Raw genomic sequence first — 54,199 nt, 5'->3', positions numbered from 1 at the left:
ATGGTGCTGCTGGTCGCCCTCGCCGCGCGCCGGTCGGTACGACCGACGCGGGCGGCACTGCCGCTGATCGTCGCCTCCGGCGTCGGTGACATGGCCGCCAACGGGCTGTTCCTCCTCGCCACGCAGGCCGGCGACCCGCTCGCCATCACCGGCGTGCTGTCCTCGCTGTACCCGGTGAGCACCGTGGTCCTCGCGCAGCTCGTCCTCCGGGAGCGGCTGGTGCCCGCCCAGATCAGCGGTCTGGCGGCCGCTGCGGCCGCCGTCGTCCTGATCACGCTGCCCGGCTGATCTCCCCCTTCGGGGGGTGCCGTCCCGGTTCGGCTCCGGTTCGCCGACCCGGCGGTCGATGCCGGATCCGTGGACCACGTGCGCCCGGAACCCGACGCTTCCCTCACCGCTGCCCTCGACGAGGCGCTGCGCCCCGGTGGGGTGCGCAGCGTCTTCCAGCCGATCGTCGAGCTCGACACGGGCCGGGTGGTCGCGCACGAGGCGCTGGCCCGCGGGCCGGAGGGCCCGCTGCACCGCCCCGACCACCTCTTCGCCGCGGCCCGCGCCGCCGGCCGCCTGGCCGAGCTGGACGGCGCCTGCCGCGTCGCCGCCTTCGAGGGCGCGAGCCGGCACGGCATCGCGGCTCCGCTGGCGCTGTTCGTCAACGTGGAGCCCGAGGTCCTCGACACCGCGCCGCTGGACGAGCTGCTGGCCATCGCCGACGCCGCCCCGGGTCGGCTGCGCGTGGTCCTGGAGATCACCGAGCGCGCCATCGCCGCCCGCCCCGCCGAGCTGCTGCGCACCGTGGCCCGGGTGCGGGAGCTGGGCTGGGGCATCGCGCTGGACGACGTCGGCGCCGACCCCATGTCGCTGGCGTTCATGCCGCTGCTGCGCCCCGACGTCGTGAAGCTGGACCTGCGGCTGGTGCAGGAGCGCCCCGGCCCGGCCATCGCGCAGATCATGAACGCGGTGAACGCCTACGCCCAGACGACCGGCGCCGCCGTGCTCGCCGAGGGCATCGAGGACGACCGGCACCTGGCGATGGCCCACGCGCTCGGCGCCACCCTCGGCCAGGGCTGGCTGTTCGGCCGGCCGTCGGACGCGCCGGCCACCGACCGTCCGGCCGGCGCGCTGCCCGCACCCACCGACGACGACACGACCGGCCCGGCCGACTCGCCGTTCTCCTGCCTCCCCGAGGGGACGGTGCTGCGCCGCGCGCCCAAGAGCCTGCTGATCGAGCTGAGCAAGCAGCTCGAGCGCGAGGCCATGCGGCTGGGGAAGACCTGCGTCGTCGCGGCCACGTTCCAGGAGGCCCGTCACTTCACGCCGTCGACCACCCAGCGGTACCGCGACCTGGTCGAGCGCACCGGCTTCGTCTGCGCGCTGGGCGAGGGGCTGCCCGTCGAGCCCCTCCCCGGCCTGCGCGGCACCGACCTGTCCCCGAGCGACCCCGTCCGCGGCGAGTGGGACGTCGTCGTGCTCGCCCCGCACTTCAGCGTCGCCCTGCTGGCCCGTGACCTCGGCACCACAGGCCCCGACCTGGAGCGCCAGTTCGAGTACGCGCTGACCTACGACCGCGACGTCGCCGTCCGGGCCGCGCGCAGCCTGCTCGACCGGGTCGCTCCCGGGGCGACCCGCGCGCCGTCGGCTCCGGTCGTCCGACCGGCGACCTCCGCCGCCACCACCGTGGACCCCTACGTCGCGCAGCTGCTCGGCGACAACGCGATCGTCCGCCGGGCGCTGGACGCCACGCCCAGCGGTGTCTGCCTGGTCGACGTGCGGCTGCCCGACCAGCCGATGGTCTACGTCAACGCCGCCTTCGAGCGGCTCGCGGGCCTGCCTCGCGAGGAGCTGATCGGCCGCAACTGCCGCTTCCTGCAGGGGCCGGACACCGACCCCGCCGCCGTCGCCCGCATCCGCGACGCGATCGCCGCCGGCGAGGAGTCCCGCGAGGTGCTGCTCAACGTGCGCGGCCCCGGGCGGACCCCCTGGTTCAACGAGCTGCACCTGGCGCCGGTGTTCGACGACTCCGGCGCGCTCGTGCAGTACATCGGCGTCCAGGTCGACGTCACCGAGCGCATCGAGGCCGAGCGGGCGCTGCAGCGGGAGCGGGACCGGGGCCTGAGCTACCTGGCCCAGATCCAGGAGCTGGCGGTCACCGACCCGCTGACCGGGCTGCCCACCCGCGAGCACGTGCAGCGCCAGGTGGAGACCGCGCTGTGGAACGCCCGGGCGACCGGTGACGCCGTCGGGCTGCTCGTCCTGGCCGTGCAGGGGCACGGTGAGATCGAGAGCCAGCACGGGCCGGCCGCGGCGGAGGCGCTCATGCGCACCACCACCGAGCGGCTGCGGAGCCGGCTGCGGCGCGGCGACCTGGTGGCGCGCTGGACCCGCGACTCGTTCGCCGTCGTGCTGCCCGACCTGGCCGCGGAATCGGCGCGCGTGGAGGTCGACCGGGTCCTCGAGGACCTCGGCACCGCGGTGCGCGGACCCGTGGTGGTGGAAGGCACCCCGACCGTGCTCTCCGTCAGCGTGGGTGCTGCCCGCTTCCCCGCCGACGCCGACGACGTGGCCGGGCTGCTCGCCGTCGCCGACCGTGCGGCCGGACGCGCACCGGCGCGCTGACCCTCAGCGCCCGGCGCCGTCGAGCAGCTCGACCGGGAACGGCGGGCGCCCGACCCCGGTGACCCGGGTGTTGCCCCAGGGGTCGGTCTCGGTGGCTTCGGCGACCGAGCTGCCGTGCGGCGTGGTGATCTCCAGCCGGGTCCGGGGCGAGGCCTGCACGGCCACCCGCCCGGACCAGACGACCGAACCGGCGAGCGGGTCGAAACGCGCGCCGAGGGCGGCGCGCGCGGTGCTGGTCACGCCGTCGACCACGACGGTGACCTCGCCCTCGTAGCCCTCGGGCTCCTCGTGCTCGCTCATGGCGCTCCCCTCGGTCAGCTCTCTCCCCGATCAGCCACGGGGCGGGAGCAGCGTGCCCAGACCGCCGTCGGCCAGGGCCGTCAGCTGCTCGATCAGGTCGGCGGCCGGGACGGTGCGCGCCACCGACCACCAGTGCGACGCCAGCTGCACCATCCCGACGACGCCGTAGGCCCACGTCATGGCCCCCTCGGGGGGCCGGCCGGCCTCGATCAGCCGGGCGCGGATGAGCCCACCCAGTGCGGTGGCGACGGCGTGCTCCGTGGCGGCGACGAGATCGGCGCGGCCGGCGCGGCCGGTCTGCGCGTAGGCGAACCGGTAGAGCGCGGGCTCGTCCTCGATGAGGGAGACGAAGGCGGCGATGACCGCCCGCAGCTGCTCCCGGTCGTCGGCCCGGTCGACCGCCAGCTCACCCATGAGCCGCGGCAGCAGGATCGCCTGCGAGATGCGCTCGAGGACGGCGTCGATCAGCTCGTCCTTGTCGCTGAAGTACCGGTAGATGACGGTCTTCGAGACACCGGCGCTGCGCGCGACGTCGTCGACGGAGAAGTCCGGGCCGACCAGCCGCACCGCGGCCACCGCGGCGCCGACCAGCTCCTCGCGGCGTGCGCGGCGGTGCTCGGTCCAGCGCGAGCGTCGCCCGTCGGGCGACGGCGGTGGCGCCGACACGCCCGGGGACTCGACCACCCGTTGCATGTGATCCAAGGTAACAGCTACCTTTCGTTGCGGTACTCGTTCGACGTCCTGGGGAGCCCGCCGATGACCACCATCCTTCCGTCCCGCCCGAGTCGCTCGACGACCAAGGCTCCCGTCGACCGCCAGGCGCTGTCCTCGAGGCTGCTGGGATCGGCTGCCAAGAAGTCCTACGACCCGGTGGTCGAGATCGACTGGACGGCGCCGATCCCCGACGACCTCTACGGTCTGTCACCCGAGTGGTCCACGCTGTACGGCACGCCGTTGTGGGACTCGCTCGACCACTCCCAGCGGGTCACGCTGACCATCCACGAGTACTGCTCGATCTCCGGGATCGGCATCTGGTTCGAGCACCTGCTCATGCAGCTCGTGCTGCGCGACATCTACGGCGACGACCCGGCCCAGCCGCACGTGCAGTGGGCGCTCACCGAGATCGCCGACGAGTGCCGGCACTCGGTCATGTTCGCGCGGACGGCGCAGACCTTCGGGGCGCCGTCCTACGGGCCGCCGTCGTCGCTGCTGAAGCTGGGCAAGGGGTACGCCAAGCGGGCCGACGGCCCGGCCGCGTACGCCGCGATCCTGGTGGCCGAGGAGATCCTCGACATCTTCCAGCGCGACCTCATGAAGGACGAGCGGGTGCAGCCGCTGACCCGCGCCACGAGCCAGATCCACGTGGTGGAGGAGGCGCGGCACATGCGCTTCGCCCGCGAGGAGGTCGCCCGTCGCACCCCGGAGCTCTCGTTCCTGCAGCTGCGCCGGCACCGGACGATGGTGGCGGCGTGCGCGGCCATCGTCGCGGAGAACCTCGTGCAGCCGCAGGTCTACGCGGCGGTGGGGCTGGACCCGAGGACCGCTCGCGCCGCGGCGCGCGGCAACCAGCACTACCGCGCGAAGCTCAAGGACTCCTCCGCCGGGCTGGTGGCCTTCCTGCGCGAGGTGGGCCTCATCGGCGGGCCCTCGGAGCGGCTCTGGAAGCGCGCCGGACTCGTCTGAGCGCATCCGTCAGGCATCCTCACCGGCATGCCCCGACCACCTCGCCGCGTCGTGCTGCCGCACGAGGAGTGGCGGCAGCTCGGCGCATCGACCCGGCGCCGGGTCCGGGCGGCCGCCCGCCGAGGTCGCAGCCACCCCGACCCCTACGTCGCTGCGGTGGCCCACGCCTGGGCGCAGGAAGTGGTCCGGTTGTCCGGGCGCTCGGCCCCCACACCGACCGGCATCGCGGGAACCGTGCTCGGCGTCGCCGTCATCCTCGCGATCGCCGCGTTCCTGGACGTCTCGCCCGGCGGATCCAGCGGGTACTCGTGGCGGGAGCGCCGGCTGGCGCGACGCATCCTGGCGCTGCCCCCGGTCTGAGCGCCGGGGCGCCGCTCAGCCCTGGGCGAGCTGGGTGGTGTAGAGGCAGATCGCCGCGGCGGCGGCCAGGTTGAGGCTCTCGGCCCGGCCCCGCATCGGGATCCGCACCCGCGCGTCGGCGAGGGCCGCCAGCTCCGCCGGCACACCGCGGGCCTCGTTGCCGAAGAGCCACAGGACGGGCCCGGACAGCTGCGGACCCAGCTCGTCGAGGGATGCCTCTCCCCCGCCGTCGGCAGCCAGCACGGTCACCCCGGCGGTCCGCAGCGCGGGCAGCAGCGTCTCCAGCGGCGCTCCGCGGACGACGTCGACGTGGAAGACGCTGCCGGCGCTGGAGCGGACGGCCTTGCCGCCGTACGGGTCGGCCGATCCGGCACCGAACACGACCGCGCCGGCGCCGCACGCGTCGGCGGTGCGCAGCACGGTGCCGGCGTTGCCCGGGTCGGCGAGCTCCGCGAGGGCCACCGACAGCCGGGGCGGCGCGGGGACCAGGGTCTCGGCCGGGACGTCGCGCAGCTCGCAGACGGCGACCAGCCCCTGCGGCGTCACGGTCTCCGACAGCCCGGCGGCGGCCCTCTCGGTGACCAGCCGGACGGGGACCGACGTCGCGGCCAGCAGGTCGTGGTGGGCGGTGGCAGCCGCCTCGGTGGCGAGGACCTCGCGCACACCGTCGGGGTCGGCGAGCGCCTCGACGACGGCCTGACGCCCCTCGGCGAGGAAGAGCCCGGCGGCGTCCCGTCCGGCCCGACGGGTGAGCTTGCGCGCGGCGACGATCCGGCCGGAGCGCTCGGTCAGCAGCTCGGTCACGGCTCTCCCTTCCTCGGCCCGGACAGACGGGGACGCCGCCGGCGCCGGCCACGCGGGACCGGTCGCCGACGGCGTCTCGTGGTTCAGGCTCAGACGGCCTGGGCGCCGGTCGCCTGCGGGTTCGCGGCGAGCGCGGCCCGGGCGGACTCGACGAGCGTGGCGAAGGCCGCCGGCTCGTTGACGGCCAGCTCGGCCAGGACACGACGGTCCAGCTCGATGCCGGCCAGCTTGAGGCCCTGCATGAACCGGTTGTAGGTCATGTCGTTCAGCCGCGCGGCGGCGTTGATGCGGGTGATCCACAGCTTGCGGAAGTCACCCTTGCGCACCTTGCGGTCGCGGTAGTTGTAGGTCGCGGAGTGGAGGATCTGCTCCTTGGCCTTGCGGTAGAGCCGCGAGCGCTGGCCGCGGTAACCGCTGGCCTGCTCGAGAACGCTACGACGCTTCTTCTGGGCGTTGACCGCCCGCTTCACGCGTGCCACGTGAGAGCTCCTGTCTTCTCGTCAGTAAAGGGCGGTCAGAGACCGAGCAGCTTCTTCATCCGCGGCGCGTCGGCCTTGGACAGAACGCCGATCCCGCTCACGCGGCGCTTGCGGCCCGAGGACTTCACCTCGAACTTGTGCTGGTTGTTGGTGTGCTCGCGGACGAGCTTCCCGGAGCCCGTCACGCGCACGCGCTTGGCCGTGCCCTTGTGGGTCTTCTGCTTCGGCATGTCCCTCGTCCTGTTCGTCTGTCGTACGTCGTGGGCCCTGCGGGAGGGGTGGTTCTCAGGCGCTGGGCGCCTGCTCCTCGGGCTGCTCGTTCTTCTCCGCACGGGCCTTGGCGGACTGCGCGGCGGCCTGCGCCTGCTGCTGCAGCGCCTGCGCGTTCTTGTGCGGAGCGATCACCATGACCATGTTCCGGCCGTCCTGCTTCGGGTTGGACTCGACGACGCCCAGCTCGGACACGTCGCCGGCCAGCCGCTGCAGCAGGCGGTAGCCCATCTCCGGGCGCGACTGCTCGCGGCCGCGGAACATCACGGTGATCTTGACCTTGTCGCCGCCCTTGAGGAAGCGCTCGACGTGGCCCTTCTTGGTCTCGTAGTCGTGCGGGTCGATCTTCAGACGCAGCCGCATCTCTTTGATGACGGTGAGCGCCTGGTTGCGCCGGGACTCACGCGCCTTCTGGGCGGCCTCGTACTTGAACTTCCCGTAGTCCATGAGCTTGGCGACGGGCGGCCGGGCCATGGGAGCGACCTCGACGAGGTCGAGCTCGGAGTCCTGGGCCAGGCGCAGCGCTTCGCCGATCGACACGATGCCGACCTGCTCGCCCTCGGGTCCGACGAGGCGGACCTCGGGGACACGGATGCGGTCGTTGATGCGGGGCTCGGTGATGGCCTCTCCTCTGCTGCTGCATGGGAGGAGTCGCTGGCCCACCCGGGCGCCGACAGACGTGAGGCCCCGTGAGCGTCTGCTCACGGGGCCCACTCGCCGGTGGCGCACGACCCGTCAGGGTGCGTGCGCACGCGAGCACCGACCTGGGTCGGTTCTCGCGATCCGGGACCTGGGCGCCCAGGGGGCGTCAGGTGGGAGCGGGCTCCTCTTGGTTTCGGCGGCCCGGGGCGGGGCCGCCAAGTGGTTCGCGCGCCTCGATGTAGCGGGGAGGCACGCCCACTCTACAGCCTGTTCACCGCGCGCGGCATTCCCACCCCTGGTGACGGACTGGAACGGCCCCGCTGCAGGGACCCGCCGTGAGCCTGCGAACGGTGGGGGGCAGCGGGGTCCTTCTTCAGTCGTCGTAGAGCAGCGGCGGGCGCACCGGGTCCTTCGCCCGCGCCGCGGCGTGCAGGGCGCGCAGCCCCTCGACCCCGGTCACGGCGCTCTCGCCGTCGAAGGACTGCAGGCCCAGCAACGAGACCTCGTCCCCGTTCTCCAGCCGCAGCGCGCCCCAGTACGACGACCGGTCGAAGCGCACCGCGCGCACCGCGGTCCAGGGCAGCGCGTGGTGCACGAGGACGTTGCGGATCCGGACGCCGTCGGCGTCGGCGTCCACGCGGGACCGGCCGAGGAACAGCACCCCGGCGGCGAGCACCAGTCCGAGACCGGCGATGGCGACCTGGTCGACGACGCCGTAGTCGACCACCGTGTTCGTCGTCGAGGGCAGCGAGAGCGCCACCAGCCCCATCACCACCGCGACGACCACGGCCAGGACGGCGAGCACCAGCCGCAGGCGACGCGGGACGATCGACACCGACGCGGGGACCTGGGGACCGGGCACGCGGCCATCCTCCCAGCCGGACCGACGACGGCGACGGCGACTGGCAGAGTGCCGGGACGTGGAGATCACCGGCACCGTCCAGCACGAGGCGTGGCAGAGCCGCACCCTCCCCCCGGTCGAGCAGCTGCGTCCCGACCTCTGGTCGATCCCGGTCCCGATCCCGCACAACCCGCTGCGCTACGTCAGCACGTACGCCTTCGCCCTCGACGGCGGCGGTCTCGGGCTGATCGACACCGGCTGGGAGAGCGAGGAGGGCTGGCAGGCGCTGACCGAGGGGCTCGCCTCGATCGGCGGTGGGATCGACGACCTGAGGGGTGTGCTGGTCACCCACCTGCACTTCGACCACCTGGGCCTGGCCGCCCGTGTCCGCGAGGCCAGCGGCGCGTGGATCGCGATGCACCCGGCCGACGTCGACGTCGTCCGACGGCTGACCACGACCGAGGCCCAGGCGTCCGTCGACGCGGAGGTGGCGTTCCTCGTCAGCCTGGGTGCCCCGCGCGAGGAGGCGCTCAGCGACGTCGGCGGCGCGGAGAACCTGTCCGGCTTCCACCGCATGGCCGTGGCCGACCGGCTGCTCGAGGACGGCGAGCACGCCGACTTCCCCGGCTGGCACCTGCGGGCCGTGCACACCCCCGGCCACACCCCGGGCCACCTGTGCTTCGCCGAGGAGCGCACCGGGCTTTTCTTCTCCGGCGACCACGTGCTGCCGCGGATCAGCCCCAACATCTCCAGCGGGCCGAACTCCGGGCCTGACGGGAACCCGCTGGGCGACTTCATGACCTCGCTGCAGGCGGTGCGCGACCTCGAGGCCACCGAGGTGCTCCCGGCGCACGAGTGGCGCTTCCGGGGCCTGGCCGACCGCGTCGACTCGCTGACCGAGCACCACGAGCGCCGGCTCACCGAGCTGCTCGACGCCATCCGCGCGCACCCGCACGCCACCCCGTGGGACCTGGCCTCGCACCTCACCTGGTCGCGGCCGTGGGAGCAGTACGCGCGCCGGATGCGGATCTTCGCGGTGACCGAGACCAACGCGCACGTGCGGCTGCTGGCCCGGCGCGGCCTCGTGGTGAGCAGCGGCGGACCCGTGCCGACGTGGACGGCGGCGGTCCGCTGAGCACGGCCGCCCTCGCAGGCCGGGTGCGCACCGTTCCCCCGCGCCTGGGCGGCACCCGGCTGGTGTGCGTCGACGGCCCGGCCGGCTCGGGGAAGACGACGCTTGCCGGCCGGCTCGCCGACGTGCTGGGGCCGGACGCCGTCGTCGTCCACATGGACGACCTCTACGCCGGCTGGACGCTCACCGGGGCGGTCGCGCGGCTCTCCGCCGGCGTGCTCGGCCCCCTGGCAGCGGGACGGGCGGGGGCCTACCACCGCTACGACTGGGCGGCGGGGCGGTTCTCCCCCGAGCCGACGCCGGTGCCCGTGCCCGGCGTGCTGGTCGTGGAGGGGTGCGGCAGCGCCTCGCGTCCGGCCGACCCGTGGGCGAGCCTGCGCGTGTGGGTGGAGGCCGACGCCGGGCTGCGGCTGGCCCGCGGGCTCGCGCGGGACGGCGAGCACCTCGCGACCGAGTGGCACCGGTGGCAGCGCACCGAGGCGGCGCACTTCGCGGCGGACGGCACCCGGGACCGGGCCGACGTCGTCGTCGACGGCGGGGCGTGACTCCGCTCACCCGCACGCGGGCGGCAGGCCCGGGGACACACGCCGGTAACCCGGATCGCCCACCATGGGGGACGACCGCTGGCGAGGGGGACACGTGACCGACACCGTCCAGGAACCGACGACCGGGGTGCTGCCGCTCGCCGGGTACACCGTCGCGGTGACCGCGGCCCGGCGTGCCGAGGAGCTGGGCGCACTGCTGGACCGCCGCGGGGCGCGCGTCGTCCACGCACCCGCCATCCGGATCGTCCCGCTCTCCGACGACACCGAGCTCGTGGCGGCGACCCGGCGGGTGCTCGAGGCGCCGGTCGACCTGGTGGTCGCGACCACCGGCGTCGGGTTCCGCGGCTGGCTGGAGGCCTGCGACGCCTGGGACCTGCCGCTGGTGCAGCACCTGACCGGCGCCCGGGTGCTCGCTCGCGGCCCCAAGGCGCGCGGCGCCATCCGCGGAGGTGGGCTGGTCGACGCCTGGTCCCCCGAGTCGGAGTCCTCCGCCGAGGTGCTCGACCACCTGCTGTCGGGCGCCGAGGGACCGCTGGAGGGCCGGCGGATCGCCGTCCAGCTGCACGGCGACCCGCTGCCGGAGCTGGTCTCGGGGCTGCGGGAGGCCGGCGCCGACGTGCTGACCGTCCCGGTCTACCGCTGGGTGCTCCCCGAGGACGTCGGCCCGGTGCGCCGGCTGGTCGCCACCGTGGTGGCCGGCGGGGTCGACGCGGTCACGTTCACCAGCGCACCGGCCGCGGCGAGCCTGCTGCAGGTCGCCGAGGAGCTGGGCCGGCGCGAGGCGCTGGTCGCGGCCCTGCAGGAGCGGGTGCTCGCCGTCGCCGTCGGCCAGGTGACCGCCGGGCCGCTGGACGCCGCGGGCATCCCGAGCGTCCGGCCCGAGCGGTCCCGGCTCGGCGCGCTGGCCCGCGAGGTCGTGGCCCGCCTGCCGGAGCGCGACCCGGTGCTGACCATCGGACCGCACACGCTCCAGGTGCGGGGGCACGCCGCCGTCGTCGACGACCGCCTGGTGGAGCTCCCCCCGGGATCGGTCGCGGTGCTGCGGGAACTCGTCCGCCGGCCCGGGCACGTCGTCGGCCGCCCGGAGCTGGTCGCCGCGCTCCCGGGCGGCGGTGACGGGCACGCGGTGGAGATGGCGGTGACCCGGCTGCGCGCGGCACTCGCGGTACCGCTGGTCGAGACGGTGGTGAAGCGGGGCTACCGGCTCAAGGTCTGAGGTCCCGCCGCATCAGGATGCGCGGGAACCCGTTGATCACCGAGCCGGTGTCGGCGACCTTGACGAAGCCGGCCCGCTCGAACAGCGCCCGGGTGCCCACGTAGGCCATCGTGAGGTCGACCCTCGCGCCGTCGTTGTCGACCGGGTACGCCTCCACCGCCGGGGCGCCGTGGGTCCGGGCGAACTCCACGGCGCCGGCCACGAGCGGGTGCGAGATGCCCCGCTTGCGGTGCCCGGGGCGCACGCGGACGCACCAGAGCGACCAGACGTCGAGGTCGTCGACGTGCGGGATCCTCCGGTTGGTCGCGAAGGTCGTGCCGGCGCGCGGGTGCACGGCGGCCCAGCCGACCGGCTCGCCGTCGTCGTAGGCGAGCACTCCCAACGGCAGGTCCTCCCGGACGAGCTGCCGCACCCGCTCCCCCCGTGCGGCACCGGTCAGCGCGCGGTTGTCCTTCGAGCCGATCCGGTAGCTCAGGCACCAGCAGACGTTGGCGTCGGGCCGCTTCGGGCCTACCAGCGCGGCGACGTCGTGGAAGTTCCTCGCAGGCCACACCTCGATCGCCATGGCCGCATCGTGGCAGGTGGAGCGGGCGTGAGGACGATCAGGAGACCTGATCGTCCCGGGTCCTCCCTCGTGGTCGACGGTGAGGGAGGACCCCGAACGGTGAGGGACGTCGGCCTCAGACGCGGCCCAGCGCGCGACCGGGGCGCAGGTAGACCGCCCAGGTGATCGCCACGCAGACGACGTAGAAGGCGATGAACACCAGGTAGGCCGAGTCGCCGGTACCCGTGGTCATGAACGACTGCCGGAACGCCAGGTTCACCAGCACTCCCCCGAAGGCGCCGACCGCCCCCGCGATGCCGATCAGCGCACCGGACATCCGCAGCGCACGCCGGTCCGCGGCCTCGGCGTCGCCGCCCTGGGCCACCGACTGCAGCGCCTGCGACCGGAAGATCGCCGGGATCATCTTGTAGGTCGAGCCGTTGCCGACCCCGCTGAGCACGAAGAGCGCAACGAAGCCGACGACGAACAGCGGCAGGGACCCCAGCTGGCTCGCCGTCCACACCACCAGCGCGCCGAGCGCCATCGCGACGAAGGTCCAGCAGGTGATGAGCGCACCGCCGAACCGGTCGGCCAGCGAGCCACCGAGCGGTCGGATGAGCGAGCCGAGCAGCGGGCCGAGCCAGGTGAGCGAGGCGGCGGCCAGCGGCGTCGCGAAGGACTCGGTGAACTGGTTCTGCAGCACCTGCCCGAAGGCGAACCCGAAGCCGATGAACGAGCCGAAGGTGCCGATGTACAGGAACGACATGATCCAGGTGTGCGGCTCGTGGGTGGCCTCGCGCATGGCCCGCGGCTGGTTGCGCGCCATCGTCAGGTTGTCCATGAGCAGGGCCGCGCCGACGGCCGCCGCCACGATCAGCGGGATGTAGATCCAGAGGATCAGCCGCGGGTGCGCCGCCCCGGCGGTGGCCAGCACGAGCAGCCCGACGAGCTGGACGACGGGGACGCCCAGGTTGCCGCCACCGGCGTTCAGTCCGAGCGCCCAGCCCTTGAGCCGGTCGGGGTAGAACGCGTTGATGTTGGCCATCGAGCTGGCGAAGTTGCCGCCACCGACGCCGGCCAGGCAGGCGACGAGCAGCAGGGTGCCGAAGTCGACGCCGGGTTCCAGCACGATCGCCGTCGCGACGGTGGGCACCAGCAGCAGCGCGGCGCTGACGATGGTCCAGTTCCGGCCGCCGAAGCGGGCGACGGCGAAGGTGTAGGGCAGCCGCACGAAGGCACCCAGCGCGGTCGGCAGCGCGGTGAGCAGGAACTTGCCGGCCGGGTCGATCCCGAAGACCGGCTCGGGCAGGAAGAGCACGAGCACCGGCCACAGGCTCCAGATGGAGAAGCCGACGTGCTCGGAGAACACCGAGAAGAACAGGTTGCGCCGGGCGACCGTCCTCCCCGTCGACTCCCAGAACTCCGGCTCCTCGGGGCGCCAGTCGTCGATCCAGCGGCCTGACCGCACCGGGGGTGCGGCCGGGATCGTCGTGGTCGTGGACGGCGGACGGGTGGGGGCGGCCATGGCGACGACGGTGACGGGCGGGCGTTTCCCCGGTGTCGCCGTCGGGGTGAACTCCTGTTCCGTTCCGCTCACCGCGCGTGCCCCGCTGTGGTGAGGCCTCCGGTCACCGGCGTGCACGAGCGCACCAGGACCGGCGAAGATCAGCGGGTGACAGCCGCCGAGGAGTCAGCCGTCGAGGAGCGCCCCGCCGAGACGCCGACGGGCGGCCGCGCCCTCATCGAGTCCGGCACCCCGGTGGCCGGCTCGATGAGCCAGGCGGCCGCGACCGTCGTCTTCGAGCCGGCGGCCGCGCGGGTGCAGGTGAACCCGCGCTTCGCCGGGGCGCTGCGCACCGTGGCCGACGACGTCGCGGAGCTGACCGGCCGGGAGCGGGTGCGGGCCGGCGCCGCGCTGGCCTTCGCCGTCGAGTACGCGGCGACGGTGCACCGGAACGGCCGCGCGGTCCGCACCGACCGGTTCTTCACACCCCGCCCCGGCAGCCGGCCGCTGGTCGAGGAGCTGGCCGAGTCCGTCGTCGCCGCGGCTCGGCGGTCGACCGACGAGCGGCGGGTGCGCCACCTCGGCTACCTGCTGGCCGAGGTCGCCGTGTCCCCGGACATCGACGCCGAGCTGGTCGGCCGCGGGCTCCGGCTGGCCGAGGAGCTCAGCTGGCGGCAGCTCGCGCTGCTGGCCGCGGTCGGACGGCGCGAGCGCGTGCCGCTGCCCATGAGCCCGCTCGAGGACGACCCCCGCGGCTGGACCGCGTGGGGCGCCTCCGAGGACGTCGCCGACCTGCAGCGCAGCGGCCTGCTCGACCCGCCGCCCGCCCAGCCCCGCCCGGGCGGCGCCGCGCTCCCGCGCCTGCGCCCGGCCGACCTGCGGCTGACCCGCCGGGGCGTGCTCGTGCACCGGCTGCTGGTCCTCGAGGTGCTGCGCGACGAGGCGGTCGCCGCCGCCCTGGCCGACCTGGGTCTGCCCCGCTCCTAGCGGCGGCGCGCCACCAGCACCGTGTCGGGCACCGTGTTGCCGGTGCGCTCGGCGGCCCCGGGGTCGCGTTCCCGGATCTCGGTGACGACGTCCCAATCCCCGGGCGCGAGCTCCGCCGCGACCTCCTCGGCCGTGTAGAGCGCTCCCGGCTCGTGCGCGTGGTGCTGCCCGTGCCCCCAGTGGTCGCCGATCAGGTGGCCGACCACCAGCAGCGTGCCGCCCGGCGCCACGGCGGCCGCGAGCCCCCGGAGCATCCGCGAGCGGTCGGACCAGGTGGCGTGCAGGTAGTGCGCCGTGACCAGGTCGTACGCGCCCGCCGGCGGGGTCCAGGCGTCCAGGTCCTCGTGCAGCCACTCGATCCGGTCGGCCAGCTCCAGCTCGGCCGCCTTGGCCGCACCCCGCTCCAGCGCCACCGGCGAGAAGTCGACGGCGGTGACCCGCCACCCCCGCGACGCCAGCCAGAGCGCGTCGCCGCCCTCGCCGGCGCCGGCGTCCAGCGCGGAACCGGGTGCCAGGTCGGTGGCCTCGACGACGAGCTGCCGGTTAGGCCGCCCGGTCCAGATGGCCGGCGCCGAGCGGTAGAGCTCGTCGTAGGACTCCCGGGTGACCACGGGCTGCCGGGCCGCGCCGTGCTCGTGCTGGTGCTCGCTCATGCCGCCACGCTCCGCTTCCCGGCCACCGCGCGCGCGGTGTCCTCCTCGATCAGGTCGGCGTTGATCATCGCTCCGGCCTTCAGCCCCTGTGCCGCCGCGGCGATCACCTGCGCGCTCATGTCGGCGACGTTCCCGGCCACCCAGAGGCCGGGGACCTCGGTGCGCCCGGTCGGGTCGGCCTGCAGGTTGCTGCCCACGACCGCGCCGTTGATCTCCATCGGCACCGGGACCGCGCCCAGCCCCGCGACCAGGTCGGCGTTGGCCGTGAACCGGGGGGTGACGACGACGGCGTCGCGCGCCACCAGCTCACCGGAGGTCAGGCGCACGTCGGCTCCGCCCTCGAGCCCGGCCACCTCGTCCCGCACGACGCGGACCCCGCGGGCCGCCAGCTGCTCGAGCTCCTCGTCGGTCGGCTCGGCACCGGTGTGCACGAAGAGGACGACGTCGTCGGTCCACTGGCGCCACATCTTCGCCGCGTGCACGCCCATCACGCCGGTGCTCACGATGCCGACGGCGCTGTCGCGCGCCTCCCAGCCGTGGCAGTACGGGCAGTGCAGCACCGTGTTCCCCCACCGCTCCGCCACTCCGGGGAGGTCGGGCAGTTCGTCGGTCAGCCCGGTGGCCAGCAGCACCCGGCGGGCGCGCACCTGCTCGTCGTCGACGTCGAGGACGAAGCCGTCGTCCTCGCGACGCACGGCGGTGACCCGTCCTCCGCGCACGGTGGCGCCGTAGCCCTCCGCCTCACCCCGTGCGATGTCGTACAGCTCGGCGGGCGGGGTGCCCTCCCGCCCGAGGTAGTTGTGCACGTGCCCGGCCGGTGCGTTGCGGGGAACGCCTGCGTCCACCACCAGCACGCTGCGCCGGGCGCGGGCCAGGGTGAGCGCTCCGCTCAGCCCCGCCGCGCCGCCTCCGATGACCACCACGTCGTACCGCTCGTCCATGGCGCCCACTGTGGTCCCGGACGGCCAGCTCTAGCAACTGTCATTGCCGAAGTGGCAAACTGGTCCCGTGACCGACGACGACGTCCTGCAGAACGTGGGCCCGCGCCTGCGCGCCCTCCGCCAGGAGAACGGCGCCACCCTCACCGACCTCTCCGCGACGACCGGCATCTCGGTGAGCACGCTGTCGCGGCTGGAGTCGGGGCAGCGGCGGCCCACGCTGGAGCTGCTGCTCCCGCTGGCCCGCGCGCACGGCGTGGCCCTGGACGACCTGGTCGACGTCCCGGCCCCGGCGGACCCGCGGGTGCACGGGCGGCCGATCGAGCGCGACGGCGCCACGATGGTGCCCCTGACCAAGCAGTCCGGCGGTCTCCAGGCCTACAAGTACGTGTGGCCGCCGCGGTGGCGGGCGGGCAACACCGAGCAGCAGGTGCACGACGGCTACGAGTGGCTGTACGTGCTCTCCGGGCGCGTGCGGCTCCTGCTGGGCCCGCGCGACTTCGTGCTGGGCAGCGGCGAGGTGGTGGAGTTCGACACCCGTGTGCCGCACGCCTTCTCCAACCCGTTCCCCGAGCCCGCGGAGGCGCTGGTGCTGTTCGGTCCGCAGGGCGAGCGCATGCACGTGCGCGCCCGCCCGCGGGACCGCTGAGCCACCGGCACCCGTCGTTACCGTTTCGTTGCCTCGAGCTGTCATCCTTCGCTCCCTCGGCCGTCGCACCGGCCGGGGCGGCCGAAGGAGCGCGCATGCCGAAGAGCCAGGCCCGTCCGTCGGAGAGCGCGTCGGTCGTCGCCGCCCGCCAGCTGGCCGAGGAGGCCCAGCGACGCCGGAAGCTGCTGGCCGACCTGCGTCGTCGGCACCGGCCCAAGGACCTCCCGGCCGTTCCGCCGCCGCCAAGCGCGTGACCGTCGCCTGCATCGCGTCGGTGCTCGCGGGGCTGGTCCTGGTCTCGGGCTGCGCCGGCGGGACCGTCTGCTCCGCGGTCGGCTGGTCCAACGAGCTGGTCGTCGAGTTCGCCGACGGATGGCCGGCCGTCGAGGGCGGCGTGACGATCGAGTGCGAGCCCGCCTGCTACACCGACCCACTCGTGGATGCCGAGACGGCGACGGTCGACCCGGCCGACGGCGGAGCGGCCGGCGCGCTGCTCGACATGTCCACCCCGGACTCCGTCGTCGTCCGCGTGCTCGGGCCCGACGGCACACGGCTGACCGAGCTCGAGGCCGAGCTGGAGTGGCGCCGCGTCGGCGGGACCGAGGAGTGCGGCGGGCCGCACGAGGCGACCGTCGTCGTCCCGGCGCCCTGAGGGATCAGGCCGAGCGCGCGTAGGCCGCCGGCGTGGTCGCCAGCATCCGGCGGAAGTGCCGGGTCAGGTGTGCCTGGTCGTGGAAGCCGGACGCCGTCGCCACCTCGGCGGCCGGGAGGCCGTCGAGCAGCAGCCGCCGGGCCAGGTCGATCCGCCGGCCGGTGAGGTAGCGGTGCGGCGGCAGCCCGTGCCGGGAGGTGAACGCCCGCACCAGGTGCGTCGAGGAGACGCCCAGGTGCGCGGCCGCGACGGAGAGGTCGAGGCCCTCGACGAGGCGGGTGTCCAGCAGCTCGCGCAGGGCGTCGGCGACCCGGGCGTTCCGTGCCGGAGGAGCGGGGCGGACGGCGGAGTCCAGGTGCTGCGCCAGCCGCTCGACCACGAAGGCCAGCCGGCTCTGCGCCTCGAGCTCCTCCGCTCGCGGTGCCAGCGCGCCGTGCAGCCGGGAGACCCGGTCGCGCAGCTCCCGGTCGGCGAACTCGGGCCGGTCCACCGCCCGCCCGACCCGGTCGGCCCCCAGGACCGCCGGCTCCAGGTAGAGCACCCGCTTGCGGAAGCCGCCGGGGAACTGGGACCGCCCGTCGTGCGGCACCCCGGGCGGGAGCAGGGTCACCACGTCCCGGGAGGCGCCGTGCGCGTGCCGGTCGAGGTCGTAGCGGACCGCGCCGGCGTCGACCAGGAGCAGCGTCCATCCGTCGTGGGTGTGCGCCGGGTAGGCGTGGTCGGTGAACCGGGCGTGCAGCACCTCGGTGAGCCCCGGCACCGGTGGGCGCCAGGCCACCACCTCGGCCGGGCCGGTCACGTCAGGAACGTACAAGACCAGCGGGGCGCGCGGCGGCCACCCTGACCACCGTGACGACCGCGGAGAGCCCCCAGCAGGAGACCCCCGTCCCCGGCGAGTCCGGACCGCCCTGGCCGACGAAGGTCGTCGTCCTGCTCCGCGAGGGGCTGCTCCCGTGGCAGGAGCTCAACGTCACCGCCTTCCTGGCGAGCGCCGTGGCCGCCGCCGTGCCGGAGCTGATCGGCAGGCCCTACGAGGACGCCGACGGCACCCGCTACCTGGCGATGATCCGCCAGCCGGTGCTGGTGATGAGCGGCCCGGCCGACGTGCTGGCGGCGGCCCGCGAGCGGGCGCTCCAGCGTGGTCTGCCGACGTCGCTGTTCACCGCGGACCTGTTCGCCACCGGCGGCGACGCCGAGAACCGCGCGGCTGTGCGGGCGGTGCGCGGCGCGGACCTCGACCTGGTCGGGATCGCCGTGCACGGGCCGAAGAACGGCGTCGACAAGGTGGTGAAGGGCGCCCGCATGCACCTGTAAATCCAAACACCGGCTGCACTGCATGACTGTGCCATTGCGCCGGTGGTCAGCCTACTTGCTTTATCCAATCCTGAAGGTACAAACGTATGCGTATCATTTCCCGCTCGTCAAGAGTGTTGCTGTGGGCGATGACGTTGCGAGAAAGCTCGAGCTCGCCAATACGGCTCAGCACCCAGTTCTGATCCGGGAAGAGATCCTCGAAGTCGGGCCAGTTGTTCTGAAGAAGAGATCTCAAGTCGCCGAAATCCGTATAGTAGATCGCATGAGCACCTCGCGCGACATGCCAACGATTAGCCCCTTCTTTATCTCGCCGATCTTCCACTTTCTTTCGAAGAGCACTACTCGCCTTGACATCCCACCACTCCGCGCCATGGAGTTCGCTGAGACGGTCATTGATCAACTCGCGCACTGCGTTCTCGAGGCAGAAGAAGGCAAGATAAGCCGGCAGGCTTGCCATTGCTGACGAGCGAATACTCGACGAGAAGTCCTCGATGGGCAACACGCGCTGGGTCGCCCTCTCGTCGGTAGAGGAGCGTAAGGCGAAACCCTCCGACTCGAAGCGATCAACCAACTCCTCTGCCGAGAGAGCCCGGAACAACCACTCTCGAACCTTCCCGTTAATCAATCAGTTCCGCCTTGAGGGCACGAAAGATCGCGGTGTATACGGACACATCGGACGTCGACGGCAGATGGATATGCACGTCATGGTGCAGACTCAGCCCTGCGGCTGCCACCACGCGATCGACGGCATCCTCACTCGGCGTCACCGGGGGGACGCTTTGCTCCTTCGGCTCTTGAGTAGCCGCATCAGACGGAACACCGGCTGCCGTCGTCCAATCGGCCATGTCTGCCAGAACCTTGAAAGTGGTGGCCATTTTCTTGGCCGCAGCTTCCCCCTTCCCGGAAGCGCTCTTGAACAGCTCCGTAAGTTGCGAATGCGACCTTTCGTTGGCGGCTTGGTCTACCAGGAACAAATCCGCCCAGCCGTCCCTAAGTCCCATAGCGACCGCACGACCACTTCGACTGCCGTTTCGGAAATCGTTGTATCGATCTGTCGGGACGCCATCCGGCGTAAGAAATCCAAGCCCCTTCAGGACGCCGATGACGGGCCGATCGGTCGAGCTGCTGAAGCCGAGACTCTTCAAGAAGTCGAGTGTGAATTTGGGTGGGGTGCCAGCGCCGCCCACCCGCTCCAGGATCGACTTCAGATTCTTCGACGAGGTCATGTAGGCGAAATCGCCTGGCATCCGTCCTCCACTAGTCCGGCGCACACTAGACCAAGGAGCGTCCCAGACCGCAAGCGGTTGGGTGATGCGTGACTTCAGGCGATCGAGTCGCTCAGGAGCCCGGTCGAGGGCACCTCAGAGGGTGACCACGAGGTCGCCGTCCACCTCCCGCACCGGGAACACCCGGACCGGTGCCGCACCGCTGGTCGAGGCCCCGTCGGACCACCGGTAGGCGTACTGGTGCAGCGGGCAGACCAGCACGTCCACGTCGGACTGCCCGTCGGCCAGCGGTCCCCCGGCGTGCGGGCAGGCCGCCTGCGTGGCGTGCAGCGAGCCGTCGCGCAGCCGGAAGACCGCGACCTGCTCCCCGCCGGCGACAAAGGCCCGCCCCTCCCCCGGCGGCACGTCCTCCACCCGTCCCACGACCACACCGGTCGCGGTCGCGACGTCGGTGACGCTCATCGGACCGGCACCGCCGGCAGCTCGACGAGCGGCAGGGAGGTGCGGAACTGTCCGGGCGTGGCCGGCTCCTCCGCGTCCTGGCCCCACGGGTCGCGGTAGGCGTCGATCGAGCGCTGCATGCCGGCGTCGAGGTCGGCGCAGATGCCCTCGCTGTCCTCCAGCAGCAGCTGCTTGATCTTCTCCAGCCCGATGCGGGGCACGAAGTCGTAGGTGCGCTCCAGCCAGTTGGCGTTCTCCCGGTAGTACTGCATGAACCGCCCGGCCAGCGTCATGACCGCGTCCCGGCCCTCGACGGTGGCCAGCAGGTCGCCCTTGCGCACCGAGGCGCCGGCCGCGCCCCCCACGTAGACCTCCCACTTGCCGCCGCCGACGGCCACGACGCCGACGTCCTTCACGTAGGCCTCCGCGCAGTTGCGCGGGCACCCCACCACGGCGAGCTTCATCTTCGCCGGGCTCTCGATGCCCTGGAACCGGGTCTCGAGGTCGATGCCGAGCTGGGTGGAGTCGTCGAGGCCGAAGCGGCAGAAGTCCGAGCCGACGCAGGTCTTCACCGTGCGGAAGCTCTTGCCGTAGGCGTATCCCGACGGCATGCCGAGGTCGTTCCACATGGCCGGCAGGTCCTCCTTGCGCACGCCGAGCAGGTCGATCCGCTGGCCGCCGGTCACCTTCACCATCGGGACCTCGTACTTCTCGGCGACGTCGGCGATCCTCCGCAGCTGCGCGGGCGTCGTCACCCCGCCCTTCATCTGCGGGACGACGGAGAACGTGCCGTCGCGCTGGATGTTGCCGTGGACCCGGTCGTTGATGAACTCGGCGTCCTTCTCCGGGACGTGATCGGAGCCCCAGATCATCTTGAGCAGCGAGGTCAGGCCCATCTTCGACCTCGCGTCGTCCTTGCCGTCCGGTGCCAGCTTCGCGAAGACGGCGGAGACGCTGCGCAGGTCGTGCTCGCGGATGGCGCGGATCAGCTCGGGCTTGGGCATCGGGACGCCCGGCACGTACCAGGAGGCGGCGGGGTCCTCGGCGAGGTCGCCGTCGGCGGCCCACTCGACGATCTGCTTGACCAGCGACTTGCAGGAGCCGCAGCCCTTGCCGGCGCGGGTGCGGTCCATGACCTCCCCGACGCTGCCGCAGCCACTGGCCACCGCGCCGCAGATGTCGCCCTTCGACACCCCGTTGCAGTTGCAGACCTGCGAGTCGGCGGGCATCTCGGCCACCCCGACCTCCTCCGCCCCGTCGGAGAGGTCGACCAGCAGCCGGATCCGCTCCTCGGGCAGCGGGGCGCCGCGGTCGAAGGCCTGGGTGAGGAAGGCGACCTTGCGGGTGTCGCCGAGCAGCGTCGCGCCGACGAGCCGGTCGTCGCGGATGACCACCGAGAGGTGCACCCCGCGCTTCGGCTCGGAGATCACCAGGAACTCGTCGTCGTCCCGCTCGGGGGTGCTGGTGCCCATGGTGGCGACGTCGACCCCGGCGACCTTGAGCTTGGTCGCCGTCCGGCTGCCGGTGTACTCGGCGTCGGGGTCGGTCCCGGTCAGGACGTCGGCCAGCACCTTCGCGTGCTCCCAGGCAGGTGCCACCAGGCCGTAGACAGAGCCGCGGTGCTGGGCGCACTCGCCGATCGCGTAGACGTCGGCGTCGTCGGTGCGCAGCTGGTCGTCCACGACGATCGCCCGCTCGACCTCCAGGCCCGACCGGACGGCGACGTCGGTGTGCGGGCGGACCCCGGCGGCGACGACGAGCAGGTCGCAGTCGAGCCGCCGGCCGTCCTCGAGCACCACGCCCTCGACGTGCCCGGTGCCGAGCACCTCGGTGGCGAGCACGTCGAGGTGCACGGTGATGCCCAAGGCCTCGACGCTCCGCTCGAGGATGCTGCCGGCCTCCCGGGACAGCTGGGCGTTCATCAGCCACGGCATCGCGTGCACGAGCTCGACCTGCAACCCGTGGCCCTGCAGCGCGCGGGCCGCCTCCAGGCCGAGCAAGCCGCCGCCCATCACGACCGCCCGCGTGCAGCGACCGGTGGCCTCGAGCATCGCCCGGGTCTCGTCGATCGTTCGGAAGCCGTAGACGCCGCCGAGCAGCTCGCCGTCGGCGGTCCGGACGCCGTTCATGGGCGGGATGAACGAGTAGCTGCCGGTGGCCAGGACCAGGTGGTCGTAGGCGGTGACGCTGCCGTCGGCTGCGTGCACCTGCTTGGCGGCGGTGTCGATCCGCTGCACCCGGACGCCGGCTCGCAGGTCGATGCCGTTGTCGGCGTACCAGTCGTGGGAGTTGAGCACGATGTCGTCCTCGTGCGACTCCCCCGCCAGCACCGGCGAGAGCATGATCCGGTTGTAGTTGCCGTGCGGCTCGTCGCCGAAGACGGTGATTCGGAACTGCTCGCCGCCGCCGCGTTCGAGGACCTCCTCCACGAAGCGGGCGCCGGCCATGCCGTTGCCGACGACGACGAGGCGGCCGCGGGGATCGAGCTCCTCGTCGAGGTGCAGGGTGCTGGCGCCGGCGAGGCGGGCTCCGAGGATCGCAGTCATCAGACCTCCACCAGACCCAGGTCGACCACGATCTCGCCGACGACGCCCTCGGGCGCCGCCGCGTGCAGCTCCACCACCGAGCCGCCCGGCAGGTCCTCGACCACCCGGAGCGGCACGTGCGTGTCGGCCTTCGCCCCGATCGGGAACCAGCGCACCGGCTCGCCGTCGCGCACCAGCAGCACGTAGACCAGCTCCGCGGTCGCGTTCCCGCCGCGGAAGTACAGCGCCTGCGCGCTGCAGCCGGCGGGCACCGTGTAGCGCAGGGCCGGGTCGACGGGGCCGGGCTTGGCCAGCCCGTCGCCGGTGATCGGGAAGACGCCTTGCAGGAAGCGGGGTGTGCTCTTCACGGTGCTCCTCTTCCGGGTGGGACGGCGGGGTTCGCGGGCGGTCGGTGAGGCGTGGTCGCGGGGGTGCGGCTGGGTCGCCGCGGGCGGTGGCGGGACGCGTTCCTCGGGGCCGCCGACACGGGAGACGGCGACCGCGCAGACCTTGAAGGCGGGCATCTTCGACGTCGGGTCGAGCGCGTCGGCGTCGGTGAGCGCGTTGGCGCTGGCGCCGCCGCCCCAGTGGAAGGGCACGAAGACGACGTCGGGCCGGATGGTGTCGGTGACCTGCGCGTGGAAGCGGGCGCGCCCGCGGCGGGTGGCGAGCTCGACGGCGTCGTCCTGCTGGATGCCGAGCCGGCGGGCGAGGTCGGGGTGCAGCTCGGCCCGCGGCGTGGGCGCGACCATCTGCAGGCTGCGCGACCGCCGGGTCTGGGTGCCCGACTGGTACTGCGCCAGGACGCGGCCGGTGGTGAGCACGAGCGGGTACTCGGCGTCGGGCCGCTCGGAGGCTTCGACGTGCTCGACCCGGACGAAGCGGGCCCGGCCGTCCGGGGTGGCGAACCGCTCGGTGAACAGCCGGGGCGTGCCGGGGTGGGTGTCGCCGGGACAGGGCCAGAAGACTCCCTGCTCCTCGTCGATCCGCCGGTAGCTGATCCCGGAGTAGTCGGCGGTGCCACCCGCGCTGGCCCGGCGGAGCTCCTCGAAGACCGTCTCCGGGTCGCCGCTGAAGCCGGTCGCCCCGAGCCGATCGGCGAGGACGGCGAGCAGCTGCAGGTCGTCGGAGACGCCGATCGGCGGATCCAGCGCGCGCCGCCGGCGGATCACCCGGCCCTCGAGGTTGGTCATCGTCCCTGCCTCCTCCGCCCACATGGCGCTGGGCAGGACGACGTCGGCGAGCTCAGCGGTCTCGGAGAGGAAGAAGTCGCTGACAGCGAGGAAGTCGAGGTCCCGCAGCCGGCTGATCACCCGGCGGGCGTCGGGGGCGCTCACGGCGACGTTGGACGCCAGGACCAGCAGCGTGCGCACCCCGCCGTCGGTGCCGAGCGCGTCGAGCAGCTCGAAGGCGCTCTTCCCCGGCATCGGCAGGTCGTCGGGGTCGACGCCCCAGACGGCGGCGACGTGCGCGCGGGCCGCGGGGTCGGCCAGCGACCGGTAGCCGGGCAGCTGGTCGGCCTTCTGCCCGTGCTCGCGGCCGCCCTGCCCGTTGCCCTGGCCGGTGACGGTGCCCCAGCCGCTCCCCCGCCGTCCGGGTAGGCCGAGGGCCAGCGCGAGGTTGATCCACGCCTGCGCGGTGTCGGTGCCGCTGCGGTGCTGCTCCGCGCCGCGGGCGGTGAGGATCATGGCCGTGTCCGCGCGGGCCAGGGCGAACACCGTGCGCCGCTGGTCGGCGACCGGCACGCCGGTGAGCCGCTCGACGCGGTCGGGCCAGTAGGCGGCCACACCGGCCTTGACCGCGTCGAACCCGGTGGTGCGTTCCGCCACGTACTGGTCGTCCACCAGCCCCTCGGCGAGGGCGATGTGCAGCAGGCCGTTGGCGAGCGCGAGGTCGGTGCCGGGCAGCGGCTGCAGGTGCAGCCCGGCGTTCCGGGCGGTCGCGGTGCGCCGCGGATCGACGACGACGTGCTGCGCACCGCGCTCGCGCCCGGCGTCGAACCACTGCATCACCGGCGGCATGGTGTCGGCCGGGTTGCTGCCCACCAGCACGACGACGTCGGCCTCGGCGATGTCGCTGAGCGGGAACGGCAGGCCGCGGTCCAGGCCGAACGCGCGGTTCGCCGCGCCCGCGGCCGAGGACATGCAGAACCGGCCGTTGTAGTCGATGGCGGACGTGCGCAGCGCGACCCGGGCGAACTTGCCGAACTGGTAGGCCTGCTCGTTGGTCAGCGACCCACCGCCGAAGCAGCCGACGGCGTCGCGGCCGTGTGCGGCCTGGGTGCGCCCGATCGCCTCGACCAGCCGGCCGAGCGCGTCCTCCCAGGTGCTCTCCACCAGCGGGCTGGTGCGATCGCCGGGGACGGCCCGGACCAGCGGGCGGGTGAGCCGCTCGGGGTGGTCGAGCAGCTCGGTGGCGGACCAGCCCTTGGAGCAGAGGCCGCCGCGGTTGGTCGGGAAGTCCAGCGGCACGAGGGTCGCCGGCCGGTCGCCGGCGGTCACGGCCATCCCGCACTGCAGCGAGCAGTAGGGGCAGTGCGTGCTCGTCGTCCGCGTGCCCCGGGCGCCGGGGACGGCGGTCGGCGGCGTGGCGGGAGCGGGCACGGGGACGAGAGTGCGTCGCCGTCGTTTCCCGTCGTCGACCCGGGCGTCACGCTTGCGTTCCGTTCACCTCACAACGGGCCGGGTGCACCTGTGCGGTGCCGGCCGCGCAGGATGTGCCGACGACGCGTCGATGCGGAGGGCAGCCATGACCGAGCCGGACCAGTCCGCCGACCCCGACAGCCCGGAAGGCCGCGGCGGTGCCGCCAGCGTGATGCCGGCCGCTCCGCCCGGTTCGGGGCGGGGTTCCCTCGACCGGCGCAGGATTCTCGGCGCCGCCATCGAGTACATCGACGAGAACGGCCTGAACGCGCTGACCATGCGCCGCCTCGGCGCCCACCTCGGGGTGGAGGCCATGGCCCTCTACCGCTACCTGCCCGGGCGCGAGCAGCTGCTCGACGGGGTGGTGGAGTCGGTCATCGACGAGCTGTACGGCGACCCCGACGTGCACCTGGCCGCCGCGCACGGGTGGCAGGACTACCTGCAGCGTCTCGCCCACGGCGTCCGGCGGATCGCGCTGGCCCATCCCGAGGTGTTCCCGCTCGTGGCCACCCGGCCCCCTGCCGCCCCCTGGGTCCGGCCGCCGCTGCGGAGCCTGCGCTGGGTGGAGTCCTTCCTCGACGCGCTCATCGACAGCGGCTTCACCGAGGAGTCGGCGGTCGCCGCGTACCGGGCCTACTCGAGCTTCCTGCTCGGGCACCTGCTGCTGGAGGTCTCGCAGAAGGGCGTGAAGATCAGCCCGCGGGACGAGCCCGAAGGTGTGCCGGAGGCGATCGAGGGAACGGACCTCGGGAACTACCCGACGGTCGTCCGCCTGGAGGGGCTGCTCTCCCTGGACGAGTCGGCGGCAGAGTTCGAGGAGGCGCTGGAGAACCTCCTCGAGCGGCTCGAGGTGGTCCTGCGTGAGGGCCGGTCGCCGCGTCGCGGGGATGCGCGAGCCTAAACGCCGCTGCCTCTGTTTACAGCGTAAATCGCCGGGCATGGCCTGGAACGGCGCGCGACCGGGAGGACGTCCCGGCAACGCGACCGCCGTCCAGTCCTTCACCCCGCGAGGAGCGCACGTGATCACCGAACAGCAGATCAGCACCGTCATCGGCAGCACCGCCGTCGGCCGCGACGGCAAGCTCGGCACCGTCGGCGAGGTCTACCTCGACGACGAGACCGGCCGTCCCGAGTGGGCGACCGTGCGCACCGGCCTCTTCGGCACCAAGGAGGCCTTCGTCCCGCTCGCCCAGGCCGACATCACCGGCGACGAGCTGCGTCTGCCCTACGACAAGGACAAGGTCAAGAACGCTCCGCACATGGACTCCGAGGGGCATCTCTCGCCGACCGAGGAGTCCGAGCTCTACCGCTACTACGGCCTCGAGGGCGGCACCGGCCCGACGACCGACACCACGACGGCGCACACCACGACCGGCACCGACCACCCGGGCACCGTCGGCCACGACACCTCCAGGCCCACCACCGACAACGCCATGACGCGGTCGGAGGAGCACCTCAACGTGGGCACCCGCTCCGAGGAGGTCGGCCGCGCCCGGCTGCGCAAGTACGTGGTGAGCGAGAACGTCACCGAGACCGTGCCCGTGGCCCGCGAGGAGGTCCGCGTCGAGCGCGAGCCGATCACCGACGCCAACGTGGGCAACGCCCTCGACGGCCCGGCCATCTCCGAGGAGGAGCACGAGGTCACGCTGCACGCCGAGCGTCCCGTGGTCGAGAAGGAGGCCGTCCCGGTCGAGCGGGTCCGCCTGGACACCCAGACCGTCACCGAGCAGGCGACGGTCAACGAGGAGGTCCGCAAGGAGCAGATCGAGTTCGACGCCGACGACGTGAACCGCCGCCGCTGACCTCTGCACCCCCTGCTCCACCCCCGATCGACGAGGAGAACCACCTCCATGTCCGCAGCAGGATCCGACGGAGCGCACGCCACCCGTGGCGCCGCCCGTGACGCGCTCGACGCGCAGCACTCCCGCTACGGCGGCATCAAGTGGGGCGCCGCGTTCTTCGGCTGGCTCTCCGCCAACGGTCTCGCCGTGCTGCTCGTCGCGCTGCTCAGCGCCGCCGGCGTGGCCATCGGCCTGACCCAGGGCGTCCCGTCCACCGACGAGGCCACGCAGGAGGCCAGCACCATCGGCATCGTCGGCGGCGTCGTCCTGCTGGTGATCCTCTTCCTGGCCTACCTGGCCGGTGGCTACGTCGCCGGCCGGATGTCCCGCTTCGACGGGGCCCGCCAGGGCATCGCCGTGTGGGTCATCGGCCTGCTCGTGGTGATCGCCCTCGCGGTCGCCGGGCTGGTGTTCGGATCGCAGTACAACGTGCTGCAGCAGCTCAACCTGCCCCGCATCCCGATCGACGAGGGCACCGCGACGACTGGCGGGATCATCGCCCTGGTGGCGGTCCTGCTCGTCACGCTGCTCGGCGCCGTCCTCGGCGGCAAGCTCGGTGAGCGTTTCCACCGCAAGGTGGACCGCGCCGGTCTCGCCGTCTAGGCATCCGCACCCCCGACGGGGGCCGTCCCTTCCCGGGGCGGCCCCCGTCCGCGTGCGCGGGCCGTGGTCGAATGCCCGCGTGACACCTCCCGGCCCGACCGTCCGGCGGATCGACGACCCGGACGAGCCCGGCCCCGACGTGCGGGTGGCCGAGGCGCGCGAAGTCCCGGCGATCGCCGCCACCCTCACCGTCGCCCTGGCCGACTCCCGCTGGACCCGCTGGGCGCTGCCCGACGACGGGCGCATGCAGCGGCTCACCCGCCTGCACGAGCTGGACGCCGCCCACCGCGGGGTCGCCACCGGCACGGCATGGGTCACCGAGGACCTGGACGCCGTCTCGGTCTGGGAGCCGCCGGCCGGGGCCGAGGGCACCCGCCCGCTGCCGGACGACGTGCGGCGCGCGCTGTCCCAGGAGCTCCCCTACCTGGGCCAGGGCCGTGCGCGGGTCGTCGCCGAGACCGAGGCGCTGGTCACCGCCGCGCTGCCCGACGCGCCGCACTGGCGGCTGCGGCACCTGGGCGTCCGGCCGTCGTCCCGCCGTCGGGGGCTCGCCGCCGCCGTCCTGGCGCCGGTGCTGGTGCGCTGCGACGCCGAGCGGACGCCGGCCGCCGCCGCGGTGTTCGGCTGGGCGAACGTGCGCTTCCTGCGCGGTTTCGGTTTCCAGGTCACCGAGACCACCCGCACCACCGACGACGAGCTCCCCCTGTGGGTGCTCGTGCGCGAACCGCTGTCCCTCAGCTAGCTTCCGGAGGACCCGTGCCCAGCCCCGTCAGCCGCGCGCTGCCCCCGCTGTTCCGCCTGCTCGGCTTCCGGCGGGAGTTCGACTCCCCCGAGGCGCTGCTGAAGGGTGTGCAGGAGCGGCTGCTGCGGCCGGTCGCCTACGGACCGCCGCGCGGCCTCCGCTCGGTGCGGATCGAGCGGGACGTGGACAACGGGACCGGCTGGCCGGTCTACCGCGTGCTGCCCCGGGACCGGACGCCGACCGGTGCGGCGGTGTACGTGCACGGTGGCGCCTGGGTCAACCAGATCCACCCCCTGCACTGGCGGCTCGTCGCCGGGCTCGTCGCGCGCAGCGGGGTCGCGATCACCGTGCCGATCTACCCCCTCGCGCCGATGGGGACGGCGGCGGTCGTGGTGCCCGCCGTGGCCGACCTGATCGCCGGTCTCGTCGACCGCTCCGGCGCGGAGCGGGTCTCCGTGCTGGGCGATTCGGCCGGCGGCCAGATCGCGCTCTCCGCGGCGCTGCTGCTGCGCGACCGGGGGGTGCCGCCGCTGCACGGGACGGTGCTCATCTCCCCCGCGGTGGACCTCACGCTGGCCAACCCGGAGATGGACGCCGTCGAGCGCACCGACCCCTGGCTGGCCCGCGCCGGCACGCACGCGGCGATCGACCTCTGGCGTGGTGACCTGTCGCGCACCGACCCCGTGGTCAGCCCGCTCTTCGGGGACCTGACCGGCCTCGGTCCGATCACCGTGTTCAGCGGCACCCGCGACATCACCAGCCCGGACACCCGGCTCCTGGTCACGCGAGCCCGGGCCGCCGGCGTGCAGGTCGACCACCACGAGGAGGAGGGCCTGGTGCACGTGCACCCGCTCCTGCCGGTACCGGAGGGGAAGCGCGCCCGGCAGGCGATCGTCGACGTCCTCACCGGCTGAGGCGACGCACCGTGCATCCGGAGCAGCGTGCGACCCGCGCGGCCTACGACGCCGTCGCCGAGGACTACGCGGCCCTCCTGCGCGACGAGCTGGCCACGAAGCCGCTGGACCGGGCTCTGCTGGCGGCCTTCGCCGAACTGGTCGCCGACGCTCCGGTGCTCGACGCCGGCTGCGGTCCGGGGCGGGTGGCCGGCCATCTCGCATCCCTCGGCCTCCACGTCACCGGCATCGACCTCTCTCCGGGGATGGTGGCCGTCGCCCGTCGCGATCACCCGGCGATCAGGTTCGACGTCGGGTCGCTGACCGCCCTGGGCTTCCCGGACGCGTCGTTCGGAGGGGTCCTCGCCTGGTACTCGCTCATCCACCTCCCCCCGGACCAGCTGCGCCTGGCCCTCGAGGAGCTGGCCCGGGTGCTGCGGCCCGGCGGCTGCCTGCTGACCGCCTTCCAGGTGGGCGACGGCAAGGTGCGTCTGGACAAGCCCTACGGACACGACGTGGACCTGCACGCCTACCGGCTGGACCCCGACCAGCTCGCGCAGCTCTCGGCCGACGCCGGACTGGCTGTCGTCGCCAGGACCCTCCGGGAGCCGGAGGGATGGGAGCGGACAGCTCAGGCCTACCTGCTGGCGCGCCGCCGGGGCTGATCGTCCCGGGATCCGTCCCGCGGACCGGTCTCCGAGGGGGCCCGCCACCAGCGGGCCACCATGACCGCGGTCGCCAGCGTGGACAGCGTCGCCAGGACGGTCAGGTAGAGCGTCCGGACGTCGACTCCCTCGTCCACGCGGTCGGCTCCGTCCGCGAACAGGGCCGTGGAGATCGGGACGGCGAGCCACAGCGCGGCGGACACCACGGCGACGACGAGCGCCGTCCGGCGTTGGCGGGAGTTCACCGGGCCAGCATGGCTGCGGGCACGCCCGCACGTCACGGAACCGGGCCGTCTACCGCCCGAACCGGCTCAGGAAGGTGTCCACCGCCTCCCGCGCCACGGTCGCCAGGGCCTCCTCGTCGTAGGCCGGCGCACCCGCCTGGAGCGTGAGCCGGTTCAAGGGTGCGCCGAGCACCAACCAGGTGAACTGCTCGGCGGCGACGTCCGGAGCCCCGATCGTCAGCGCCCCGCGGGCCGCCAGCTCGGCCAGGGCACCGGCGAGGAGGCGCTGGTTGCGATCCCAGCTCCGGGCGACGTAGTCGGCCGCCACCTCCGGGAAGGATTCGGCCTCCGCCGCGACGAGGGTGCGCATCTGCCGGACGGGCGCGCTCAGCACTCCGGCCTGGAGCGTGCCCGCCAGCCGGAGCAGGCCTTCGCGGACCGACGGGGCGTCGAGGAGCGCCTGGGTGTGCGGGCGCATCGCGTCGTGCCCCCGGTCGACCCAGTCGCGGACGACCGCCGCGAACAGGTCGTCCTTCGACGCGTACTGCCGGTACAGCGTCTGCTTGGAGATCCGCGCCCGGGCGGCGACCGCATCCATCGTCGTCCCGGCGAACCCCTGCGCGAGGAACGCCTGCCGCGCGATCTCCAGGAGCTCCCCACCGGTGCTGCCGCCCGGACGGCCGGGCCCGCGTCGCGCTGTCCCGGCCGTCGTCACGCGGAAACAGTACTGGACAGTACGCGGGATCAGGAATAGCGTACCGGTACGTACTCAATAGGAGTGGTCATGGTCGCAGTGGCAGTCGTCGTCGCATCCGTCCTCGCCTTCGTGGCCAGCTCCGTCTACTACGCGGTGACCGCCCCGATCGAGAGCCGCATCCTCGGCGATCGCGCCCTCGACCGCGGGCGCCCAGCCCCGTGGAAGGTCGCCGCCGAGCTGCTGCGCACCGCCGTGGTGGCCGGCGTCTTCGCCGGGATCGCCGAGCGGGCCGATCTGCTCTCCCTGCCGGGGTGCCTGCTCCTCGCGCTCGTCCTGTGGGTCGGCTTCCCCGCCGTCCTGCTCACCGGCTCCGTCACCTGGGAGAAGGTGCCGCCCGTGACGGCGGCCATGCACGCCGGCGACTGGCTGCTCAAGCTCCTTCTGATCGGCGCCGTCGTCGGCGCGCTGCAGTGATCGACCGCAACACCCACCGGAGAGGACATCGACCATGACCCCCACCGCGCACGGCACCGGACCGCTCGACCGGTGCTTCACCGCAGTCCTGGAGAAGAGCGACGCCGAGGGCGGCTGGACCTACGTCGTGATGCCCGGCTCCGCGGAGTTCTTCGGCACGCGCGGGCTGGTCAAGGTCGCCGGGACCATCGACGACGAACCGTTCACCAGCTCGTTCATGGCTCTCGGCGACGGGAGGCACAAGCTGCCCGTCGCCGCGAAGATCCGCCGGGCCATCAGCAAGAGCGCCGGCGACACGGTCACGGTGCGGCTGGAGGCCCGGCTCTCCTGAGCCGATGACTTCCCGCTCGCCCGGCGGTCGTACCCGGCATGACCGACGCAGCTCCGCTGGATCTCACGTTCACCGCGCCCATCGAGAAGGACGGCGCCTTCCCGACCTACCTCGTGGTGCCCGACTCGGCCGAGGCCCTCGGCACCCGGCGCGCGGTCAAGGTGACCGGGACCGCCGACGGGCACGCCTTCGCCGCGACATTGATGCCGTCGGGCAGCGGACCGCACTGGCTGCCGCTGCGGGCCGCGATCTGCACGGCCATCGGCAAGGCCCGGGCGGGTGAGCAGGTGACCGTCCACCTGCAGCAGCGGCTCAGCTAGTCCCAGGACCCGCGCTGCTTCTTGAGCTGGCCGCGCTGCTTCTTCGCCTGGATGCGGCGCTCCTGCGAACCCTTCGTCGGCTTGGTGCGCCGACGGGAGGGCGGCGGGGGCGCCAGCGCGGCGCGCAGCACGGCGGCCATCCGCTCGCGGGCGGCCTGCCGGTTGCGCAGCTGCTGACGGTGCTCGCTGGCCGCGATGGTCAGCACGCCGTCCACCAGCCGGGACCCGAGCCGCCCGGCCAGGCGCTGCTGCTGGTGCTCGCTCAGGCCCGGCAGGTCCAGCGGCCGCACCGAGAGCTCGACGCGCGAGTCGGCGGTGTTGACGCCCTGCCCGCCCGGCCCCGACGACCGGGAGAACCGCCACGACAGGACACCCGCGGGCACGACGAGGGACCCGGTGACGGGCAGGTCACCGGAGGCATCGTCGACGGCGGGCACCCGCCCAGTCTGGACGACGCGGATCACGCCCCGGCGTGGAGCGGGCTCGGCGCCAGGTGCTCGGCGGTCCAGCCGGGCACCGACCCGGCCCACTCGACCCGTTCCTCGGGGTGCACGCCTCGCAGGATCCGCCGCCAGGTGAGCGCGCGCTGCAGCGGACCGACGCGCAGTGCCAGGTCGCACAGCTGGCGCAGCTCCGCGACCGTCCCGAAGTCCAGCCACTGGTCGAGGTAGGCGTCCCGAAGCCGCACCAGCGCCGGGTCGCCGTCCGGCAGGTCCAGCACCCGGGCCGCGAAGCGCAGCGTCACCAGCAGGACGAGGAACGGGTGCGACACGGAGGCGTCGCCCCAGTCGAAGAAGCGGTGCCGGCCATCGGCGACGAAGACGTTCGCGTCGTGCAGGTCGTCGTGCTGCACCGACGCCGGCACGCTGCCGTCGGCCAGCTCCCGGCACGCCCGCGCGTAGGCGCCCAGGTCGACGACCACCCGCTCGCGCACCTCCGGGGCGATCGCATCGGGCCGGCCGACCTCCAGCGCGTCGTCGTCGGCGAGCAGGTCCGCGACCAGCCCGGGCAGCCGCTCGGGCCGGTGGTCGGGCACGCCGAGGCCCACCAGCTCGTCGGCGTGGGGTGCGACCGCGACCTGCAGGCGGGCGTGGTCGACCAGCATGGCCTCCCAGGCGGCGAGGTCGCCCGAGCCCGCCTCGCGCAGCGTCCGGCCACCGTCGGGCATCAGGAGGAGCCGCCGCGCCGGCTCGACCGCCAGCGGCACCAGGACGTGCTCGGGCACCCAGCGGCCGAGCGCCCCGGCGAGCACCGGCTCCTGCGCCGAACCGGACCCGACCGACTTGAGCCAGACCGAGTCCCCTCCCCTCAGCGGGAGCCGGAACGCGGTCGACCAGGACCGCACGTGCGGCTGCTCCGGCTCCCCGTCGGACACCAGGCCGGCGCGGTCCAGCTGCTCGAGGGCCCACGCCAGGGCAGCGCTCCGCCAGTCGGCGTCCTGCCACGTGCGCACGCCGGTGGTGGTCACCGGCAGACGATAGGAGGAACCCGCCTCGACCTCGAAGCGCTTTTCAGGCCGGGGCCGGGTCGTGCCCTCCGGCCGCACCGGGACGGCAGCGCACGAGACGGCGCACGGTGAGCCACGAGCCGCGCAGGGCGCCGTGGGCCTCCAGCGCCTCGATGGCGTACGCCGAGCAGGTGGGCGTGAACCGGCAGCACGGGCGCCGCTCCGGGCTGATCTCGCGCTGGTAGCAGCGGACGGCGGCCACGAGCCGGGCCGCTGCCCCGGTGCCGTGCTGCCCGGCGCGGATCGCCGGCATCGCCCGTGGCGCCATCAGCACCAGCTCCATGCCGCAGCCCACCGCGTTGGCCAGGCAGCACCCGGTGTTGAGGAACAGCAGGTCCCGCAGGCACGAGTCGTCGCCCCGCCGGTGGCCGTAGCGGCGCGGCGGGCCGTACCCGCGCCCGTAGTGGCCGGCGTAGTGGCCGCGGTAGCCGCCTCGCCGGGGGCGTCGACGCCGGGGACCCCAGCCACCGCTCCAGATGACGACCATGACCGGCGAGGTACCGCGGGATGATGGCGCCCATGCGTGATCTCGCCGCGGCCCTCGCCGCCGGTCCCCTCCTGCTGGACGGCGGGCTGTCCACCGAGCTCGAGGCCCGCGGGCATGACGTCTCCTCCGCCCTGTGGTCCGCGCGCCTGCTCCGCGACGACCCGGCCGCCGTCGTCGCCGCGCACGCGGCCTTCGCCGCGGCCGGCGCCCAGGTGGCGACGACGGCCAGCTACCAGGCCACGGTCGAGGGCTACGCCGCCTTCGGCATCGACGCCCGGGAGGCGCGGAGGCTCATCGCCTCGTCGGTGGCGCTCGCCCGGGAGGGGGCGCCGCAGGGCTGGGTCGCGGGGTCGGTCGGCCCGTACGGGGCGATGCTGGCCGACGGTTCCGAGTACACCGGCGGCTACGTGTCCTCCACGTCCGTGGCGGAGCTGCGCGCGTTCCACCGGCCGCGCATGGAGCTGCTCGCCGAGGCGGGCGCCGACGTGCTGGCCTGCGAGACGGTTCCCGCGGCAGCCGAGGTCGAGGCGCTGCTGCTGGAGGCCCAGGCGCTCGGCGTGCCGGTCTGGCTCTCGCTCACCGCGGTCGTGGACGACGACGGGGTCGCCCGCACGCGGCGGGGTGAGCGGGCCGACGACGTGTGCGCGATGACGGCAGGCGTCGACGAGGTGGTCGCCGTCGGGGTGAACTGCACCGCGCCGGACGCCGTGCTGCCGGCGGTGCGTGCCGCCGCGACGAGCGGGAAGCCCGTCGTCGTCTACCCCAACAGCGGCGAGACGTGGGACGCCGCCGCCCGCCGGTGGACCGGTGCGCCGGGGATCGACCCGGCCGCCGTCCCCGGCTGGCTGGCCGAGGGCGCCCGGCTGGTGGGTGGGTGCTGCCGCGTCCGCCCGGACGACGTCGCGCGGATCGCAGCGATCCTGAGGTGATGGAACGGCCCCGGTGCAGGGCCCCGCCGCGAGCCTGCGAGCGGTGGGGGGCACCGGGGTCCTTACAGGATCGGCTTCCCGCCGGTGACGGCGATGCGGGCGCCCGACACGTAGGACGCCTCGTCGCTGGCCAGCAGCACGTAGACCGGCGCGAGCTCGGCCGGCTGCCCGGCACGGCCCAGCGGAGCCTGCTGGCCGAACGTCTCCACCTTCTCCTCCGGCATCGTCGCCGGGATCAGCGGCGTCCAGACCGGGCCCGGTGCCACGCTGTTGGCGCGGATGCCCTTCTCCGCGTACATCTGCGCGAGCGACGCGGTGAAGTTGGCGATGGCCCCCTTGGTCATCGCGTAGGGCGCGAGGTCGGGGCTCGGGGTGTCGGAGTTCACCGACGAGGAGTTGATGATCGAGGCGCCCGGCTGCATGTGCGGGATCGCGTCCTTGGTGAGCGTGAACATCGCCGAGAGGTTCACCGCGAGGGTGTGGTCCCACTCCTCGTCCGACACCTCGTCCAGGGTCGGGTGGCTCATCTGGAACGCGGCGTTGTTGACCAGGATGTCGACCTTGCCGAACTCCTCGACCGCCTTCGGGATGATCGTCTTGCAGTGCGCGCGGTCGGAGATGTCACCGGGGACCAGGACGCACTTCCGTCCAGCCCGCTCGACGTACGACGCGGTGTCCTGCGCGTCCTCGTGCTCGTCGAGGTAGGAGATCAGGACGTCGGCGCCCTCGCGGGCGAAGGCGATGGCGACGGCGCGGCCGATACCGCTGTCGCCACCGGTGATGACGGCGGCCTTGCCGGTGAGGCGGCCGTGCCCCTGGTAGCTCTCCTCGCCGTGGTCCGGCTTGGGGGTCATCTCCCCCAGCGTGCCGGGAACGCTCTGCTGCTGAACGGGCTGGCTCTCGGGGCGGGGCGACGACATGGCTCTCCTCCGGTGCGTCCACGACTGCGGCGCGGTCGTCTCCCGCGTCTCGTCGTCCGCCCGCTACCCGGTCAGGAGAGGAGGGAACCTGCGTGCTCGGAGGTCAGGCGGCCCGGGCAGCCGGGGCGGACGCCCCACCGGCGGTCGGCATCCAGCGCATCTCGAGCCGACGACGACCTGCGGCGTCCACGACGGGCACCCAACGGCACTCCGGGCAGTCCTTGATTCCACGCATCGTCGCGCCACCTTCCGTTCACTTGTTGTTCACCTTACTCTCCGCCATCGGCGAGCGTGATGCGCATCATGAGGTTCCGTTACCGTTCCGTTATGGACACGGTGCGAGCGGCCGGTTCGCAGGAAGCGGAGGGCCGTCGGGCACGCTGTTGCCCACGATGACCACTCCCCTGCTCGCCGACCCGGGCGATCTCGCCGCCCTGCGCAAGCTCGGCGACGACGCCGACGAGCTGTTCGCCTCCTTCGCCGCCTGGGCCGAGTCGAACGGCACCGTGCTGTACCCGGCGCAGGAGGAGGCGCTGATCGAGCTGGTCAGCGGCGCGAACGTCGTCCTCGCGACCCCGACCGGCTCGGGCAAGTCGCTGGTGGCCACCGGGGCCCAGTACGCGGCGCTGGCCGCGGGCCGGCGCAGCTACTACACCGCCCCGATCAAGGCGCTGGTCAGCGAGAAGTTCTTCGCGCTCTGCGGGGTGTTCGGCGCGGCCAACGTCGGCATGCTCACCGGTGACGCGTCGGTCAACCCCGGGGCGCCCATCATCGCCTGCACCGCGGAGGTGCTGGCCAACATCGCGCTGCGCGAGGGTGCCGACGCCGACATCGGCCTCGTGGTGATGGACGAGTTCCACTTCTACGGCGACCCCGACCGCGGCTGGGCCTGGCAGGTGCCGCTGCTCGAGCTGCCGAGAGCGCAGTTCCTCCTGATGAGCGCCACGCTCGGCGACGTCACGTTCCTGCGCGAGGACCTGACCCGCCGCACCGGCCGGCCGACGGCGCTGGTCGCCAACGCCGAGCGCCCGGTGCCGCTGCACCACTACTACGCGACGACGCCGATGCACGAGACGATCCAGGAGCTCCTGGACACCCAGCAGGCCCCGGTCTACGTCGTCCACTTCACCCAGGCCTCCGCGCTCGAGCGTGCGCAGGCCCTGATGAGCGTGAACGTGGCGACCAAGGAGCAGAAGGCCGCGATCGCCGATCTGATCGGCGGCTTCCGCTTCTCGTCGGCCTTCGGGACGACGCTGTCCCGGCTGGTCCGCCACGGCATCGGCGTCCACCACGCCGGGATGCTGCCCAAGTACCGGCGGCTGGTGGAGCAGCTGGCCCAGGCCGGGCTGCTCAAGGTCATCTGCGGCACCGACACACTCGGCGTCGGCATCAACGTGCCGATCCGCACCGTCGTCTTCTCGGCCCTCTCCAAGTACGACGGCACCCGCACCCGGCTGCTCCAGGTGCGCGAGTTCCACCAGATCGCCGGCCGCGCCGGGCGCGCGGGCTACGACACCGCGGGCACCGTGGTCGTCCAGGCGCCGGAGCACGAGGTCGAGAACCTCAAGATGTTCGCCAAGGTCTCCGACGACCCGAAGAAGCGCCGCAAGCTGGTGCGCAAGAAGGCGCCCGAGGGCATGGTGCCGTGGTCCGAGGCGACCATGAACCGGCTGGTCGAGGGCGAGCCGGAGAAGCTGACCAGCCACATGCGCGTCTCGACGGCGATGGTGCTCGACGTCGTCGACCGGCCCGGCGACCCGTTCGTGGCCATGCGCCGGCTGCTCACGGAGAACCACGAGCCGCGCAAGAGGCAGCTGCGGCTGATCCGCGAGGCGATCGGCATCGCGCGGTCGCTGCTGCAGGCCGGCGTCCTGGAGCGACTGGGCGAGCCCGAGCCCGACGGGCGCCGCTACGACCTGACCCTCGACCTCCCGCCGGACTTCGCTCTCAACCAGCCGCTGTCGACGTTCGCGCTGGCCGCGATCGACCTGCTGGACGCCGAGAGCGACACCTACGCGCTCGACGTCGTCTCGGTCATCGAGGCGACCCTCGACGACCCGCGGCAGATCCTGTCGGCCCAGCTGAACAAGGCCAAGGGCGAGGCGGTGGCCCAGATGAAGGCCGAGGGGATCGAGTACGACGAGCGGATGGAGCTGCTGGAGGAGGTCACCTACCCCAAGCCGCTCGAGGAGCTCCTCTCGCACGCCTTCGAGATCTACCGGCAGACCAACCCGTGGGCGGCCGACGCGATGCTGTCGCCGAAGGCCGTCGTCCGGGAGATGTGGGAGCGGGCGTTCACCTTCCGGGAGTTCGTGAACACCTACGGGCTGACCCGGTCCGAGGGCGCGGTGCTGCGCTACCTCTCCGACGCGTTCAAGGCGCTGCGCTCGGGAGTCCCGGCGTCGGCCCGCACCGAGGAGGTTACCGACCTGGTCGAGTGGCTGGGCGAGCTGGTGCGCCAGGTCGACTCCTCGCTGCTCGACGAGTGGGAGGCGCTGACCAACCCGGACGACGGCCCGGTCGCGGAGGTCGCCGTGCCGGCGCGGCCCCGGCCGCTCACCGGGAACGAGCGGGCGTTCACCGCGATGGTGCGCAACGCGCTCTTCCGCCGGGTCGAGCTGTGGGCGCGGCGGCTCTGGTACGACCTGGGCGAGCTGGACAAGAGCTCGGGCTGGGACGCCGACCGCTGGGAGCCGGTGGTGCGCGGGTACTTCGAGGAGCACGCCGAGGTCAACACCGGGAGCGACGCCCGCGGCCCCGCCCTGCTGATCTGGGACAGGTCCGAGCCCGGCGTCTGGAAGGTCCGGCAGATCCTCGACGACCCAGAGGGCGACCACGACTGGGGCTTCGACGTCGAGGTGGACCTGGAGGCCTCCGACGAGGAGGGCGCGGCGGTGATCCGGCTGGTCGACGCCGGCCGCAAGGACTGAGGTGCGGCACCTGACAACCGCCCGGCTGCTCCTCGACGCCGTCGTCCCCGAGGACCTGGACGAGCACTTTGCGCTGATGAGCGACCCGGGCGTCTGGGCGCACCTGCCCTCGGGCCGGCACACCACGCCCGAGCGGACGGCGGAGGCGATCCAGCACTCGGTCGGCCACTGGTCGCGTGACGGGCTGGGCTACTGGACGGCCCGGCTGCGGTCGGACCTCCCCGCCGCCGGTCTGGACGCCGGGGCGATGGTCGGCACCGGCGGCTGCGCGGTCCGGGTCGGGACAGATTGGTGGAACCTCTACTACCGGTTCACGCCGCCGGCCTGGGGCCACGGCCTGGCCGCAGAGCTCGTGGGCGCGGCGCTGGACGCCGCGCACGCCGTCCGCCCCGAGCTACCGGTGATCGCCTACCTGCTGGAGCACAACGTGGAGTCGCGCGGACGGGCCGAGCGCTCGGGCCTGTCGCTGGTCTGGCGCGGACCGGACGCCGGCAACCCCGACCCTGACGCCGTCCGGCTGGTCTACACCGACCGCTCGCTGGACGACGGGCTGCTCGACCGCGTCGTCGCCACCGTCTGACGATTCCGCCGCCACGCCAGGCTGATGCGGACGAGCCAGATCGCCGAGGTCAGCGCCAGCAGCCCGGAGATGAACTGCTGCCCGCCGTCGCCGTCGATCGTCGCCTGCACCAGGGAAAAGGACGCGACCCCGAGGACGACCGTGTGGAGCACCAGGTCGAACACCCCGAAAGGGCGTAGCCACGAGCCGGACACCCCCGCACCATAGGGCGGCACGCGTACCGCGGGAACGCCTGTCCCCCGTGCGGAGTTGTCACCTGGCGTCGGGCTTCACCCGCGCACGCGTGCTGCCGATGGAACCCGTGGACAGATCGACACCCGAGGAGGGGCGATGAACTTCCTGCGCCAGCTGCAGGCCGAGCGACCCGCGCTCTTCTGGATCGTCATGCTGCTCGGCTTCTTCGTCGCCTTCCAGCTGATCATCTTCGTGGCCGCGCTGATCCTGGGGCCGTTCGGACTCCCGGGCTGGGCACCGCTGGCCCTGGTCGTAGTCGTCCTCGTGGTCATCGCCCGCCGGCAGCAGCGCTAGCCCGCATCAGCTGGGCAGCACCTTGCCGGGGTTCATCAGGCCCGCGGGGTCGAGCAGCTCCTTGACCCCGCGCATCAGCTGCAGCGCGACCGGGTCCTTGTAGTCGGCCACGATCTCCCGCTTGCTCTGCCCGAGTCCGTGCTCGGCGCTGATGCTGCCGTCGAAGCGCGCAGTCCCGTCGTAGACGATCCGCGCGAGCTCGTCCGCACGGACCCGGAACTCCTCGTCGTCGGCACCGACGGGCTTGCTCAGGTTGTAGTGCAGGTTGCCGTCGCCGATGTGCCCGTAGACGACCAGCCGGATACCCGGGACGGCGGCGGCCAGCGCACGGTCGGTCTCCGCCACGAAGGCGGCGATGCTGCTCACCGGCACCGTGACGTCGTGCTTGAGGCTCGGCCCCTCGTGGTTCTGCGCTTCGGAGATCCCCTCCCGCAGCGACCAGAGGCCCGCGATCTGCGCCGACCCGGAGGCGACGACGGCGTCGAGGGCGAGTTCTCGCTCGAACGCCTCCCCCAGCGCTGACTCCAGCAGTCCGTCGAGCCCGGCGTCGGCCAGCGTGTCGCCCAGCTCGACGAGCGCGTACCAGGGGTGCGGCGAAGCGAAGGGGTCGCGGGCCCCGGCGACGTGGCGGAGCACGACCTCGACGCTCTGGCGGGACATGGCCTCGAAGGCGGTCACCCGGTCGCCGACCAGCGTGCGGAGAACTCCGAGCAGGTCGACCGCGGCCTGCGCCGACGGCAGCGCGACCCACGCCGTCGCCCGGCCGTGCAGCGCCGGGTACAGCTTCAGCACGGCCGCGGTGACGACACCGAGCGTGCCCTCCGCCCCGATGAACAGGTGCTTCAGGTCGTACCCGGTGTTGTCCTTCCGCAGCTTCTCCAGCCCGTTCCACACCCGCCCGTCGGGCAGGACGACCTCGAGGCCCAGGGTGAGGTCGCGCATGGTCCCGTAGCGGAGCACCGCGGTTCCGCCGGCGTTGGTGGAGAGGTTGCCGCCGACCGTGCAGCTGGCCTCCGCGCCGAGCGACAGCGGGAACAGCCGGTCGACGGCCGCCGCGGCCTCCTGCACCTGCTGCAGCACGACACCGGCCTCGACGGTGATGGTCTGGTTCACCGGATCCACCTCGCGGATGCGCCGCAGCCGGGTCAGCGAGAGCACGACCTCCTGGCCCGAGGAGTCGGGGACGGCGCCGCCGCACAGGCCGGTGTTGCCGCCCTGCGGGACGAGGGCGATCCCGGCGTCCCGGCACAGGGTCACGACGCCGGCGACCTCCTCCGCCGTCGACGGGCGGACCACGACCGACGCCGTCCCCCGGTAGGCGCCCCGCCAGTCGGTGAGGTAGCCGGCCAGCTGATCGGGGTCGGTGACCAGCCCGGCATCGCCGACCACCTCCCGGAGCGATGCCAGGAGTTCGGGTGTCACGAGCGGCCCTCCCCGTCCGGGCCGAGGCCCAGGACGCGGCGCGCCATGTGCGTGCGTGCGGTCAGGTCGGCGAGGTCGGACCGGTTCCCGGCGATCTCGGCCAGCCGCGCCGACCACCCCGCCATCCGGCCGGGGAAGCCGGCCGCGAGCACGTCGACCATCGTCGCCACCGCCGTCGAGGCGCCCGGGGAGGCGCCGAGGAGAGCGGTGAGCGATCCGCCCGCGGAGCTGACCAGCTCGGTGCCGAAGCCGACCATGGCGCCGCGGCGGGCTCCGGTCATCTTCAGCACCTGCACCCGCTGGCCCGCGGTGACCAGCTCCCAGTCCCCGGGATCGACGGTCGGCACGAAGGTGCGCAGCGCCGTCGTCCGGGCCCGGGACGTCTGGGCGACCTGCCGGACCAGGTAGGCCATGAGGGACCGGTTGTCCCGCGCCGACGCCGCCAGGACGCCTACGTTGCCCGGGCGCACCGACCGCAGCAGATCGCTGCGCCGCCCGGTGCGGAGGAAGCGCGGCGAGAACGCGGCGAACGGCCCGAACACCAGGTGCTCGCGCCCGTCGACGGTGCGGTGGTCGAGGTGCGGTACCGAGATCGTCGGCGCGCCGGGGTCGGCGTGGCCGTAGACCTTGGCCCGGTGCGCGGCGACCAGGTCGGCCCGCGCGGTCCGGAGGAACTGCCCGCTGATCGGGAAGGCGCCGTAGCGGCGCACCTCCGGGACCCCGGCCCGCTGCAGCAGCGGCAGCGTGCCCCCGCCCGCGCCGACGAACACGTTCGGCGCCCGCAGCCGGCTGTCCTCGCCGGTCGTGCGGACCCGCACGTCGAGCGTCCAGCCGCTGCCGCTCCGGCGCATCGCCCGAACCTCGTGCCCGAGCGCCACGGTGCCGCCGCGCGATCGCAGCGCGGCGAGCAGCCGCCGGGTCAGGACGCCGAAGCCGACGTCGGTGCCGCGCGCCGACCGGGTGACCGCGACCTCCTCCCCCGCGTTCCGGCCGTCGAACATCAGCGGCAGCCAGTCGCGCAGCACGGCCGGGTCGTCGCTGAACTCCTGGTCGGCGAACAGCGGGTGACCGCGCAGACCCTCGTACCGGCCGCGGAGGTGGGCCACGCCGTCGGGACCCCGCCCGAAGCCCGAGTGCGGGACCGACCGGACGAAGTCCCGCGGTGAGCCGAGCACCCCCGCGGCGGCGAGGTGCGCCCAGAACAGCAGGGAGGCGGAGAACTGCTCGCCGATCTCCACGGCCCGGGAGACGTCGACGGAACCGTCGGGCCGCCGGGGGGTGTAGTTGAACTCGCAGAGCCCGGCGTGCCCGGTGCCCGCGTTGTTCCAGGCGCTGGAGCTCTCCAGGCCCGCCTCGTCCAGCCGCTCCACGACGGCGATCCGCCAGCCCGGCTCGAGCTCGCTCAGCAGCATCCCGAGCGTCGCGCTCATGACCCCGCCCCCGATCAGGACGGCGTCGAACTCCTCGGTCATCGATCCCCTCTCACCCGAGCACCACGGCGATGCCGACGAGCACCGGGACGGACAGCAGGGTGCTCAGCAGGATCACGTCGCGGGCCAGCAGCGTGCCGCGGTCGTAGGTCGCCGCGTACACGAAGACGTTCTGCGCGGTCGGCAGCGCCGAGGTCACCGTGACGGCCAGCAGCGCGACGCCGTCGAGCCCCGCGACCCAGCGGCCCAGCGCGTAGGCGACCGCCGGCATCGCCACGGTCTTCAGCGCGACCGCCAGCCAGACCTGGCCGGCGAGCGGACCGGCGGCCGGCCGGGGCGCCCCGTGCAGGCTCATCCCGTAGGCCAGCAGCGCGGCCGGTACCGCCAGCCCCGCGATCAGCTCGACCGGTTCGAGCACGAGCGGCGGCAGCTCCGTCCCGCTGGCGGCCAGCAGCAGGCCCAGCGCGCAGCCGATCACGACCGGCGTCCGGAGCGGCTGGAGGAGCAGCTGCCACCTGCTCGTCGCCGGCCCGCCCGCCCGCGAGCGGGCCAGCACCGCCAGCCCGACCGGAGCCATCACCAGCACCTGGAAGAGCAGCACCGGGGCCACGTACGCGGCGTCCCCGAGGATGTAGACCGACACCGGGATCCCGAGGTTCCCGGCGTTGACGTACGACGCCGACAGCGCGCCGGTCGCCAGCTCGGCGGCCGGCAGGCGCCACCGCCACCACGCGAGCGCGACGTGCAGCAGCGCGACGAAAACCGCGCTGCCCGCCGTCCCGATCAGGGCGAACGACAGCACGGCGTGGGTGTCGGCCCGCCCGAGGGTGAGGAAGAGCAGCGCCGGGGTGGCGACGAAGAACGACAGCCGGGACAGGATGCCCGTGGCCTCGGGCCCGAGCACGCCGGTGCGGCCCACCACCCAGCCGACGGCGATGACCGCGGCGAGGGCGACGAACCCGCCCAGCACACCGGTCACCGGGAGAGTTCCGCCTCCACCGCGCGCACGAGGTTCGCCGCCGCGGCGGGCGCCTGGGGCAGGAACAGGCTTGGCTCCGTGAGCTCGAGCTCCAGCACCACCGGCCGGCCGGCGCCGTCCTCGACCAGGTCGATCCGGGCGTACAGCGGTGGGCTCGTCACGCCGACCAGCCCGGGGACCGCGTCGAGGACCGCCGTGGCGAGCTGGCGCTGAGCGTCCGTGGGGGTCGTCGGGGCCAGGTCACCTCGGCTGTCCCGGTCCTGCCGCACGCCCTCGCCGCGGGCCAGCAGCGGCCCCTTGCGCACGGCGTGGGACAGCCGCCCGCCGATGAACAGCAGCGCGGTCTCCCCGACGTCGTCGACGCTGGCCAGGTACGGCTGCACCATCGCCGTCCGGCCGGCGCCGGTCAGCGACGAGGAGTGCGCCAGCGCCTCCTCCGGGGTGGTCCAGCGGGCGGTGTCGCGCGATCCGGCCGAGACCGACGGCTTGACCACCCACTCCCCCGCCTCTGGCAGGTCATCGGCGCCGGCCGGGTCCCACACCGTCGGCACGACCGGCAGACCGGCCCGCTCGAGCTCGCGCACGTAGGTCTTGTCGGTGTTCCAGCGCAGCACCTCGGCGGGATTGCGCAGCCGCGGGACCGAGCCCGCCCAGCCGAGGAACTCCTCCAGCCGCCACGCGTAGTCCCAGCACGACCGGACGACGACGAGGTCGTAGGCCGACCAGTCGACGGCGCCGTCGTCCCAGCGGACGAGGTCCACGCCGACGCCCGCGTCCGCCAGCGCGGCGGAGGCGAGCGGCAGGTCGGGGTCGACCCGCAGCCCGCGCTCCGAGGCGACCAGCGCGACGCGCTCAGCCACGGGCGGTCTGCAGCGTCCCGTCGACCCGGCGCGGGATGCCCTGGAAGTCGTCGGTCAGCTCCTCGGGCAGCACCTCGGCGGGGGCTCCCTGCCACGTCACCGGCCGCAGGAAGCGGCGGATCGCGGAGGTTCCCACCGAGGTGTGCTGGGAGTTGGTGGACGGCCACGGACCGCCGTGGTGCTGGGCCCAGGAGACGGCCACGCCGGTCGGGTAGGCGTCGTAGACGATGCGCCCGGCACGGGTGCGCAGCTCCTGCGATACGGCGAGCGGGAGGTCGGTCTCGCCCTGCCCGCGCAGGATCGTCGCGGTGAGCGACGACGGCATGAGCTCCAGCGCCGAGAAGAGGGACTTCTCGTCGTCGTAGCGGGCCACCACGCTGACCGGGCCGAAGCACTCCTCGGTCACCTCGTGCGGCAGCTCGGCCGCGGACGTGGTGAGCAGCAGGGGCGTGGCCTGGAAGCCGGGGCCCTCCGCGCTGCTGCCCTGCGCCACGGTCTCGACGCCGGGCAGGTCGGCGAGGCCCGAGGAGATCCGCCCGAACGAGCCGGCGATGCCCTCGTTCAGCAGCACCTGGGGAGCTGCGGCGCGGACGGCCTCGGCCATCGCGTCGAGGACGGCGTCCCCCTCGGGGCCGGTCGGGACGAAGGCCAGCCCGGGCTTGGTGCAGAACTGGCCGGCGCCCAGGGTGAAGGAGCCGACGAGCTCGGTGCCGATCTGCGCGCCGCGCTCGGCGGCGGCGTCCGGGGTCACGACGACGGGGTTGAGGCTGGAGAGCTCACCGAAGAACGGGATGGGGTCGGGCCGCTGCTCGATGATCGCCAGCAGCGCCTTGCCACCGTTGACGCTGCCGGTGAAGCCGACGGCGCGGATCGCGGGATGGGCGACGAGGTCCGCGCCGGCCTGGAGCCCGTGGACGAGGCCGAGCGTCCCCTCGGGCGCACCCGCCGCACGGCACGCCTCGGCCATCAGCTCGAAGACGAGCTGGGAGGTCGCGGGGTGCGACCCGTGCGCCTTCACCACGACCGGCGAGCCGGCGGCCAGCGCCGAGGCGGTGTCGCCTCCGGGCACCGAGAACGCGAGCGGGAAGTTGCTGGCGCCGAACACGGCGACCGGGCCGATGGGGACCAGCATGCGGCGGAGGTCCGGCCGGGGGCCCATCGGCGTCTGGCCGGCGTGGTCGATCGTCGCCTCCAGGTAGCTGCCCTCCTCGAGGACCTCGGCGAAGAGGCGCAGCTGGTAGGTGGTCCGGGTCAGCTCGCCGTTCAGCCGGGTCGGCCCGAGCCCGGTCTCCCGGTCGGCAACGGCGACGACGTCGTCCCGGCGGGCCTCGAGCGCGTCGGCCAGGGCACGGAGCAGGCCGGCCCGGCCGGCGCGGCCCATGCCGTCGAGCGCGGGGGCCGCCTGCAGGGCAGCGGCCACGAGCCGGTCCACCTCTGCGGTGGTCGTCTCCTGGGCCACGACCTCGACCGTCTCGCCGGTGCGGGGATCGATGCTGACGACGTCCACGTGGTTCTCCTCTGGAAGGGGGGTCAGTGCGGCGCGTCGACGTGGACGCGGTCCACGGTCCAGGCGCGCGCCTGCTCGGTCAGGGTGACACCGAGGCCGGGCCGGTCGGAGAGGTGCATCCGCCCGTCGCGGGTCTCGAGCCGCTCGTTGAACAGCGGGTGCAGCCAGTCGAAGTGCTCGACCCAGGGCTCGATCGGGTAGGCGGCGGCCAGGTGGGCGTGGATCTCCATGGCGAAGTGCGGCGCCAACCCGAGGTTGCGGTGCTCGGCCAGCGTCGCCAGCTTGAGGAACTGGGTGATCCCGCCGACGCGGGGGGCGTCGGGCTGCAGGATGTCGACCGCCCCCTGCCGGATGAGCTCGTAGTGCTCGGCGACGCTGGTCAGCATCTCACCGGTGGCGATGGCGGTGTCGAGGGAGCGGGCGAGCTGGGCGTGCCCCTCGGCGTCGTAGGCATCGAGGGGCTCCTCGATCCAGACCAGGTCGAACTCCTCGAGCCGGCGGCTGACCCGCATGGCGGTGGACCGGTCCCACTGCTGGTTGGCGTCCACCATGAGCGGCACCCCGTCGCCGAGGTGCTCGCGCACCGCGCGCACCCGGCGCAGGTCCTCCGCCGAGTCCGGCAGCCCGACCTTGATCTTGATGCCGCCGACGCCGTTCTCCAGCGTCCGTGTGGCGTTGTCCTTCACCTGCTCGATCGACTCGTGCAGGAACCCGCCGGAGGTGTTGTAGCAGCGCACCGAGTCGCGGTGGGCGCCCAGCAGCTTGGCCAGCGGCAGGCCGGCGCGCTTGGCCTTGAGGTCCCACAGGGCGACGTCGAGAGCCGCGATCGCCTGGGTCGACGCGCCGCTGCGCCCCACCGACGCACCGGCCCAGACCAGCTTGGTCCAGAGCCGGGCGATGTCGCTGGGGTCCTCACCGATGAGGTCCGGCGCGACCTCCCGCGCGTGGGCGAACTGGGCCGGGCCACCGGCCCGCTTGGAGTAGCTGAAGCCGATGCCCTCGAAGCCCGCCTCGGTGCGGATCTCGGCGAAGAGGAACGCGACCTCGGTCATGGCCCGCTGCCGGCCGGTGAACACCTTCGCGTCGCTGATCGGGTTCGGCAGCGGCAGCGTGACCGACGACAGGGTCACCTGCTCGATGCGGTCGAGCACGGCGGGCGGCGTGGTCATGTCGTCTCCAGGAGGTGGGGGGTCAGCGGACGAGGCAGGGGCGCTTGGGGTCGAACTGCCACCCGGGCACCAGGTACTGCATGGCGACGGCGTCGTCGCGCGCGCCGAGGCCGTGCTCGAGGTAGAGCTGGTGGGCCTTGTCGAGGGCGTCCCGGTCGAGCTCCACCCCGAGACCCGGAGCGGCCGGCACCGCGATGGCGCCGTCGCGGATCTGCAGCGGCTCCGTCGTCAGCGGCTGCCCGTCCTGCCAGATCCAGTGGGTGTCCAGCGCGGTGATCTCCCCCGGGGCGGCGGCACCGACCTGCGTGAACATCGCCAGGGAGATGTCGAAGTGGTTGTTGGAGTGCGAGCCCCACGTCAGCCCGAAGTCCGCGCACAGCTGCGCGACGCGGACCGAGCCGCGCATCGTCCAGAAGTGCGGGTCGGCCAGCGGGATGTCGACGGCGTTGGTGCGGACGGCGTGCGCCATCTGCCGCCAATCGGTGGCGATCATGTTGGTGGCGGTCTGCAGCCCCGTGGCCCGCTTGAACTCGGCCATCACCTCGCGACCGGAGAACCCCCCCTCCGCGCCCACCGGGTCCTCGGCGTAGGCGAGGACGTCACCCAGATCGCGGCACAGGGCGATCGCGTCGGCGAGCAGCCAGCCGCCGTTGGGGTCGAGCGTGATGCGCGCGTCCGGGAACCGCTCGGCCAGCGCCCGGACGGCGGCGACCTCCTGCTCGCCGGGCAGCACACCGCCCTTGAGCTTGAAGTCGGAGAAGCCGTAGCGGGCCCGCGCCGCCTCGGCCAGCGCGACGACCGCCTCGGGGGTCATCGCCTCCTCACGGCGCAGCCGTTCCCAGTCGTCGGCGGGGTCGGTCTCGGCGAGGTAGGGCAGGTCGGTCGCCGTCCGGTCCCCGACGTAGAACAGGTAGCCGAGCATCGGCACGCTGTCGCGCTGCCGGCCCTCGCCGAGGAGCTCGGCGACGGGGACGCCGAGGTGCTGGCCGAGCAGGTCGAGCAGTGCGGACTCCAGCGCGGTGACGGCGTGGATCGTCGTGCGGAGGTCGAAGGTCTGCTGCCCGCGGCCCCCGGCGTCGCGGTCGGCGAAGGTGGCCGCGACCGACCGCAGCAGCCGCCCGTGGCGGGCCACCGGCTGCCCGACGAGCAGCGCCCCGGCGTCCTCGACGGTGCGCCGGATGGCCTCGCCCCCGGGCACCTCGCCGAGCCCGGTCCGGCCCTCGGAGTCGGTGACGATGGCGATGTTGCGGGTGAAGAAGGGCCCGTGCGCGCCGCTGAGGTTCAGCAGCATGCTGTCGTACCCCGCGACGGGGACCACCTCGACGGTGGCGACGGTCGGCGTGCGGCCGGTCATGCTGTCCTCCAGTGGGTGGGTGCCGGCCTCAGGAGACCTTGGAGACCAGGGTCGTGAGCTCCGAGAGCTCGGCCTCGGTCAGGTCGGTCAGCGGCGGGCGGACCCGGCCGCCGTCGCGGCCCACCGCAGTCAGCCCCGCCTTCACGATGGACACCGCGTAGCCGCGCTGCCGGTCGCGGATGTCGAGGTAGGGGATCACGAAGTCGCTCAGCATCTGGTAGACCGCCGTCCGGTCCTGGGCGCGGACGGCGGCGTAGAAGCGCAGCGCGAACTCGGGCAGGAAGTTGTACAGCGCCGACGAGTACGTGCTCACGCCCAGCTGCAGCAGCGGGAGGGCGAAGGTCTCCGCCGTCGGGAGGCCGCCGACGTAGATGAGGCGGTCGCCGACCTTGGCGTAGGTCCGGGTCATCTGCTCGATGTCGCCGACGCCGTCCTTGAGCCCGATCAGCGTGGGGTTGCGGTCCGCCGCCTCGGCGACCGTGGTGTCGACGAGCACGGCGTTGGCCCGGCTGTAGACGATGACCCCGAGGTCGGTCGCGCTGCACACCGCGCTGATGTGCTCCACGAGCCCGGCCTGGCTGGCCTCCGTCAGGTACGGGGGGAACAGCAGCAGGCCCGAGGCCCCGGCGGTCTGCGCTGCCTGCGCCTGGGCCACCGCCTGCGCGGTGCTGCCGGTGGCGGGCGCGAGCACCGGGACGCGGTCGCCGGACTCCTGCACCGCGATCCGCAGGACCCGGTCGATCTCCTCGGAGGTCAGGGAGAACCCCTCCCCCGTGCCGCCGGCGGCGAACAGACCGGCGACGTCGAAGCTCGACTGCCAGGCCAGGTGCTCGCGGTAGCGCGCCTCGTCCACCCGGAGGTCGGCGTCGAAGTGCGTGACGGGGAAGGAGAGCAGGCCGGACTTCAGACGGTCGGCGAGAGCGTCAGGGGGCAACAGCGTCACGGAGATCAGGTCCTCGGGTCCGACGGGTCCGCTGCGCGCGACGGGTGTCGTCGAGGGCACGAGCGGTGGTCGGCGTCACCGTAGGAAGATCCGTCGATGCCTGTCCAAGAGTTGTTTCGCATCGAACGATGCCGTCACGGCATGACCGACCAGGCGTCAGAACGAGACCGTGCTGCGCTCCAGCAGCTCCAGCACCCTCGCCAGCGCGGGGTTGTGGGAGTCCCGCGCCCAGAGGAGGTGCAGCTCGACCGGCTCGGCCACCGCGGTGCTCAGCCGGACGAAGCCCACCCCCTCGATCGGCAGCCGGGCCGCGGAGGCAGGCACGAAGGCGACCCCCCGGCCCGCCGCGACCAGCCACAGCATGGTGAGCACCTGGCTCACGGTGTGCACGGCGTTCTGCGACGCCGCGGGGACCAGGCTGACCACCAGGTCGTAGAAGTAGCGCGCCCGCGTCGGCGAGTGCATGACCACCGGCTCGGTCGCGAGATCGGCCGCGACCGCGTCCCGGTCCAGCGAGAGGAGCCGGTGGCCCGCCGGAACGGCGACGAGGAGCGCCTCGCGGTGCAGCAGGCGGGAGCCGAACGCCTCCTCGTCGAACGGGGGCCGGGCGAGACCGAGGTCGATCTCCTCGTTCAGCAGGCCGGCCACCTGCTCGCGCGTGACCATCTCCTCGAGGTCGATCGCGATGTCGGGCAGGGCGGCGCCGACCTCGTTGAGCAGCAGCCCGAGCGTTCCGTAGGTGGACGCGGCGGTGAACCCGATGCGCACCACGCCGTGCGATCCCGAGGACACCCGCCGGGCCAGTTCCGGCGCGGTGTCGGCCAGGGAGAGCAGCCGCCGCGCCTCCCCCAGGAACACCTCGCCGGCGGCCGTCAGCTGCACCCGGCGGTTGTCGCGCTCCAGCAACTGGGCGCCCACGGCACGCTCGAGCTTCTGGATCTGGCGGCTCAGCGGCGGTTGGGTCATCTTCAGCCGCGCCGCCGCTCGGCCGAAGTGCAGCTCCTCGGCGACGGCCAGGAAGCCGCGCAGCTGTTCCAGGGTGAACGCCATGCCCGCAGGGTATCAATCCATGCCTGATTGATCTTGGACACGCATGGTCGAGCCTCCTTACGCTCCCGTCGTCCGCTGGCCGAGTGACGCCGTTCACAGAGCCCACCCCAGCTCAGAGCTGCTCGCAGAGGAGACCGACATGACCACCAACCACCGAGTGCGCCGCTGGGCGACGGCCGGTGCCGGGCTCACCCTGGCCCTCTCCCTCGCCGCCTGCGGCGGCAACGTCGGGGGCGGGTCGGCCGAGGGCGAGGACTTCCCCGGCGACGAGCCGATCACGATCCTCGTCGGTCAGGACGCGGGCGGGAGCACCGACCTGATCGCCCGCGAGCTGGCCGAGGGCGTCTCCGACGAGCTCGGCGTCCCCGTCACCGTGGAGAACAAGCCGGGCGCCAACGGCGCCCTGGCCGCCCAGGAGCTGGCCGGCGAGGACGCCGACGGGCACACCCTGATGGTCTACAACGGCAGCCTGGCCTACATCACGCCGCTGGCGAACGAGGATGCGCCCGACATCGCCGACTACGAGATCGTCACCGGCATCTCGCTCGACGACTACGTGCTGGTCACCGCGCCCGACTCCGGCTTCTCCACGGTCGAGGACCTCGCCGCGGCCGGCCGGCCGATCACCTTCGGCACGACGGGTGTCGGCACCGGCAGCCAGCTCTCCCAGGAGCTGCTCTTCGCCCAGGCCGACATCGACGCCACGGCGGTTCCCTTCGACGGCGGCTCGCCCACGCTGACCGCCGTGCTGGGCGGGCAGGTGGACGTCGGTTCCATCCAGCTCGGCGAGGCCCTCGAGCAGATCGAGGCCGGCGAGCTCGACGCCATCGTCACCTTCGCCGAGGAGCGCCCGAGCTTCCTCTCCGACGTCCCGACCGCGGTCGAGGCCGGCTACGACGTGCCCGTCCAGCAGTCGCGCGCGGTCTTCGCCCCCAAGGACACCCCGGACGAGGTCCTGGAGGCCCTGCGCAGCGCCTTCGAGGTCGCGTTCGAGGACGAGGGCTACCAGGCCTTCAACGAGGAGAACGCCCTGACCGCGAACCAGGTCGACGGCGACGAGATCCGCGAGACCTGGACCAGCAACCTCGACGAGTACCGGTCGGTGGTCGAGGAGTTCGGCATCGACCTCGGTGGAGACCAGTGACGTCTGCGCACGACGGGGCGCACACCCCGGGGAGCCCCGGCGGCCGCACGGCCGCCGGGGCCTCCCCCCAGGGGGGCGTCGACCACGTCCCCTCGACGCTCCACGACCTCGAGGACGCCGTCCACCGGCTCGAGGCCGAGGCGGAGCACCGCCCGCCGCCCGCCGGCCCGGCCACCAACCTCGTCGTGGCGCTGCTCGTCGTCGCGCTGGGCGTGGCCGCTCTGGTCGGCTCGACGGAACTGGGCGCCGGGAGCGCGCGCACCCCGGGGCCGGGCACCTGGCCGCTGATCCTGGGCGTCCTGCTCGTGGTGCTGGGCATCGGCCTCGCCGTCGTCGCCCGGCGGACCTCCGATGCCGAGCGGTTCAGCCCGGCCACCTGGAGCGTCCTCGCCGGCCTCGCGACCATGGTGGCCTTCGTCGCCGTCATCGGGTTCATCGGCTTCGAGATCCCCGCCGCACTGCTCTGCTTCGTCTGGCTGCGCTTCCTCGGGGGCGAGGGCTGGCGGACCTCGGTCCTCGTCAGCCTGGGCGTGGTGATCGCCTTCTACCTCATCTTCGTGGCGGCCCTCTCGGTCCCCATCCCGCACCTGTTCTGAGGAGAGTCCGTTGGACTTCGCCCCGGTGCTCGACGGCTTCGCCGTCGTCCTGGAACCGACCAACCTGCTCTACTGCCTGATCGGCGTCGTCGTCGGCATGCTCGTCGGTGTGCTGCCGGGGCTCGGTCCCGCGGCCACCATCGCGATCCTGCTGCCGATCACGATCGGCATCGAGCCGGTGACGGCGATCATCATGCTCGCCGGGATCTTCTACGGCGCCCAGTACGGCGGCACCATCACCTCCGTCCTGCTCAAGCTGCCCGGCGAGGCCTCCTCGGTGGTCACGGTCTTCGACGGCCACGCCCTCGCCCGGCAGGGCAAGGCCGGCACGGCGCTCGGCATCGCGGCGATCGGCTCCTTCATCGGCGGCACCGTCTCCATCGTCGCCCTGACGTTCCTCGCACCGCTCGTCGCCGGCTTCGCGCTGGACTTCGGCCCGCCGGAGTACACGGCGCTGGCCCTCCTCGGCATCCTGCTCGTGGCCACGGTGAGCGGCGGCAGCCGGCTCAAGGCGGTGATCGCGGCCTGCGTCGGCCTCCTGCTGGCCACCGTCGGCCGGGACATGTTCACCGGCGGGGAGCGGTTCACCTTCGGCAACCTCGACCTCGCCGACGGCCTGGACTTCGTGCCGATCGCCATGGGCCTGTTCGGCCTCGGCGAGATCCTCTACAACCTGGAGGAGCGGCACACCGCGGCGGCGGCGCCGGCCCGGATCGCCAATGTCTGGCCCTCCCGCAGCGACCTGAAGCAGTCCTCCGGGGCCATCGGCCGCGGTTCGGTCCTCGGCTTTCTCCTCGGCATCCTCCCGGGCGGTGGCGCCACGCTCTCCTCGCTGGCGGCCTACGCGGTGGAGAAGCGGCGCTCGAAGTCCCCGGAGCGGTTCGGCAACGGCGCGGTCGAGGGCGTGGCCGGCCCCGAGACGGCGAACAACGCCGCCGCGACGTCGTCCTTCATCCCCCTGCTCACTCTGGGCATCCCGGCGAACGCCACGATGGCGGTGATCTACGGCGCCCTGCTCGTCCAGGGCGTCAACGTCGGGCCCCGGCTGGTCGACGACGACCCGGAGCTCTTCTGGGGTGTCGTCAACTCCATGTACATCGGCAACATCCTGCTGCTGATCATGAGCATCCCGCTGGTGGGCCTGTTCGTGCGGATCCTGCGGGTGCGCCCGGCGATCCTCGCCCCCATCACCGTGCTCATCACGCTGGTCGGCGTCTACACCGTCAACAACAGCGTGTTCGACATCGTGCTGGTCATCGTCTTCGGCCTGCTCGGCTACCTGATGAAGAAGGCCGGCTTCGACCCCGGGCCGTTGCTGCTGGCCTTCGTCCTCGGCTCGCTGCTCGAGGACTCGCTGCGCCGGTCGCTGCTGATCTTCGACGGCGACGCCTTCGCGTTCTTCACCCGGCCGATCTCCGGGACGCTGCTGGCCGTCTTCCTGCTGGTGGTGCTCTACCCGGTGATCCGCAGCGCCCTCACCCGCCGGCGGTCCGCCGAGCGCCCGATCGATTCCAAGGAGCTGGTATGACCGTCCTGGTCGGCTACGTGCCCACGCCGGAGGGGGACGCCGCGTTCTCCGCCGCCCTCGAGGAGGCGCGCCGCCGGGCCGAGCCGCTGCTGGTCCTCAACTCCCCGCGCGGAGGCGCCGCGGTCAGCACCGCCGTCGCCCCCGAGGCAGCCGTCCAGCGGATGCACGAGCGGGCCGGCGACCTCGGCGTGACCCTGGAGCTCCGGCAGGAGGCGCACTCCGGTGACGCCGCCGACGAGGTGCTCCGGACGGCGCGGGAGGTCGACGCGTCGGTGATCGTCATCGGGATGCGCAAGCGCTCCCCCGTGGGGAAGCTGCTCATGGGCAGCAGCGCGCAGCGGATCCTGCTCGACGCCGACCGCCCGGTGCTGGCCGTGAAGCCCTGAGGTCGTCGCGCCACGGGCCGGCGTGACCAGATAGACACGCCCCGTCCGGGCCGGCGGCCGCCCGACGTGCCAGGCTCGACGGCGATGCCCGCATGACCGGCTGGGAGATGCTCGCGGTGGGTGCCGCCGGGGTGGCGGCCGGAGGGATCAACGCCGTCGTCGGCTCGGGCACGCTGGTCAGCTTCCCGGTGCTGCTGGCC

The 54,199-nt window shown here is 73.4% G+C and carries 63 protein-coding genes (2 of these 63 running past the window's edge); 30 read left to right on the top strand and 33 right to left on the bottom strand.

Annotated features, from left to right (window positions below):
* Both DQ244_RS15560 and DQ244_RS15555 read left to right on the top strand, forming a co-directional pair.
* Positions 1-288 carry the 3' portion of an EamA family transporter gene (locus tag DQ244_RS15560; RefSeq protein ID WP_113812375.1) on the top strand. The gene continues 555 nt to the left of window position 1, outside the view, so the window shows 288 of its 843 coding nt (coding positions 556-843); its start codon lies beyond the left edge, outside the window; it ends in the stop codon at positions 286-288.
* A gap of 69 nt (positions 289-357) precedes the next feature.
* Positions 358-2,613, top strand: coding sequence for an EAL domain-containing protein (locus DQ244_RS15555; protein ID WP_233491589.1), 2,256 nt, complete (start codon positions 358-360; stop codon positions 2,611-2,613).
* 3 nt (positions 2,614-2,616) lie between these two features.
* Here DQ244_RS15555 and DQ244_RS15550 read toward each other — a convergent pair whose 3' ends face one another.
* Both DQ244_RS15550 and DQ244_RS15545 read right to left on the bottom strand, forming a co-directional pair.
* Complete coding sequence (locus tag DQ244_RS15550) at positions 2,617-2,913, bottom strand: DUF4873 domain-containing protein (RefSeq protein WP_113812374.1); 297 nt, start codon at positions 2,911-2,913, stop codon at positions 2,617-2,619.
* Between the two features lie 30 nt (positions 2,914-2,943).
* A complete protein-coding gene (locus DQ244_RS15545) occupies positions 2,944-3,606 on the bottom strand; it encodes a TetR/AcrR family transcriptional regulator (RefSeq protein ID WP_113812373.1) in 663 nt (220 codons plus the stop codon).
* A gap of 63 nt (positions 3,607-3,669) precedes the next feature.
* On the opposite strand from DQ244_RS15545, the gene DQ244_RS15540 reads away from it, so the two are divergent.
* Both DQ244_RS15540 and DQ244_RS15535 read left to right on the top strand, forming a co-directional pair.
* A complete protein-coding gene (locus DQ244_RS15540) occupies positions 3,670-4,596 on the top strand; it encodes a diiron oxygenase (RefSeq protein ID WP_113812372.1) in 927 nt (308 codons plus the stop codon).
* Positions 4,597-4,623: 27 nt separating this feature from the next.
* Positions 4,624-4,956 (top strand): hypothetical protein, encoded by a 333-nt coding sequence (locus tag DQ244_RS15535; RefSeq protein ID WP_147251540.1) that lies wholly within the window; start codon positions 4,624-4,626, stop codon positions 4,954-4,956.
* Positions 4,957-4,971: 15 nt separating this feature from the next.
* On the opposite strand, the gene DQ244_RS15530 is transcribed toward DQ244_RS15535, so the two are convergent.
* From DQ244_RS15530 to DQ244_RS15510, 5 genes are all read right to left on the bottom strand, one after another.
* A complete protein-coding gene (locus DQ244_RS15530) occupies positions 4,972-5,760 on the bottom strand; it encodes an RNA methyltransferase (RefSeq protein WP_113812370.1) in 789 nt (262 codons plus the stop codon).
* 89 nt (positions 5,761-5,849) lie between these two features.
* On the bottom strand, positions 5,850-6,239 hold the full coding sequence (gene rplT, locus DQ244_RS15525; protein ID WP_113812369.1) for a 50S ribosomal protein L20: 390 nt from the start codon (positions 6,237-6,239) through the stop codon (positions 5,850-5,852).
* Between the two features lie 35 nt (positions 6,240-6,274).
* Entirely contained in the window at positions 6,275-6,469 is a 195-nt protein-coding gene (rpmI, locus tag DQ244_RS15520) for a 50S ribosomal protein L35 (protein WP_104525481.1), read from the bottom strand.
* A gap of 55 nt (positions 6,470-6,524) precedes the next feature.
* On the bottom strand, positions 6,525-7,214 hold the full coding sequence (infC, locus tag DQ244_RS15515) for a translation initiation factor IF-3 (RefSeq protein ID WP_233491586.1): 690 nt from the start codon (positions 7,212-7,214) through the stop codon (positions 6,525-6,527).
* Between the two features lie 310 nt (positions 7,215-7,524).
* A complete protein-coding gene (locus DQ244_RS15510; RefSeq protein WP_233491583.1) occupies positions 7,525-8,013 on the bottom strand; it encodes a PH domain-containing protein in 489 nt (162 codons plus the stop codon).
* A gap of 58 nt (positions 8,014-8,071) precedes the next feature.
* On the opposite strand from DQ244_RS15510, the gene DQ244_RS15505 reads away from it, so the two are divergent.
* From DQ244_RS15505 to DQ244_RS15495, 3 genes are all read left to right on the top strand, one after another.
* Complete coding sequence (locus DQ244_RS15505; protein WP_113812367.1) at positions 8,072-9,127, top strand: MBL fold metallo-hydrolase; 1,056 nt, start codon at positions 8,072-8,074, stop codon at positions 9,125-9,127.
* A 23-nt stretch (positions 9,128-9,150) separates the two neighbouring features.
* Positions 9,151-9,669 (top strand): uridine kinase, encoded by a 519-nt coding sequence (locus DQ244_RS15500; protein WP_233491580.1) that lies wholly within the window; start codon positions 9,151-9,153, stop codon positions 9,667-9,669.
* A 94-nt stretch (positions 9,670-9,763) separates the two neighbouring features.
* Entirely contained in the window at positions 9,764-10,885 is a 1,122-nt protein-coding gene (locus DQ244_RS15495) for a uroporphyrinogen-III synthase (protein ID WP_233491577.1), read from the top strand.
* Here the strand turns inward: DQ244_RS15495 and DQ244_RS15490 are convergent.
* Positions 10,875-11,450: a GNAT family N-acetyltransferase gene (locus DQ244_RS15490; RefSeq protein ID WP_113812364.1), complete on the bottom strand. Its 576-nt coding sequence runs from the start codon at positions 11,448-11,450 to the stop codon at positions 10,875-10,877. The two genes, DQ244_RS15495 and DQ244_RS15490, sit on opposite strands and share 11 nt — an antisense overlap.
* A gap of 115 nt (positions 11,451-11,565) precedes the next feature.
* Complete coding sequence (locus DQ244_RS15485; RefSeq protein ID WP_113812363.1) at positions 11,566-12,954, bottom strand: MFS transporter; 1,389 nt, start codon at positions 12,952-12,954, stop codon at positions 11,566-11,568.
* Positions 12,955-13,101: 147 nt separating this feature from the next.
* On the opposite strand from DQ244_RS15485, the gene DQ244_RS15480 reads away from it, so the two are divergent.
* Positions 13,102-13,920, top strand: coding sequence for a hypothetical protein (locus DQ244_RS15480; RefSeq protein WP_113812362.1), 819 nt, complete (start codon positions 13,102-13,104; stop codon positions 13,918-13,920).
* On the opposite strand, the gene DQ244_RS15475 is transcribed toward DQ244_RS15480, so the two are convergent.
* Both DQ244_RS15475 and DQ244_RS15470 read right to left on the bottom strand, forming a co-directional pair.
* Complete coding sequence (locus tag DQ244_RS15475) at positions 13,917-14,573, bottom strand: bifunctional 2-polyprenyl-6-hydroxyphenol methylase/3-demethylubiquinol 3-O-methyltransferase UbiG (protein ID WP_113812361.1); 657 nt, start codon at positions 14,571-14,573, stop codon at positions 13,917-13,919. The genes DQ244_RS15480 and DQ244_RS15475 overlap by 4 nt on opposite strands.
* Positions 14,570-15,514 (bottom strand): NAD(P)/FAD-dependent oxidoreductase, encoded by a 945-nt coding sequence (locus tag DQ244_RS15470; protein ID WP_113812360.1) that lies wholly within the window; start codon positions 15,512-15,514, stop codon positions 14,570-14,572. The genes DQ244_RS15475 and DQ244_RS15470 overlap by 4 nt, the downstream gene beginning before the upstream one ends.
* A 67-nt stretch (positions 15,515-15,581) precedes the next feature.
* On the opposite strand from DQ244_RS15470, the gene DQ244_RS15465 reads away from it, so the two are divergent.
* From DQ244_RS15465 to DQ244_RS15460, 3 genes are all read left to right on the top strand, one after another.
* A complete protein-coding gene (locus DQ244_RS15465) occupies positions 15,582-16,160 on the top strand; it encodes a helix-turn-helix domain-containing protein (protein ID WP_113812359.1) in 579 nt (192 codons plus the stop codon).
* Positions 16,161-16,255: 95 nt separating this feature from the next.
* Entirely contained in the window at positions 16,256-16,414 is a 159-nt protein-coding gene (locus DQ244_RS19455) for a hypothetical protein (RefSeq protein WP_158544571.1), read from the top strand.
* Complete coding sequence (locus DQ244_RS15460; RefSeq protein WP_113812358.1) at positions 16,411-16,812, top strand: hypothetical protein; 402 nt, start codon at positions 16,411-16,413, stop codon at positions 16,810-16,812. The genes DQ244_RS19455 and DQ244_RS15460 overlap by 4 nt, the downstream gene beginning before the upstream one ends.
* A gap of 4 nt (positions 16,813-16,816) precedes the next feature.
* Here the strand turns inward: DQ244_RS15460 and DQ244_RS15455 are convergent, their stop codons facing one another.
* The gene (locus DQ244_RS15455; RefSeq protein WP_199580423.1) at positions 16,817-17,611 is read right to left on the bottom strand and encodes an AraC family transcriptional regulator; all 795 of its coding nucleotides are present in this window, start codon (positions 17,609-17,611) and stop codon (positions 16,817-16,819) included.
* A gap of 50 nt (positions 17,612-17,661) precedes the next feature.
* Here DQ244_RS15455 and DQ244_RS15450 point away from each other — a divergent pair, with 50 nt between their 5' ends.
* Positions 17,662-18,126 carry a DUF2000 domain-containing protein gene (locus tag DQ244_RS15450; protein WP_113812356.1) on the top strand — a complete coding sequence of 155 codons (465 nt, stop codon included), beginning with the start codon at positions 17,662-17,664 and terminating at the stop codon, positions 18,124-18,126.
* A gap of 46 nt (positions 18,127-18,172) precedes the next feature.
* Here DQ244_RS15450 and DQ244_RS19240 read toward each other — a convergent pair whose 3' ends face one another.
* The 5 genes from DQ244_RS19240 to DQ244_RS15430 all read right to left on the bottom strand — a co-directional run bounded on the left by DQ244_RS19240 (position 18,173) and on the right by DQ244_RS15430 (position 24,921).
* A complete protein-coding gene (locus DQ244_RS19240) occupies positions 18,173-18,628 on the bottom strand; it encodes a Swt1 family HEPN domain-containing protein (protein ID WP_147251539.1) in 456 nt (151 codons plus the stop codon).
* Positions 18,629-18,743: 115 nt separating this feature from the next.
* Complete coding sequence (locus DQ244_RS19235) at positions 18,744-19,352, bottom strand: DUF5343 domain-containing protein (protein WP_147251538.1); 609 nt, start codon at positions 19,350-19,352, stop codon at positions 18,744-18,746.
* A 135-nt stretch (positions 19,353-19,487) separates the two neighbouring features.
* Positions 19,488-19,814, bottom strand: coding sequence for a Rieske (2Fe-2S) protein (locus DQ244_RS15440; RefSeq protein ID WP_113812354.1), 327 nt, complete (start codon positions 19,812-19,814; stop codon positions 19,488-19,490).
* Positions 19,811-22,339, bottom strand: coding sequence for a nitrite reductase large subunit NirB (gene nirB, locus DQ244_RS15435; protein WP_113812353.1), 2,529 nt, complete (start codon positions 22,337-22,339; stop codon positions 19,811-19,813). Before nirB ends, DQ244_RS15440 begins: the two co-directional genes overlap by 4 nt.
* The gene (locus tag DQ244_RS15430) at positions 22,339-24,921 is read right to left on the bottom strand and encodes a molybdopterin oxidoreductase family protein (RefSeq protein ID WP_113812352.1); all 2,583 of its coding nucleotides are present in this window, start codon (positions 24,919-24,921) and stop codon (positions 22,339-22,341) included. Before DQ244_RS15430 ends, nirB begins: the two co-directional genes overlap by 1 nt.
* Positions 24,922-25,066: 145 nt before the next feature.
* Here DQ244_RS15430 and DQ244_RS15425 point away from each other — a divergent pair, with 145 nt between their 5' ends.
* The 6 genes from DQ244_RS15425 to DQ244_RS15400 all read left to right on the top strand — a co-directional run bounded on the left by DQ244_RS15425 (position 25,067) and on the right by DQ244_RS15400 (position 29,704).
* Entirely contained in the window at positions 25,067-25,861 is a 795-nt protein-coding gene (locus tag DQ244_RS15425) for a TetR/AcrR family transcriptional regulator C-terminal domain-containing protein (RefSeq protein WP_113812351.1), read from the top strand.
* Between the two features lie 118 nt (positions 25,862-25,979).
* Entirely contained in the window at positions 25,980-26,762 is a 783-nt protein-coding gene (locus DQ244_RS15420; RefSeq protein WP_113812350.1) for a DUF2382 domain-containing protein, read from the top strand.
* A gap of 48 nt (positions 26,763-26,810) precedes the next feature.
* Positions 26,811-27,404 (top strand): hypothetical protein, encoded by a 594-nt coding sequence (locus DQ244_RS15415; RefSeq protein WP_113812349.1) that lies wholly within the window; start codon positions 26,811-26,813, stop codon positions 27,402-27,404.
* 79 nt (positions 27,405-27,483) lie between these two features.
* A complete protein-coding gene (locus DQ244_RS15410) occupies positions 27,484-28,146 on the top strand; it encodes an N-acetyltransferase (RefSeq protein WP_113812348.1) in 663 nt (220 codons plus the stop codon).
* 14 nt (positions 28,147-28,160) lie between these two features.
* Positions 28,161-29,060, top strand: a complete 900-nt coding sequence (locus DQ244_RS15405) for an alpha/beta hydrolase fold domain-containing protein (protein ID WP_113812347.1) — start codon at positions 28,161-28,163, stop codon at positions 29,058-29,060.
* Positions 29,061-29,071: 11 nt separating this feature from the next.
* The gene (locus DQ244_RS15400; protein ID WP_113812346.1) at positions 29,072-29,704 is read left to right on the top strand and encodes a class I SAM-dependent methyltransferase; all 633 of its coding nucleotides are present in this window, start codon (positions 29,072-29,074) and stop codon (positions 29,702-29,704) included.
* Here DQ244_RS15400 and DQ244_RS15395 read toward each other — a convergent pair.
* Both DQ244_RS15395 and DQ244_RS15390 read right to left on the bottom strand, forming a co-directional pair.
* Positions 29,677-29,949 (bottom strand): hypothetical protein, encoded by a 273-nt coding sequence (locus DQ244_RS15395; RefSeq protein WP_113812345.1) that lies wholly within the window; start codon positions 29,947-29,949, stop codon positions 29,677-29,679. The genes DQ244_RS15400 and DQ244_RS15395 overlap by 28 nt on opposite strands.
* A 49-nt stretch (positions 29,950-29,998) precedes the next feature.
* Positions 29,999-30,643, bottom strand: a complete 645-nt coding sequence (locus tag DQ244_RS15390; RefSeq protein WP_113812344.1) for a TetR/AcrR family transcriptional regulator — start codon at positions 30,641-30,643, stop codon at positions 29,999-30,001.
* A 69-nt stretch (positions 30,644-30,712) separates the two neighbouring features.
* Between DQ244_RS15390 and DQ244_RS15385 the strand changes: the two genes are divergently transcribed.
* Genes DQ244_RS15385 through DQ244_RS15375 form a run of 3 tightly spaced genes read left to right on the top strand, consistent with a single transcriptional unit; the run spans position 30,713 to position 31,750 of the window.
* Positions 30,713-31,099, top strand: a complete 387-nt coding sequence (locus DQ244_RS15385; protein WP_147251537.1) for a DUF1761 domain-containing protein — start codon at positions 30,713-30,715, stop codon at positions 31,097-31,099.
* A 34-nt stretch (positions 31,100-31,133) separates the two neighbouring features.
* The gene (locus DQ244_RS15380; protein ID WP_113812342.1) at positions 31,134-31,430 is read left to right on the top strand and encodes a DUF1905 domain-containing protein; all 297 of its coding nucleotides are present in this window, start codon (positions 31,134-31,136) and stop codon (positions 31,428-31,430) included.
* 38 nt (positions 31,431-31,468) lie between these two features.
* Positions 31,469-31,750, top strand: coding sequence for a DUF1905 domain-containing protein (locus tag DQ244_RS15375; RefSeq protein WP_113812341.1), 282 nt, complete (start codon positions 31,469-31,471; stop codon positions 31,748-31,750).
* Here DQ244_RS15375 and arfB read toward each other — a convergent pair.
* The 3 genes from arfB to yidD are packed head-to-tail and all read right to left on the bottom strand — an operon-like array spanning position 31,747 to position 33,744.
* Positions 31,747-32,187 (bottom strand): alternative ribosome rescue aminoacyl-tRNA hydrolase ArfB, encoded by a 441-nt coding sequence (gene arfB, locus DQ244_RS15370; RefSeq protein ID WP_113812433.1) that lies wholly within the window; start codon positions 32,185-32,187, stop codon positions 31,747-31,749. The genes DQ244_RS15375 and arfB overlap by 4 nt on opposite strands.
* Positions 32,188-32,210: 23 nt before the next feature.
* Positions 32,211-33,218 carry a phosphotransferase gene (locus tag DQ244_RS15365; RefSeq protein WP_113812340.1) on the bottom strand — a complete coding sequence of 336 codons (1,008 nt, stop codon included), beginning with the start codon at positions 33,216-33,218 and terminating at the stop codon, positions 32,211-32,213.
* A 43-nt stretch (positions 33,219-33,261) separates the two neighbouring features.
* Complete coding sequence (yidD, locus tag DQ244_RS15360; protein WP_113812339.1) at positions 33,262-33,744, bottom strand: membrane protein insertion efficiency factor YidD; 483 nt, start codon at positions 33,742-33,744, stop codon at positions 33,262-33,264.
* A 32-nt stretch (positions 33,745-33,776) separates the two neighbouring features.
* Between yidD and mmuM the strand changes: the two genes are divergently transcribed.
* Positions 33,777-34,673, top strand: coding sequence for a homocysteine S-methyltransferase (gene mmuM / locus DQ244_RS15355; protein WP_113812432.1), 897 nt, complete (start codon positions 33,777-33,779; stop codon positions 34,671-34,673).
* 62 nt (positions 34,674-34,735) lie between these two features.
* On the opposite strand, the gene DQ244_RS15350 is transcribed toward mmuM, so the two are convergent.
* Complete coding sequence (locus tag DQ244_RS15350) at positions 34,736-35,593, bottom strand: glucose 1-dehydrogenase (protein WP_113812338.1); 858 nt, start codon at positions 35,591-35,593, stop codon at positions 34,736-34,738.
* Between the two features lie 392 nt (positions 35,594-35,985).
* Between DQ244_RS15350 and DQ244_RS15345 the strand changes: the two genes are divergently transcribed.
* Together DQ244_RS15345 and DQ244_RS15340 are read left to right on the top strand one after the other, a co-directional pair.
* Positions 35,986-38,523: an RNA helicase gene (locus tag DQ244_RS15345; RefSeq protein ID WP_113812337.1), complete on the top strand. Its 2,538-nt coding sequence runs from the start codon at positions 35,986-35,988 to the stop codon at positions 38,521-38,523.
* Position 38,524: 1 nt separating this feature from the next.
* On the top strand, positions 38,525-39,103 hold the full coding sequence (locus DQ244_RS15340; RefSeq protein ID WP_113812336.1) for a GNAT family N-acetyltransferase: 579 nt from the start codon (positions 38,525-38,527) through the stop codon (positions 39,101-39,103).
* Here the strand turns inward: DQ244_RS15340 and DQ244_RS15335 are convergent.
* Positions 39,046-39,267, bottom strand: a complete 222-nt coding sequence (locus DQ244_RS15335; RefSeq protein ID WP_113812335.1) for a hypothetical protein — start codon at positions 39,265-39,267, stop codon at positions 39,046-39,048. The genes DQ244_RS15340 and DQ244_RS15335 overlap by 58 nt on opposite strands.
* Before the next feature lie 166 nt (positions 39,268-39,433).
* Between DQ244_RS15335 and DQ244_RS15330 the strand changes: the two genes are divergently transcribed.
* Positions 39,434-39,631: a hypothetical protein gene (locus DQ244_RS15330; protein ID WP_113812334.1), complete on the top strand. Its 198-nt coding sequence runs from the start codon at positions 39,434-39,436 to the stop codon at positions 39,629-39,631.
* Positions 39,632-39,637: 6 nt separating this feature from the next.
* Here DQ244_RS15330 and DQ244_RS15325 read toward each other — a convergent pair whose 3' ends face one another.
* The 9 genes from DQ244_RS15325 to DQ244_RS15285 all read right to left on the bottom strand — a co-directional run bounded on the left by DQ244_RS15325 (position 39,638) and on the right by DQ244_RS15285 (position 50,345).
* Entirely contained in the window at positions 39,638-41,053 is a 1,416-nt protein-coding gene (locus tag DQ244_RS15325) for an FAD-binding oxidoreductase (RefSeq protein ID WP_113812333.1), read from the bottom strand.
* Complete coding sequence (mqo, locus tag DQ244_RS15320) at positions 41,050-42,525, bottom strand: malate dehydrogenase (quinone) (RefSeq protein WP_113812332.1); 1,476 nt, start codon at positions 42,523-42,525, stop codon at positions 41,050-41,052. The genes DQ244_RS15325 and mqo overlap by 4 nt, the downstream gene beginning before the upstream one ends.
* 10 nt (positions 42,526-42,535) lie before the next feature.
* Positions 42,536-43,462: an AEC family transporter gene (locus tag DQ244_RS15315; protein ID WP_113812331.1), complete on the bottom strand. Its 927-nt coding sequence runs from the start codon at positions 43,460-43,462 to the stop codon at positions 42,536-42,538.
* Positions 43,459-44,322 (bottom strand): RimK family alpha-L-glutamate ligase, encoded by an 864-nt coding sequence (locus tag DQ244_RS15310; RefSeq protein WP_113812330.1) that lies wholly within the window; start codon positions 44,320-44,322, stop codon positions 43,459-43,461. The genes DQ244_RS15315 and DQ244_RS15310 overlap by 4 nt, the downstream gene beginning before the upstream one ends.
* Positions 44,315-45,829 carry an aldehyde dehydrogenase (NADP(+)) gene (locus DQ244_RS15305; protein WP_113812329.1) on the bottom strand — a complete coding sequence of 505 codons (1,515 nt, stop codon included), beginning with the start codon at positions 45,827-45,829 and terminating at the stop codon, positions 44,315-44,317. The genes DQ244_RS15310 and DQ244_RS15305 overlap by 8 nt, the downstream gene beginning before the upstream one ends.
* A gap of 23 nt (positions 45,830-45,852) precedes the next feature.
* Positions 45,853-46,998, bottom strand: a complete 1,146-nt coding sequence (locus DQ244_RS15300) for an L-talarate/galactarate dehydratase (RefSeq protein ID WP_113812328.1) — start codon at positions 46,996-46,998, stop codon at positions 45,853-45,855.
* Positions 46,999-47,020: 22 nt separating this feature from the next.
* Positions 47,021-48,352 carry an enolase C-terminal domain-like protein gene (locus tag DQ244_RS15295; protein WP_113812327.1) on the bottom strand — a complete coding sequence of 444 codons (1,332 nt, stop codon included), beginning with the start codon at positions 48,350-48,352 and terminating at the stop codon, positions 47,021-47,023.
* A gap of 28 nt (positions 48,353-48,380) precedes the next feature.
* A complete protein-coding gene (kdgD, locus tag DQ244_RS15290; protein ID WP_113812431.1) occupies positions 48,381-49,295 on the bottom strand; it encodes a 5-dehydro-4-deoxyglucarate dehydratase in 915 nt (304 codons plus the stop codon).
* A 156-nt stretch (positions 49,296-49,451) separates the two neighbouring features.
* Positions 49,452-50,345 (bottom strand): LysR substrate-binding domain-containing protein, encoded by an 894-nt coding sequence (locus DQ244_RS15285; protein ID WP_113812326.1) that lies wholly within the window; start codon positions 50,343-50,345, stop codon positions 49,452-49,454.
* Between the two features lie 139 nt (positions 50,346-50,484).
* On the opposite strand from DQ244_RS15285, the gene DQ244_RS15280 reads away from it, so the two are divergent.
* The 5 genes from DQ244_RS15280 to DQ244_RS15260 form a co-directional block, all read left to right on the top strand.
* Positions 50,485-51,489 carry a tripartite tricarboxylate transporter substrate binding protein gene (locus DQ244_RS15280; RefSeq protein ID WP_113812325.1) on the top strand — a complete coding sequence of 335 codons (1,005 nt, stop codon included), beginning with the start codon at positions 50,485-50,487 and terminating at the stop codon, positions 51,487-51,489.
* A complete protein-coding gene (locus DQ244_RS15275) occupies positions 51,486-52,085 on the top strand; it encodes a tripartite tricarboxylate transporter TctB family protein (RefSeq protein ID WP_113812324.1) in 600 nt (199 codons plus the stop codon). Before DQ244_RS15280 ends, DQ244_RS15275 begins: the two co-directional genes overlap by 4 nt.
* A 10-nt stretch (positions 52,086-52,095) precedes the next feature.
* The gene (locus DQ244_RS15270; protein ID WP_113812323.1) at positions 52,096-53,613 is read left to right on the top strand and encodes a tripartite tricarboxylate transporter permease; all 1,518 of its coding nucleotides are present in this window, start codon (positions 52,096-52,098) and stop codon (positions 53,611-53,613) included.
* Positions 53,610-53,999: a universal stress protein gene (locus tag DQ244_RS15265; protein WP_113812322.1), complete on the top strand. Its 390-nt coding sequence runs from the start codon at positions 53,610-53,612 to the stop codon at positions 53,997-53,999. Before DQ244_RS15270 ends, DQ244_RS15265 begins: the two co-directional genes overlap by 4 nt.
* Positions 54,000-54,091: 92 nt before the next feature.
* Positions 54,092-54,199, top strand: the 5' end (the start) of a protein-coding gene (locus DQ244_RS15260; protein ID WP_113812321.1) for a sulfite exporter TauE/SafE family protein. The gene runs 669 nt beyond the window's last position; only the first 108 of its 777 coding nucleotides appear in the window; it begins with the start codon at positions 54,092-54,094; its stop codon lies off the right edge, out of view.

This window comes from Blastococcus sp. TBT05-19 (assembly GCF_003319095.1).
GTDB lineage: Bacteria > Actinomycetota > Actinomycetes > Mycobacteriales > Geodermatophilaceae > Blastococcus.
Note: the sequence above shows the minus strand (reverse complement) of the source record. Positions and strands in the feature narration are given on the sequence as shown.

Excerpts from the sequence above, each read along its gene's own strand:
- DQ244_RS15550 (WP_113812374.1), bottom strand. The coding sequence starts at position 2,913 with ATGAGCGAGCACGAGGAGCCCGAGGGCTACGAGGGCGAGGTCACCGTC.
- DQ244_RS15545 (WP_113812373.1), bottom strand. The coding sequence starts at position 3,606 with ATGCAACGGGTGGTCGAGTCCCCGGGCGTGTCGGCGCCACCGCCGTCG.
- DQ244_RS15540 (WP_113812372.1), top strand. The coding sequence starts at position 3,670 with ATGACCACCATCCTTCCGTCCCGCCCGAGTCGCTCGACGACCAAGGCT.
- DQ244_RS15535 (WP_147251540.1), top strand. The coding sequence starts at position 4,624 with ATGCCCCGACCACCTCGCCGCGTCGTGCTGCCGCACGAGGAGTGGCGG.
- rpmI (WP_104525481.1), bottom strand. The coding sequence starts at position 6,469 with ATGCCGAAGCAGAAGACCCACAAGGGCACGGCCAAGCGCGTGCGCGTG.
- DQ244_RS15490 (WP_113812364.1), bottom strand. The coding sequence starts at position 11,450 with ATGGCGATCGAGGTGTGGCCTGCGAGGAACTTCCACGACGTCGCCGCG.
- DQ244_RS15485 (WP_113812363.1), bottom strand. The coding sequence starts at position 12,954 with ATGGCCGCCCCCACCCGTCCGCCGTCCACGACCACGACGATCCCGGCC.
- DQ244_RS15475 (WP_113812361.1), bottom strand. The coding sequence starts at position 14,573 with ATGAGCGAGCACCAGCACGAGCACGGCGCGGCCCGGCAGCCCGTGGTC.
- DQ244_RS15470 (WP_113812360.1), bottom strand. The coding sequence starts at position 15,514 with ATGGACGAGCGGTACGACGTGGTGGTCATCGGAGGCGGCGCGGCGGGG.
- DQ244_RS19455 (WP_158544571.1), top strand. The coding sequence starts at position 16,256 with ATGCCGAAGAGCCAGGCCCGTCCGTCGGAGAGCGCGTCGGTCGTCGCC.
- DQ244_RS19235 (WP_147251538.1), bottom strand. The coding sequence starts at position 19,352 with ATGACCTCGTCGAAGAATCTGAAGTCGATCCTGGAGCGGGTGGGCGGC.
- DQ244_RS15440 (WP_113812354.1), bottom strand. The coding sequence starts at position 19,814 with ATGAGCGTCACCGACGTCGCGACCGCGACCGGTGTGGTCGTGGGACGG.
- nirB (WP_113812353.1), bottom strand. The coding sequence starts at position 22,339 with ATGACTGCGATCCTCGGAGCCCGCCTCGCCGGCGCCAGCACCCTGCAC.
- DQ244_RS15425 (WP_113812351.1), top strand. The coding sequence starts at position 25,067 with ATGACCGAGCCGGACCAGTCCGCCGACCCCGACAGCCCGGAAGGCCGC.
- DQ244_RS15415 (WP_113812349.1), top strand. The coding sequence starts at position 26,811 with ATGTCCGCAGCAGGATCCGACGGAGCGCACGCCACCCGTGGCGCCGCC.
- DQ244_RS15385 (WP_147251537.1), top strand. The coding sequence starts at position 30,713 with ATGGTCGCAGTGGCAGTCGTCGTCGCATCCGTCCTCGCCTTCGTGGCC.
- DQ244_RS15380 (WP_113812342.1), top strand. The coding sequence starts at position 31,134 with ATGACCCCCACCGCGCACGGCACCGGACCGCTCGACCGGTGCTTCACC.
- DQ244_RS15375 (WP_113812341.1), top strand. The coding sequence starts at position 31,469 with ATGACCGACGCAGCTCCGCTGGATCTCACGTTCACCGCGCCCATCGAG.
- yidD (WP_113812339.1), bottom strand. The coding sequence starts at position 33,744 with ATGGTCGTCATCTGGAGCGGTGGCTGGGGTCCCCGGCGTCGACGCCCC.
- mmuM (WP_113812432.1), top strand. The coding sequence starts at position 33,777 with ATGCGTGATCTCGCCGCGGCCCTCGCCGCCGGTCCCCTCCTGCTGGAC.
- DQ244_RS15350 (WP_113812338.1), bottom strand. The coding sequence starts at position 35,593 with ATGTCGTCGCCCCGCCCCGAGAGCCAGCCCGTTCAGCAGCAGAGCGTT.
- DQ244_RS15345 (WP_113812337.1), top strand. The coding sequence starts at position 35,986 with ATGACCACTCCCCTGCTCGCCGACCCGGGCGATCTCGCCGCCCTGCGC.
- DQ244_RS15330 (WP_113812334.1), top strand. The coding sequence starts at position 39,434 with ATGAACTTCCTGCGCCAGCTGCAGGCCGAGCGACCCGCGCTCTTCTGG.
- mqo (WP_113812332.1), bottom strand. The coding sequence starts at position 42,525 with ATGACCGAGGAGTTCGACGCCGTCCTGATCGGGGGCGGGGTCATGAGC.
- DQ244_RS15300 (WP_113812328.1), bottom strand. The coding sequence starts at position 46,998 with ATGACCACGCCGCCCGCCGTGCTCGACCGCATCGAGCAGGTGACCCTG.
- DQ244_RS15295 (WP_113812327.1), bottom strand. The coding sequence starts at position 48,352 with ATGACCGGCCGCACGCCGACCGTCGCCACCGTCGAGGTGGTCCCCGTC.
- DQ244_RS15285 (WP_113812326.1), bottom strand. The coding sequence starts at position 50,345 with ATGGCGTTCACCCTGGAACAGCTGCGCGGCTTCCTGGCCGTCGCCGAG.
- DQ244_RS15280 (WP_113812325.1), top strand. The coding sequence starts at position 50,485 with ATGACCACCAACCACCGAGTGCGCCGCTGGGCGACGGCCGGTGCCGGG.
- DQ244_RS15265 (WP_113812322.1), top strand. The coding sequence starts at position 53,610 with ATGACCGTCCTGGTCGGCTACGTGCCCACGCCGGAGGGGGACGCCGCG.